Annotated in this window: 59 protein-coding genes and 1 pseudogene; 20 read left to right on the forward strand and 40 right to left on the reverse strand. The window is 46.2% G+C overall.

Features of this window, described 5'->3' with window-relative positions:
• Positions 1-420 precede the first annotated feature (420 nt).
• From H6F93_RS01720 to H6F93_RS01745, 6 genes are all read left to right on the forward strand, one after another.
• Positions 421-2,016 (forward strand): hypothetical protein, encoded by a 1,596-nt coding sequence (locus tag H6F93_RS01720; RefSeq protein ID WP_190678702.1) that lies wholly within the window; start codon positions 421-423, stop codon positions 2,014-2,016.
• 79 nt (positions 2,017-2,095) lie between these two features.
• Entirely contained in the window at positions 2,096-4,063 is a 1,968-nt protein-coding gene (locus H6F93_RS01725) for a hypothetical protein (RefSeq protein WP_190678703.1), read from the forward strand.
• Between the two features lie 21 nt (positions 4,064-4,084).
• Positions 4,085-6,610 carry a polymorphic toxin type 4 domain-containing protein gene (locus tag H6F93_RS01730; RefSeq protein WP_190678704.1) on the forward strand — a complete coding sequence of 842 codons (2,526 nt, stop codon included), beginning with the start codon at positions 4,085-4,087 and terminating at the stop codon, positions 6,608-6,610.
• 283 nt (positions 6,611-6,893) lie between these two features.
• Positions 6,894-7,349: a hypothetical protein gene (locus H6F93_RS01735; protein ID WP_190678705.1), complete on the forward strand. Its 456-nt coding sequence runs from the start codon at positions 6,894-6,896 to the stop codon at positions 7,347-7,349.
• Between the two features lie 80 nt (positions 7,350-7,429).
• Positions 7,430-8,377: a tyrosine-type recombinase/integrase gene (locus H6F93_RS01740; RefSeq protein ID WP_190678706.1), complete on the forward strand. Its 948-nt coding sequence runs from the start codon at positions 7,430-7,432 to the stop codon at positions 8,375-8,377.
• Positions 8,378-8,713: 336 nt separating this feature from the next.
• Positions 8,714-9,625 carry a histone deacetylase family protein gene (locus H6F93_RS01745; protein ID WP_190678708.1) on the forward strand — a complete coding sequence of 304 codons (912 nt, stop codon included), beginning with the start codon at positions 8,714-8,716 and terminating at the stop codon, positions 9,623-9,625.
• A gap of 293 nt (positions 9,626-9,918) precedes the next feature.
• Here the strand turns inward: H6F93_RS01745 and H6F93_RS01750 are convergent, their stop codons facing one another.
• On the reverse strand, positions 9,919-10,389 hold the full coding sequence (locus H6F93_RS01750) for a cupin domain-containing protein (RefSeq protein WP_190678710.1): 471 nt from the start codon (positions 10,387-10,389) through the stop codon (positions 9,919-9,921).
• A 413-nt stretch (positions 10,390-10,802) separates the two neighbouring features.
• On the opposite strand from H6F93_RS01750, the gene H6F93_RS01755 reads away from it, so the two are divergent.
• Positions 10,803-12,191, forward strand: a complete 1,389-nt coding sequence (locus H6F93_RS01755) for a tetratricopeptide repeat protein (protein ID WP_190678713.1) — start codon at positions 10,803-10,805, stop codon at positions 12,189-12,191.
• A 437-nt stretch (positions 12,192-12,628) separates the two neighbouring features.
• Here H6F93_RS01755 and H6F93_RS33755 read toward each other — a convergent pair whose 3' ends face one another.
• The 6 genes and pseudogenes from H6F93_RS33755 to H6F93_RS01785 form a co-directional block, all read right to left on the reverse strand.
• Complete coding sequence (locus H6F93_RS33755) at positions 12,629-12,940, reverse strand: cupin domain-containing protein (protein ID WP_524537879.1); 312 nt, start codon at positions 12,938-12,940, stop codon at positions 12,629-12,631.
• Between the two features lie 435 nt (positions 12,941-13,375).
• Positions 13,376-17,152 (reverse strand): primase C-terminal domain-containing protein, encoded by a 3,777-nt coding sequence (locus H6F93_RS01765; RefSeq protein WP_190678716.1) that lies wholly within the window; start codon positions 17,150-17,152, stop codon positions 13,376-13,378.
• On the reverse strand, positions 17,149-17,427 hold the full coding sequence (locus H6F93_RS01770) for a hypothetical protein (RefSeq protein ID WP_190678719.1): 279 nt from the start codon (positions 17,425-17,427) through the stop codon (positions 17,149-17,151). Before H6F93_RS01770 ends, H6F93_RS01765 begins: the two co-directional genes overlap by 4 nt.
• A 501-nt stretch (positions 17,428-17,928) precedes the next feature.
• Positions 17,929-18,057, reverse strand: coding sequence for a hypothetical protein (locus H6F93_RS34490; RefSeq protein ID WP_277882815.1), 129 nt, complete (start codon positions 18,055-18,057; stop codon positions 17,929-17,931).
• A 426-nt stretch (positions 18,058-18,483) separates the two neighbouring features.
• Positions 18,484-19,096, reverse strand: a pseudogene (locus tag H6F93_RS34975) (glycosyl hydrolase 108 family protein).
• A gap of 3 nt (positions 19,097-19,099) precedes the next feature.
• Positions 19,100-19,987 (reverse strand): M23 family metallopeptidase, encoded by an 888-nt coding sequence (locus H6F93_RS01785; RefSeq protein ID WP_190678726.1) that lies wholly within the window; start codon positions 19,985-19,987, stop codon positions 19,100-19,102.
• Between the two features lie 34 nt (positions 19,988-20,021).
• Between H6F93_RS01785 and H6F93_RS01790 the strand changes: the two genes are divergently transcribed.
• Positions 20,022-20,168, forward strand: a complete 147-nt coding sequence (locus tag H6F93_RS01790; protein ID WP_190678729.1) for a hypothetical protein — start codon at positions 20,022-20,024, stop codon at positions 20,166-20,168.
• Positions 20,169-20,235: 67 nt separating this feature from the next.
• Here the strand turns inward: H6F93_RS01790 and H6F93_RS01795 are convergent, their stop codons facing one another.
• The 7 genes from H6F93_RS01795 to H6F93_RS01825 form a co-directional block, all read right to left on the reverse strand.
• The gene (locus H6F93_RS01795) at positions 20,236-20,862 is read right to left on the reverse strand and encodes a hypothetical protein (RefSeq protein WP_190678731.1); all 627 of its coding nucleotides are present in this window, start codon (positions 20,860-20,862) and stop codon (positions 20,236-20,238) included.
• A gap of 149 nt (positions 20,863-21,011) precedes the next feature.
• Positions 21,012-22,502, reverse strand: a complete 1,491-nt coding sequence (locus tag H6F93_RS01800; RefSeq protein WP_190678734.1) for a hypothetical protein — start codon at positions 22,500-22,502, stop codon at positions 21,012-21,014.
• A gap of 58 nt (positions 22,503-22,560) precedes the next feature.
• On the reverse strand, positions 22,561-23,403 hold the full coding sequence (locus H6F93_RS01805; RefSeq protein ID WP_190678736.1) for a hypothetical protein: 843 nt from the start codon (positions 23,401-23,403) through the stop codon (positions 22,561-22,563).
• Positions 23,404-23,676: 273 nt separating this feature from the next.
• Positions 23,677-24,219: a hypothetical protein gene (locus H6F93_RS01810; RefSeq protein WP_190678738.1), complete on the reverse strand. Its 543-nt coding sequence runs from the start codon at positions 24,217-24,219 to the stop codon at positions 23,677-23,679.
• Positions 24,220-24,222: 3 nt separating this feature from the next.
• Entirely contained in the window at positions 24,223-24,510 is a 288-nt protein-coding gene (locus H6F93_RS01815; protein WP_190678740.1) for a hypothetical protein, read from the reverse strand.
• Positions 24,511-24,787: 277 nt separating this feature from the next.
• A complete protein-coding gene (locus H6F93_RS01820; protein ID WP_190678742.1) occupies positions 24,788-25,057 on the reverse strand; it encodes a hypothetical protein in 270 nt (89 codons plus the stop codon).
• A gap of 205 nt (positions 25,058-25,262) precedes the next feature.
• Entirely contained in the window at positions 25,263-25,484 is a 222-nt protein-coding gene (locus H6F93_RS01825; RefSeq protein ID WP_190678745.1) for a hypothetical protein, read from the reverse strand.
• 214 nt (positions 25,485-25,698) lie between these two features.
• Between H6F93_RS01825 and H6F93_RS01830 the strand changes: the two genes are divergently transcribed.
• Positions 25,699-26,094, forward strand: coding sequence for a RasGAP domain-containing protein (locus H6F93_RS01830; protein ID WP_190678747.1), 396 nt, complete (start codon positions 25,699-25,701; stop codon positions 26,092-26,094).
• A 95-nt stretch (positions 26,095-26,189) separates the two neighbouring features.
• On the opposite strand, the gene H6F93_RS01835 is transcribed toward H6F93_RS01830, so the two are convergent.
• From H6F93_RS01835 to H6F93_RS33240, 6 genes are all read right to left on the reverse strand, one after another.
• Positions 26,190-26,585: a hypothetical protein gene (locus H6F93_RS01835; protein WP_190678749.1), complete on the reverse strand. Its 396-nt coding sequence runs from the start codon at positions 26,583-26,585 to the stop codon at positions 26,190-26,192.
• Positions 26,586-26,816: 231 nt separating this feature from the next.
• Entirely contained in the window at positions 26,817-27,275 is a 459-nt protein-coding gene (gene mcdB, locus H6F93_RS01840) for a carboxysome distribution maintenance protein McdB (protein WP_190678751.1), read from the reverse strand.
• Positions 27,276-27,459: 184 nt separating this feature from the next.
• Complete coding sequence (mcdA, locus tag H6F93_RS01845; RefSeq protein ID WP_190678754.1) at positions 27,460-28,242, reverse strand: carboxysome distribution maintenance ATPase McdA; 783 nt, start codon at positions 28,240-28,242, stop codon at positions 27,460-27,462.
• Between the two features lie 746 nt (positions 28,243-28,988).
• Positions 28,989-29,708: an S-layer homology domain-containing protein gene (locus tag H6F93_RS01850; protein ID WP_190678756.1), complete on the reverse strand. Its 720-nt coding sequence runs from the start codon at positions 29,706-29,708 to the stop codon at positions 28,989-28,991.
• Positions 29,709-29,859: 151 nt separating this feature from the next.
• Positions 29,860-30,234, reverse strand: a complete 375-nt coding sequence (locus H6F93_RS33235) for a Rossmann-fold NAD(P)-binding domain-containing protein (protein ID WP_199313424.1) — start codon at positions 30,232-30,234, stop codon at positions 29,860-29,862.
• 59 nt (positions 30,235-30,293) lie between these two features.
• Entirely contained in the window at positions 30,294-30,656 is a 363-nt protein-coding gene (locus H6F93_RS33240; RefSeq protein WP_199313425.1) for an SDR family oxidoreductase, read from the reverse strand.
• 279 nt (positions 30,657-30,935) lie between these two features.
• On the opposite strand from H6F93_RS33240, the gene H6F93_RS01860 reads away from it, so the two are divergent.
• Positions 30,936-31,277, forward strand: a complete 342-nt coding sequence (locus H6F93_RS01860) for a hypothetical protein (RefSeq protein ID WP_190678758.1) — start codon at positions 30,936-30,938, stop codon at positions 31,275-31,277.
• Between the two features lie 45 nt (positions 31,278-31,322).
• Here H6F93_RS01860 and H6F93_RS01865 read toward each other — a convergent pair whose 3' ends face one another.
• The 3 genes from H6F93_RS01865 to H6F93_RS01875 form a co-directional block, all read right to left on the reverse strand.
• Positions 31,323-31,661, reverse strand: coding sequence for a Rossmann-fold NAD(P)-binding domain-containing protein (locus H6F93_RS01865; RefSeq protein ID WP_190678759.1), 339 nt, complete (start codon positions 31,659-31,661; stop codon positions 31,323-31,325).
• A 337-nt stretch (positions 31,662-31,998) separates the two neighbouring features.
• The gene (locus H6F93_RS01870; RefSeq protein ID WP_190678761.1) at positions 31,999-32,505 is read right to left on the reverse strand and encodes a DUF6653 family protein; all 507 of its coding nucleotides are present in this window, start codon (positions 32,503-32,505) and stop codon (positions 31,999-32,001) included.
• Between the two features lie 400 nt (positions 32,506-32,905).
• Entirely contained in the window at positions 32,906-33,391 is a 486-nt protein-coding gene (locus H6F93_RS01875; protein ID WP_190678763.1) for a hypothetical protein, read from the reverse strand.
• A gap of 148 nt (positions 33,392-33,539) precedes the next feature.
• On the opposite strand from H6F93_RS01875, the gene H6F93_RS01880 reads away from it, so the two are divergent.
• Positions 33,540-34,001, forward strand: a complete 462-nt coding sequence (locus H6F93_RS01880; RefSeq protein WP_190678765.1) for a MarR family winged helix-turn-helix transcriptional regulator — start codon at positions 33,540-33,542, stop codon at positions 33,999-34,001.
• Positions 34,002-34,008: 7 nt separating this feature from the next.
• On the opposite strand, the gene H6F93_RS01885 is transcribed toward H6F93_RS01880, so the two are convergent.
• From H6F93_RS01885 to H6F93_RS01895, 4 genes are read right to left on the reverse strand one after another with little or no spacing between them, the layout of a single operon-like run.
• Positions 34,009-35,043: a glycosyltransferase gene (locus tag H6F93_RS01885; protein ID WP_199313426.1), complete on the reverse strand. Its 1,035-nt coding sequence runs from the start codon at positions 35,041-35,043 to the stop codon at positions 34,009-34,011.
• Positions 35,028-35,294 (reverse strand): glycosyltransferase, encoded by a 267-nt coding sequence (locus tag H6F93_RS33245; protein ID WP_199313427.1) that lies wholly within the window; start codon positions 35,292-35,294, stop codon positions 35,028-35,030. Before H6F93_RS33245 ends, H6F93_RS01885 begins: the two co-directional genes overlap by 16 nt.
• A gap of 10 nt (positions 35,295-35,304) precedes the next feature.
• Positions 35,305-35,784, reverse strand: a complete 480-nt coding sequence (locus H6F93_RS01890) for an SRPBCC family protein (protein WP_190678767.1) — start codon at positions 35,782-35,784, stop codon at positions 35,305-35,307.
• A 31-nt stretch (positions 35,785-35,815) separates the two neighbouring features.
• Positions 35,816-36,265 (reverse strand): cupin domain-containing protein, encoded by a 450-nt coding sequence (locus tag H6F93_RS01895; protein ID WP_190678768.1) that lies wholly within the window; start codon positions 36,263-36,265, stop codon positions 35,816-35,818.
• A 173-nt stretch (positions 36,266-36,438) separates the two neighbouring features.
• On the opposite strand from H6F93_RS01895, the gene H6F93_RS01900 reads away from it, so the two are divergent.
• Positions 36,439-37,032, forward strand: a complete 594-nt coding sequence (locus H6F93_RS01900; protein WP_190678770.1) for a TetR/AcrR family transcriptional regulator — start codon at positions 36,439-36,441, stop codon at positions 37,030-37,032.
• A gap of 32 nt (positions 37,033-37,064) precedes the next feature.
• Here the strand turns inward: H6F93_RS01900 and H6F93_RS01905 are convergent, their stop codons facing one another.
• From H6F93_RS01905 to H6F93_RS01915, 3 genes are all read right to left on the reverse strand, one after another.
• Positions 37,065-37,487 carry a hypothetical protein gene (locus tag H6F93_RS01905; RefSeq protein WP_190678772.1) on the reverse strand — a complete coding sequence of 141 codons (423 nt, stop codon included), beginning with the start codon at positions 37,485-37,487 and terminating at the stop codon, positions 37,065-37,067.
• 12 nt (positions 37,488-37,499) lie between these two features.
• On the reverse strand, positions 37,500-38,150 hold the full coding sequence (locus tag H6F93_RS01910) for a hypothetical protein (RefSeq protein WP_190678774.1): 651 nt from the start codon (positions 38,148-38,150) through the stop codon (positions 37,500-37,502).
• A 276-nt stretch (positions 38,151-38,426) separates the two neighbouring features.
• Complete coding sequence (locus tag H6F93_RS01915; RefSeq protein ID WP_190678776.1) at positions 38,427-38,909, reverse strand: hypothetical protein; 483 nt, start codon at positions 38,907-38,909, stop codon at positions 38,427-38,429.
• Between the two features lie 200 nt (positions 38,910-39,109).
• Here H6F93_RS01915 and H6F93_RS01920 point away from each other — a divergent pair, with 200 nt between their 5' ends.
• Together H6F93_RS01920 and H6F93_RS33620 are read left to right on the forward strand one after the other, a co-directional pair.
• The gene (locus H6F93_RS01920; protein WP_190678778.1) at positions 39,110-39,355 is read left to right on the forward strand and encodes a hypothetical protein; all 246 of its coding nucleotides are present in this window, start codon (positions 39,110-39,112) and stop codon (positions 39,353-39,355) included.
• Between the two features lie 41 nt (positions 39,356-39,396).
• Positions 39,397-39,738 carry a hypothetical protein gene (locus tag H6F93_RS33620; RefSeq protein WP_206755698.1) on the forward strand — a complete coding sequence of 114 codons (342 nt, stop codon included), beginning with the start codon at positions 39,397-39,399 and terminating at the stop codon, positions 39,736-39,738.
• A 276-nt stretch (positions 39,739-40,014) separates the two neighbouring features.
• Here the strand turns inward: H6F93_RS33620 and H6F93_RS01930 are convergent, their stop codons facing one another.
• Together H6F93_RS01930 and H6F93_RS01935 are read right to left on the reverse strand one after the other, a co-directional pair.
• Complete coding sequence (locus tag H6F93_RS01930) at positions 40,015-40,242, reverse strand: EF-hand domain-containing protein (protein WP_190678783.1); 228 nt, start codon at positions 40,240-40,242, stop codon at positions 40,015-40,017.
• Between the two features lie 230 nt (positions 40,243-40,472).
• Positions 40,473-41,414 (reverse strand): NAD-dependent epimerase/dehydratase family protein, encoded by a 942-nt coding sequence (locus H6F93_RS01935; RefSeq protein ID WP_190678786.1) that lies wholly within the window; start codon positions 41,412-41,414, stop codon positions 40,473-40,475.
• Between the two features lie 561 nt (positions 41,415-41,975).
• Here H6F93_RS01935 and H6F93_RS01940 point away from each other — a divergent pair.
• Positions 41,976-42,464: a peptidoglycan-binding domain-containing protein gene (locus H6F93_RS01940; RefSeq protein WP_190678788.1), complete on the forward strand. Its 489-nt coding sequence runs from the start codon at positions 41,976-41,978 to the stop codon at positions 42,462-42,464.
• A 92-nt stretch (positions 42,465-42,556) separates the two neighbouring features.
• The gene (locus tag H6F93_RS34980) at positions 42,557-42,718 is read left to right on the forward strand and encodes a site-specific integrase (protein WP_199313428.1); all 162 of its coding nucleotides are present in this window, start codon (positions 42,557-42,559) and stop codon (positions 42,716-42,718) included.
• A gap of 67 nt (positions 42,719-42,785) precedes the next feature.
• On the opposite strand, the gene H6F93_RS01950 is transcribed toward H6F93_RS34980, so the two are convergent.
• From H6F93_RS01950 to H6F93_RS01965, 4 genes are all read right to left on the reverse strand, one after another.
• Positions 42,786-42,923: a hypothetical protein gene (locus tag H6F93_RS01950; protein WP_190678790.1), complete on the reverse strand. Its 138-nt coding sequence runs from the start codon at positions 42,921-42,923 to the stop codon at positions 42,786-42,788.
• Positions 42,924-43,003: 80 nt separating this feature from the next.
• On the reverse strand, positions 43,004-45,169 hold the full coding sequence (locus tag H6F93_RS33760; protein WP_242043265.1) for an ATP-binding protein: 2,166 nt from the start codon (positions 45,167-45,169) through the stop codon (positions 43,004-43,006).
• Between the two features lie 122 nt (positions 45,170-45,291).
• A complete protein-coding gene (locus H6F93_RS01960; RefSeq protein ID WP_190678795.1) occupies positions 45,292-45,504 on the reverse strand; it encodes a hypothetical protein in 213 nt (70 codons plus the stop codon).
• 377 nt (positions 45,505-45,881) lie between these two features.
• Complete coding sequence (locus H6F93_RS01965) at positions 45,882-46,358, reverse strand: GNAT family N-acetyltransferase (RefSeq protein WP_190678797.1); 477 nt, start codon at positions 46,356-46,358, stop codon at positions 45,882-45,884.
• Positions 46,359-46,449: 91 nt separating this feature from the next.
• Here H6F93_RS01965 and H6F93_RS01970 point away from each other — a divergent pair, with 91 nt between their 5' ends.
• Genes H6F93_RS01970 through H6F93_RS01980 form a run of 3 tightly spaced genes read left to right on the forward strand, consistent with a single transcriptional unit; the run spans position 46,450 to position 48,326 of the window.
• Positions 46,450-47,028, forward strand: coding sequence for a putative antibiotic biosynthesis monooxygenase (locus H6F93_RS01970; RefSeq protein ID WP_190678799.1), 579 nt, complete (start codon positions 46,450-46,452; stop codon positions 47,026-47,028).
• A 36-nt stretch (positions 47,029-47,064) separates the two neighbouring features.
• Positions 47,065-47,340, forward strand: a complete 276-nt coding sequence (locus H6F93_RS01975) for a UBP-type zinc finger domain-containing protein (RefSeq protein WP_190678802.1) — start codon at positions 47,065-47,067, stop codon at positions 47,338-47,340.
• A 32-nt stretch (positions 47,341-47,372) separates the two neighbouring features.
• Complete coding sequence (locus H6F93_RS01980) at positions 47,373-48,326, forward strand: DUF5996 family protein (RefSeq protein WP_242043266.1); 954 nt, start codon at positions 47,373-47,375, stop codon at positions 48,324-48,326.
• A gap of 203 nt (positions 48,327-48,529) precedes the next feature.
• Here the strand turns inward: H6F93_RS01980 and H6F93_RS01985 are convergent, their stop codons facing one another.
• Both H6F93_RS01985 and H6F93_RS01990 read right to left on the reverse strand, forming a co-directional pair.
• Positions 48,530-50,374 carry a tyrosine-type recombinase/integrase gene (locus tag H6F93_RS01985; RefSeq protein ID WP_190678804.1) on the reverse strand — a complete coding sequence of 615 codons (1,845 nt, stop codon included), beginning with the start codon at positions 50,372-50,374 and terminating at the stop codon, positions 48,530-48,532.
• A 508-nt stretch (positions 50,375-50,882) separates the two neighbouring features.
• Complete coding sequence (locus tag H6F93_RS01990; RefSeq protein WP_190678807.1) at positions 50,883-51,095, reverse strand: hypothetical protein; 213 nt, start codon at positions 51,093-51,095, stop codon at positions 50,883-50,885.
• 548 nt (positions 51,096-51,643) lie between these two features.
• Here H6F93_RS01990 and H6F93_RS01995 point away from each other — a divergent pair.
• Positions 51,644-52,033 (forward strand): peroxidase family protein, encoded by a 390-nt coding sequence (locus H6F93_RS01995; RefSeq protein ID WP_242043267.1) that lies wholly within the window; start codon positions 51,644-51,646, stop codon positions 52,031-52,033.
• A gap of 431 nt (positions 52,034-52,464) precedes the next feature.
• On the opposite strand, the gene H6F93_RS02000 is transcribed toward H6F93_RS01995, so the two are convergent.
• Together H6F93_RS02000 and H6F93_RS02005 are read right to left on the reverse strand one after the other, a co-directional pair.
• Positions 52,465-54,192, reverse strand: a complete 1,728-nt coding sequence (locus H6F93_RS02000) for a hypothetical protein (protein ID WP_190678809.1) — start codon at positions 54,190-54,192, stop codon at positions 52,465-52,467.
• 175 nt (positions 54,193-54,367) lie between these two features.
• Positions 54,368-54,961, reverse strand: a complete 594-nt coding sequence (locus tag H6F93_RS02005) for a hypothetical protein (protein WP_190678811.1) — start codon at positions 54,959-54,961, stop codon at positions 54,368-54,370.
• Positions 54,962-55,333 lie beyond the last annotated feature (372 nt).

Below are 55,333 nucleotides of genomic sequence, written 5' to 3' on the forward strand. Positions count from 1 at the left end.
CCTGTAGCTCAATGACTTTTCCCCACATAGTCTTCAAGTGTGAGTGCTTACTTTTACTATCCATTTGTCCCCAACTTACAGAATGCAATTGGTGCCGGTTCTACACCCATTCCCATCCAACGCAGAGATACCTATATAGCTGGAGAATTTTTTTGTAGGATTGCCGGCACTAACGGCTACCGAAGGTAAGGTCAATCAGCTACGGGTTCATCAATCACCCAAACCCAGCACATCCCTACACTTCAAGCCGGCACATGAATGTAACGTTATTTGTACTTTTGCTTCAAAAATTTCTGTACTGTCCGGATGCCTAATTGAATTCAAAAATAGTTAATGTAAATTCTGGATTGTCAAGAGTTGGAGCATCAAGGTACAACGGATAAAAAAACGCTCTCCCCTATCTAACACCGGAGAATGAATATGTACAAAATTAGCGGGAAGGTTCTAGTTAAGGAAACTGGAGCAGGTATTGCCGATTTACAAGTTGTTATCTACGATGTGGATAATCAAGAGCAGTTTAATTCTGGTAAAGAACCTGGAGAGTTCTTTAGTAACTCAAAATCTCCAGAGCCTAAGTTGTTTTGGCAAGCTTTTCCTGGAGACCGTCTTGGTTCAGTTCTAACTGACGAGAAGGGAAAGTTTGAACTAACTTTTGACGCCGAGGATTTTCAAGCTCGTGAGCAGGTTAAGCGCCCCGATTTAGTGTTGTATGTCATAGCCCCAGAAGACACTCAAATTAACGAGAAAGGCGAAGTTGTTCCTTACCCAGACTTGACTCAGAAGCGAGTTTTGCACACATCTTATGATATTGTTGTCAATTCTGGCAAAACAGAAGAGTACATTATTCGGCTATCCAAGCCATTGCTAGATCGATTTTCTCTCGTGTATCAAGATCAAAATCAAACTAACTCGCAGCCATCTCAACTAATCGATTCGTTAGAAGAAACACGACAGCTAGAAACAGCTCTTCTTCAACACGAAAGAAAGTATGTTCAAAGCAATGTAGAACAAGAGCGGAAACGTGCTGAATCTGCTAAGAAGTTTATTGCAAATTTTACAGCTATACCATCACAGTTTCGTCAAAATCCTTTATTTATTGGAGAAGCGAAGGCTCGTAATGCAGCTCCGAAACAGATGGCTGCATTAATAGAAGCGAGAAATTTAGGATTAAAGCATTTAAAAGCTTACAAAGAGCGTTTCAATCCCCAACTTCAAGTTTATCTAACGGATAGAAAGCTGGCAGATCTACAAAGACGCGGCATTCTCAGACTTGATGGAAATAACTACTTTATCGATTCAGTTTGTTCCCTCCTCAGCAGCAACATTAGTGGTGTGGCGCTTCAGCGAGTTAGGGAATTATTTGAAAGGAAAATTGAGGAACCGGATATTCCTACAGAAAATGAAAATAATTCGACTATTACAAATGGCGATAGTACCTCTACCGACACAGAGTTATCACCAGCAGAACAAATCCGGCAGCGAGTTTTGGGGCAAATTCAGCACTTAGAAACACCAAGTCTTGCAAAAAATTCAAAAGGGGTGATGAACAATCTGCTGGAAATGCTTCAGGAACTAAAAGCCCAAGCTCAAGGACCGGCTGATGTGGCAGCACTAAAAGATTTTCACTCTTTACAAATCGCTTTTCCTCACGTGTGGGCAGAAGCCTTTAATAAAAAGCTTCGCAAGGATGTAGAGACACTGTACCACGAGAGGATGAAATTACACGAAGATTATGGTGTTAGTTTGCCGCCTCTAGAAGCAATCAATGAAGTCAATGAACTTCGAGATTTTTTGAATCAAACCAGAGAAGATTTATCTTATATGGCAACGTCACCAGTTCCCTTGGATGTTGCTAGCACTTTCCCTGAAGTAGACATCAGCACATGGAATTCACTATCAACTGCACAACAACGCAGACTTAAACAATTAGCTAGTGAAGCTATCACTCCAGAAAAAATCACAGAATTGTTACAGTCTACAATCTTATTTGTTCGTTTTTTTTGGAGCGCTTGCTGAAAAAAATAGGCAGGAAGGGCTGAGGATTATTAGGAATCCTCAAGGTAAATTAGGGAGGGCACAACGCCTTATCCTAGAAATGGGAGAAATGTTGGCCGAACCCTACGCTTTCCAATATTTTGCCCCCAATTCGGTTAATTTTGGTTTATTGGTGACCTATCGGCAGGAATGGGTTCCAGAAACTTACCAGGTCGGGGATCTAGTAGCAACTATTCCTCTGGCACCGAGTGAAACACGGAAATTTACGACAAAACGGGTGGTTAAAACCAGTCGTTCTCAAAAAGAAATTGAGAAGTCTCTATCGAGCCGTCAGGAAGAGTTTCAGCAGACTCGGCGTGCAGAAGATGAAATTCTAAATCGGGCACAGGTTTCAACAAATTTCCAGATGATCGCGCAAGGTTCGCTCAATTTTGGCATTGGAGAAATTGGCGGTAGTACCCAATTTGCACTGAATCAATCTCAGGAGTCATCTCGCATCAAGAAATCTTTCCATGAGGCGGTGATGAAAGCTTCTTATGAATATAAAAGCGAGCATTCTATAGAAGTAGAAACTACTTCTGAGCAGGAAATCGAATCAACAACTTCTGGTGAGCTGAGTAATCCAAATAACGAAATTACTGTTACATACCTCTTATATGAACTGGAGCGACGCTATCGTGTAAGAGAAAAGCTGCATCGCCTAACTCCTGTTATTTTGGTAGCTCAAGATATTCCAGCTCCTCAAGAAATTGATGAGGACTGGTTGTTAGCACATGAATGGATTCTGCGACGGGTGCTGCTAGATGACTCGCTGCAACCTGCTTTGGATTATCTATCTAACGAGTTTGTTGGTAATGAATTATCTCTGGAGATTAAACAAAATAATTGGAAAGCTCAGAAAGATTTGGTAGACAGAGTAGAAACTGAAGCTCAGAACTTCTTAAACCAGCGCGATCAGTTGCGTCAAGTGCTAGCAAGCTTGACCGAAAGGGCAGAAATAGGGAAAGCTGAAGGAATGGACGATCTTCAAAGAGGTTTCTTTAATGTCTTCACAGGTGGATTGTCTGAAGTATTCGGTGGCTTATTTGGAGATGCCAGTCCTGGAGAACGACTTGAAGCTGCTCGTAAAGCCGCAGAAATGAGGCTGGAATATCTCTCTGAATCTCTTGGAGATGCACAACAAAAGCTATCCCGTGCTGCTGAGGCTTTAAACCAGGCAACAAGTCAATATACAAGGGCATTGGAAGAGCAATCAAACAAGCGGACTGCCATAGATCAGCTTCGAGTGCATATCAAGCAGAACATTCTCTACTATATGCAAGCGATTTGGGATCATGAACCTCCCGATCAGCGATTCTTTCGCCTCTACCACATCAAAGTTGAGTTACCGGGTTCAGCAACCCAAGTTTGCAGAATGCGACTTGCCACACCTGAAGAAATTGAGCGAGGTATTCCTGGGATACGGCGAGAAGGACAGCAATACATTATCGAGTGCGAAACCCCTGTTCCCCCCTCTCTAGACAACTCCATCACCAAAACACTTATAGAAATTGCCGATTTGGATAAGCCATTGGGCTACAAAGGCAACTATATGATTTTCCCGTTGAAGGAATGTACTTATCTAACAGACTTTATGATGCAGGAGTACATTGACGACTATTTCGGTCTTCGTGACCCAGATGAAGCCGGAAACTTTACGACAGAGGAATTGTTAAAGTATGCAGAACAGGTGAGGAAAGACCTGACAGAGGAAGAGCGGAGAGCTTTGGAGCAGATAATTACAGAGCGCTTAACGAATCCTCGTCGTGATTCTGATACAGTCATTGTTCCCACCGGACAACTATTTGTTGAAGCCCTACCTGGTGCCCATTCATTATTGGAACCCTTCAAGATGCTGCATCGAAGCTTGGATGTTGCCAAAGTAGAGGCAGAAGTCAGAGAAATGAATTTGGAAAACCTACGTCGGGCTGCTCGATTGATTGAGGGTGAACACGAAGAGCCTGAAATTGACAAGAAAATTGTCTTTGAGGGGAATGGTTCAGGCGTAATCGTTCCACCAGAAGCGTAGATCAATGGAGTTTTAATTACGATGAGTGTCAGACAACGCCGAGATCAACGTATGACCGGAGATTCTGCTCCGCCAATTCAGCGCACTGGGGCAGAGCGACACGCACTGTTAGAAAGACTAGAGCGATTGCGTACACCACAAGAACCACAAGTCGAGTGGCTTGATCGAGGTACTGAAGGGCAACGAGGAATTGAATCTACTCAAACTCCTCTACCCAGGAGGAGAGACTCTCAACATACTAATCCGCCCCCAACTCGAACATATCCTACCTACACACTTCCAAGGCCGGCAATTTCAGAAGCAGAAAGGCACGAGATCGTCGAACGCGAACGCGCAAGCCCTCCCCAGTTATCTGGTGGAGTTGAATGGTTACCCCCTGCGACTACAGGCAATTCTTCAGGTTCTCTAGAAACAAGACTTCAGGAACAGCAAGGAGAAATTGAGGAATTACAACGACAATATGCAAGAGGAATTCAAGACAGAGCAACTCCAGATCGCGAGCTTCCTCCTGCCGTAATTCGTCGTGTGCCTTCTCCTGAAACCTCGGCAAGCCAGACTGCCCCACAGTCTAATACACCTGAAGTCCATTCCCAGAGCGCAGGCAACTATCAAAGACAGCTTCATGAATTAGAATCTCGTTTAGAAGATTTGCATCGGAGTATTCAGCAAGGCACTACAGACGGTACAGGTGATCCAGAGCTAGAGCGTACGCGCTCCCGCACCGACCCAACTTACAGACCTCCCATGCCAGAGCGATCAAGCGGAGATGCACTCCATAGGGGTTTACCAAGAACAGATATTCCATTGCCCCTCACTTTATCTGAAGTGAGGGACTCGGAGGATCGCAGCACAGGAGAACACAGAGGAACCGAATCAGAGCAGGTAGGTTTCTCTGAGGAAAGAGTGAGAGAACCAATAATTTATGATCCTGAATTGCGTATGTATGGAACTGCTGCTGAAGTTGAAGCCCGTTATCGTGAAATTGAGGCTGATATACACTATCGACGTGAAGAACGAGAACGTCACTTTCAGGCTTTGCGTCGAAGATCACCTTCAGAATTCCGTCGCATTAGAGAACAATTAACCGTTGATGAACAGAGGGCAGCTAGTAGTTATATAAGATTGCAAGGATTACTTGCTGATACTTCCCTTGTAGAACGTGAGCGCAGAGATTTAACTTATAGAACAGATTTCCTGATTCGCAGAACGTTTACCCCACGAGTACACGAGCTAATTATATGGTGGGAAATTTTAGAATATGGTCCCGAAGAGGCAGAACGCCGTTCAAGGGCACGGGCGATAGCTATTTACATGGAACAAAGATATGGGGCGGTTGATATTGATTTCGCTGCTCATGCACGACAACGACTGGCAGGGTTGGAAGCAGCTAGGAGTGGAATTTTCGGAGCAATAGGAGCAGGAGTTGGCTCCATTGTTCAAGATTTACAAGGGGGAAGGTTTGATCCGGAAGATCACACTGCCGATCGTCTAGCTCAGCTTGGTAGTATATTAGATAGTCTGCTAGAGGGAGTTGCTCCGATAGCAGAAGGCATATCTCGTCATGCAGAGTTACGACGTATACCTGAAAGAGAATTAAATTCGTTACCTACGTTGCCACCTGAGCCTCCGACATTAGTAATTCCTCAACAATCAGCTAGATCTTCTGGTACACCTGAGCAACGTGGAATCAGAGAGCGATTGGGTGGTGAATCAAGTCGCCGTACACCAGAACGTGCTGCTCGCAGACACACTGCAAGTGATTCTGCTAGGACGAGAACGCGATCTAGACACAGAGAAGCTAGTAGGTCACGATCTCGTGAAGAACATGGCAGATTACCGGAAATTCAAAACCCACAAGAGATCCCTCTCCAGATTGGAACAGAACCAAGACCACAAGTCCAGCAGCTAAGAGGTGTGCGTTATGGGGATTTGCCACCAAGAATTCTCACAGGAGACACTGCTAGAACTGGTGGCATCAGCCGTGTTGCTGCTGGTGAACTGATAGACGAGGGACGTGCAGTATTCGTAGTAGTTGAAGGCCGTGTTTTTCCAAGACTTGAACATGGTTTTGGCAGACTGATGGAGTTCAATCGGGATAGCCGTCTCAGACGACCATCATCTTTGACGGTAGAAGGAACATCTCTAGCTGACTACGAATATAGTCACCTTTGGGGACCACGCTGGGGGGATGAGGCACGGGATGGAATTATGCTCGCTCCTAGGCAACTCAATCAGGTATTTCAAAATCATGGAGTTGAGACAACAATTGACAGAATTGCTGCTCTTGCAAATGCTCTTGGTGGCACGGTTCACGTAGTTGCTCGTGCAAGAAGTTTTCCCCGTGACAGAATGAGAAGCTTACGAGGACGGGAATTTTTACTTCGAGAGGTTGAGTACGAAGTTAGTGTAGATATCCCAGGAATCACTAATGGACGAGAGAATGTTTTCAGAGCATCTATAGAAGTAGATCATCCCTCTACTGGTGGGCAAGTTCATAATCCTGAAGTAACAAGGATGGGAGCTTACTATAGCCTATTCAGCCATTAACTATTGATATTCAAGGAGCCACTTAGTTCGCATATCTTGAGTTCCATCATTAATAGGTCTACCAGTTTTCCTAGACGGATAACAAGGAAGCTGAAACCGTGACAGAGAAAGGATGAGAGCTTGGCGAGCAAAAAAAAGATGGGTCGGCGTGATTGTACTCCTCAAGTATGCTACTAAGTGCTAAGAAAGGCCATCAGTAACACATCTTCACCCCCACCCTCGTAACAACTGATGGCACACTTCTAGGCTAAAATATGCTATCAACACAAACGTCGGCATATCAATGGCCACAGAAAACCAACGAATTGTGGGCTATTTGCCCCAGGACTATTACGCCCAACTGCGCGAGTACATGGAGCGGGAACACATCAGCGAGAGTGCGGCACTGGTGCGAATGGTGAAGCAATTCTTTGACACACCCAACGCACACCCGGATGTAGAAGCGGAAGTAACCGCATTGAAAACCCAAATGCAGCAAGTGCTTTCGAGGATCGGCGTTTTGGAGCAACTCGCACAAACTCGCCCAGCACAGCGCAAAGGGAGCGCATCCCAACCTCATCCCATGTTGCAATCCCTTAGCCGTGAGGAACTTGCACGCAGAATGGGGGTGAGTTCAGAAATGCTGTTAGAGGTGGCAAGCAAAGGAGAAACTGAATTTCAGCAATGGTGCAGACATCGAGATCCGGGCAAACGACTTTGGAGACGGGTTGGAGAACTGTTTCATCCCGTGGAAGAGTGAAGTCTAAGCTGGGATTTTGTGGGCAGTCAACTATGTAATTGTGTAAAAATGACTTTCTAGAATTGTATTTCTAATAAGCCATGAACCCGTTGGTGTTGGCTCAATCCTCTGCACTGCTCCTGGTTGCGCCAATGCCGCTGACGCTGCATCCTGCGGCGGTGTATTTGCGTTCCCTCAGTGCCGGTTCTCGTCCCACGATGCGGCAATCCCTCGATGCGATTGCGGCGATGCTCACCAATGGCGAATGTGATGTGATGACGCTCAACTGGGCAGCACTGGAGTACCAGCACACCGCAGCCGTTCAGGCAGCACTACTAGAAAAGCACAGCCCGACGACGGTTAAAAAAATGATGTCAGCACTGCGTCGGGTATTGAAGGAAGCCACTCGATTGAAGCTGATGAATTCTGACAGTTACACAACAGCGATTGATTTACCCAAAATCAAAGACACTCGTAAACTCAGAGGTCGCGCCTTAACCAGTGTTGAGATTGCATCCTTAATGAAAGTCTGCATCCATGATCCTTCACTGCAAGGGATTCGAGATGCGGCACTCATCGCTATCCTGCGCGGAGCCGGGTTGAGACGGGCAGAAGTGGTGAAGCTGGAACTGAGAGATTTCAATCCCAAAACCGGCGCTTTAGAAGTTCGCCAGGGCAAGGGAGGGAAAGACAGAACGGCGTACTTGCCCGAAGGGGCGCTGTCCCGCTTGGACAACTGGCTCTCTCATCGCGGCGGCAAGCCGGGGCCGTTGCTGTGTCCCATCCACAAAAGCGGCAGGATTGAATGGCGGCACATGACTCCCCAGGCGGTGTTACTGATCTTGCAAAAACGTGCGGCGGAAGCTGGAGTCGAGCAATTTTCTCCCCATGATTTTCGTCGGACATTTTGCTCTGACTTGCTAGATGCGGGAGTCGATATCGTCACCGTGCAAAAACTCGCGGGCCACGCTTCGCCCGTCACCACCGCGAAGTACGACCGACGGGGAGAAGAAACCAAGCGCAAGGCAGTGCAACGGTTAAGTTTTTAAAAGTTTGAGGCCGGCATCAACATCATGCTGCTTCCGAATCAGGGGGTGAACTTTTGTCATAGAACTGATAAGGACGGCTCCGTAGGTGCGTAAATTTTCGCAGGGGCGAGCGCTTGCGGGCTTAAATCTAGCGAGGCGGTCGCCAGCCGCTAGGTATTGAGCTAAATCAGCGCGAAGCTATCTTTGAGGCGTTGTAAGATGGCAGGTTTAAAGGTATTGAGTATGCAGTCATTCTCAACGCACGATGCAGCTCATCTGCGTTAAAATTTCGCTCTTCCAGAACCAACCAGGAGATCCGCACGACCAGAGAGATCGTCTCGAATCAAATTACAAGCTATGAAGTTCCCCATTTTTTATTCCGAGCAATTCTTGCAGCATGAAACTGGGTATCTGCATCCGGAGCAACCAGAACGACTCGGAGCCATCGTTGATTGTTTAAAAAGCTCCGACCTTGCAGAGCGCCTCCAATGGCTCAGTCCCTCAACAACACGAGACATTATCAAAGAAATTCAACGAGTCCATTCCCCCGAATACCTCGAAACTGTTCGCGCCTATGCCGAACGAGGCTGGGGGTGTTTTGAGTCCACGCAAATTTCTCCTCAAAGTTTTGAAGTGGCTTGCCTTGCAGCCAGTGCCTGGTTAGATGGTGTTGATCAGGTTCGAGAGTCAGGGCAGCCCTGTTTCGTATTAGCTAGACCCCCCGGACATCATGCCCTCAAAGATGAAGGAATGGGATTTTGTATTTTTTGTCATGCAGCGATTGCAGCCCTCTATGCCCTGGATGTTGAAGGCATCAACCGGGTCGGTATTCTGGATTGGGACGTACATCACGGTAATGGCACCCAAGCAGTGGTCGAACAATACCCAAATCTGGCATTTTGTTCTATCCATCAATCTCCGGGGTATCCCCGCACGGGACGGGCGGACGAGCAGGGCAAGTTTAACAACATCTTAAATTTGCCGATCGCGCCAGAAAGTACGATTGAGGTCTATCAAGAGTTGTTTGAGGAAAAGATACTATCGTTTTTTCGCTCTTTCCAACCCGATTTATTGATTGTCAGCGCTGGCTATGACGCTAACCAGGTCGATTTACTTTCTAAAATTAATTTACAACCGCACGATTATGCCATTTTGACTCAGTATTCCCTAGCAATTACACCCCGAGTTTTATTTGGCTTAGAGGGAGGTTACGAGTTAGAAAGTCTTTCCCTCTCGGTTCTGGAAACCGTCAAACAATGTTTGTCATAATTTGACCCAAATCTTCAGTTTTTTGGCAGCTAAATTTTTCCTCTGGGACTCGGTTTCTTCCTTCCTATCGGGACTTAGACATTTTCTCGCCCCTAAAGGGGCTTAAAACCCCTTGGAGCAAGGAAAAGAGGTCGATCTCTAAAATGCCTGAAACCCTTTTAAATACTAGGTTTATACCTATTCGAGCTGAAAGTCTTTCTTTAGCTAGGTTTAAAGCCATTTTTGGCTCAGTTTTTGTCTAAGTCCCGTTAACAGACCTGAGCGCGTTGCCGGCAACAATGCTGTGGGTCATCCTAATACGGACGACCATCTTTGTGCATTACTATCCATTCGCGATTGGCGGATTGAATTACTTTGAGGTCATCATTGGGATACACAACTTCATCTCCTGCTGTGCGATCACCCATTTCCAGGTAAATCACGGTTTCTTGCGTTCGATTCACTAATTGATGAGCAATCCCCGTACCCGCTTTGAATCCATAGCAATCCCCTGGGGCGAGCGGTAATTCTTGTTCTGCCAACACCAGTGTTGGGTTTCCCTCCAGAATATAGATGAATTCATCCTGCTTAGAGTGACTATGAGCGAGGGCAGACACGGCACCAGGTGAAAGATGGGTCAGATTGACTCCAAACTGAGTCAGCCCGAAGCACTCGCCCAATTTGCGTTTTAATCGCCCTTTAACCTGCGCGGCATAGGGTTCTGGATAAATGGTTTTGCCACTTGCTGCTGGAACAGATTGGGCAGAAATGGGTGGTTGATTCATACAATCGTTTCCTAATTGCTATTACGTCAATCGAAATATCTTCTTATCAAGATCCACCCTTGTGCCCAACCTTCGCTATAAGGTTTGAGATTAGGGTATCTTGGCGGAATATTGTCTCCACTTTTATCGGCAGCCCTCTACGCATTTATGCCATCGTCATAACCCATTTTCCACCAACAACCAAAACTGTAGTTCCAGCCTTCCATATAAGATTTGTTATTGGGGTGTTTGGGAGTAGTGTTCTGAGTAAGAGGCATACTCTGGCAATCCTCATAGCCCATTTTTCGCTAGTAATCGTCGCTGTATTCTTTTTGTTCAGGTTGTTCAGATTGCGAATGACTCATTACTTTTTCACCCGCCATTCACTCTCTCTATTAAATGTCACACAAGCCTAATTCAGAAATTGTTCGTAAATGGCTCACATAATGAAGATTATTGGACTTGTTTCAGTCAGCTTAGCTTGGGCGATGTTGAGTTTTGCACTCAAGGCTGAACCAACAAAGTTGGAACTGGCTCAGTCGCCCACTGTGCCGCATCTGCCCCCTCCAGTCTCACCGCCTATTGTGCCTCTTGGGCTGCCGCACCGACCAACAATTCCTCTAGCGCCTCTCAATAAGTATCTTTTTGGTTCATTGTGGGATCTGGTGAGAGAGCCGGCGACGACTGAGCCGATAGCTGCCGCAGATCAAGCCTTTGGGTCGATTTGGCAACAGGCTTTTGCTCTTGAGGAAAATTCGCCTCAGTTTTCAACTGGGGTGCTGAACCTTCTGCAATCTCTCACTCCCATCCAGCAGCAGTATCAAGCGAGTGGGGATCGTTGGGGGGAATTGAAAATGCTGGAAGTCTCACTGAAGCTGCACTATCTGACTTGTCAGGATGAACGAACGCTCTCTATTGCCCAAGATGGTGTAGCAATGGCAGCAGCAACGGGTGATGGGCATATCAAAAAACAATGGTCAAATATTCTTAGCCAAATTTATAGGGCGATGGGAGAAGCAAACAAAGCTATCGAGACTCAAAAACTGATGCTAGACTCTTTTCGCACTCCCGATGGCAACCTCACCTTTTTTAAAGCGTATGACTTGGTTGACTTGGGCAATCTCTACCGTTCGGTTGGACGCTACGAGGAAGCCATCGCGGCTTACGTCGAAGCCTTTGAGAGCGCAGATCGGCCTCCTGCAGAGCGCAGTTTAGATGTGTATTATGCGGCTGGGCATACCTTTAAGCAGGCTGCCATTGAGGAACTGATCTCACTTCATGAGCTTTTGGGTAATGCAAAGCAGGTTGAATATTGGATTCAACAGCGAGAGCAAGCCAAGCAAGTCTATGAACAACTTAGTCGAGCTTCCGACTTACTTTGGGGTCACTTAATTGAGGATGGTGCGGAGAAGATGTCGCCGACTCAAAGAAAACCTATGGTTGAAGAAGCTTTGCAGATTTATAGACAGCTTGACTATCCCTGGGGGGAAAGCGATGCCTTGGTTGCCCTCAGTGAAGTCAATCTGGCACTAAAAGACTATTCACAAGCGATTGCAAATGGGGAAGCAGCGCTAGAGATGGTAAGGAGTTTGAGAGATTCACGCAGTCAGGAATCTTTAATACAGACTTTGGTTCAGGCTTATCTTGCTGTTGGGCAGGATAGTCAGGCACAGGTTATCCAGAGAGACTATGAGCAGTTCTCAGCAAGACAACGTTCTTCTCACCTTGCTAGACCCCGCTTTTCTTATGGATTTGCAATGGGTGCTAGCTACGAAATGCTGCCGGTTTTGCATCAGGAAAGACACTGTTTTGGGGAGCGATGAAACACTCCCTGTTTGGGTAAAGTTAGGTTATTCCTTAGCGATAAAGATTTGTTGGGCTGTCAAGTTCAACTCTGGGAATGTTAAGCGAGGGAAAGACCGAATGGTTTACGTGCCAGAGGGTGCGATCTCTTTGCTCGAACAATGGTTGGCGACTAGAGATAAGGAACCAGAACACTCATCTATCCGATTCACAAAGGGGGACAGGTGCATCTGCAGCAGATGACCTCTGGTGCAGTTTTGAAGATTGTTCGTCGGCTTGCTGAACAAGCCCAGATTGATTCATTAATGCCCGGAGCCAATTTGAGTGCGTAATCGCTGTAACCCACATCATGAATCTAGGCTAGGTCTTGCTTATACCACTCTCCTTTGCACAAAGGACTGACTAACATAACATTTGAAATCACCGGCTCCCGAAAGCACTTCGGTGAATTGAACACTTAGAGATAAAGAGACACAGAATCTGCTCTTGAAACAAGTTGATACCCCGCATCTGCCGGTGAAACGACTGAAATAAACATCAATGGCTCATCGGTGTTATTGAAGACTCCATGCACACATTCGCTATAAGCGACCACTACATCCCCTGCTGTGATTGACTTCGTAGTCCCAACTTGATCCAGATAATATTCCCCACTGCCGGACAGAATTGTCCAAGTATCTTGCCCATTAGGATGGATGTGGGCGCTGATTTCCTGACCTGGCTTGATGTACCAGGCGACAACAACAGCATCCTGAGATTCTGTAATCACCGCACGAATTGGCTCCCCGTCTACCGGCTGAAAAAAGTTAGAACTCTTGAAAATCCTTGGCGCACCTATCTTGATTCTTCATCCCGATTAGTAATCAACAACACCAACTAAAACATTGAGGTGTTATTGTCTCACTGATCCGTTTGAGGAATTGTCTGTCCAATTACCCTAGCGCACTTGTTGAAAAATTCATTTTTTGACAAATCAGCTCAGCGCGTTTGAAACTAAGGGGATGGAATTATAGCCGTGCGGCGCGTGAGCGAATTCATCCTCTCGTTTAGCAGGTGGTCAGATATCACTTATTTGGACAAAGCGCTGCGTCTTATGAACAGCATTATATTTGCTGGTGAGAACCGTCTCAGGCGAACTCACTAAATGTTTGTAGCTGAACCTGTGAAAATTTTACAACTCCACTAACTCACCCAAGCGTAGCGATTAAGCCGGCACCCAACATCGCCCTATATCTATATCTATATAAGGAGTCAGACCTAGCGCATCTACAGTGACAGCTAATAGCTTGGGCAGAATGTAAGCCGGCACTTCTGCCAAAATTGCTCGAAATACTTTGCCTCCGTACCCTTCGAGTAGACTTACTAAATCCTGCGCCACTTCGTCAGGACTGGAATCACCGGCATCTAAATCCGCAATCATTGCCGACATCAAAATTTGGGCAATAGCCAGTGTCTCTTCATCCAGTTCTTGCTTGTCAACTTTTCCTTCTATAACTTCTATAAGAAAAAGTTGACAGCGCTTTAACGCACTGAACCCCCCAGGCACTATGGATTTTGCAGCTTTACTCACAGCTTGGCGGGTAATACCTAATTGAGAGGCTACAGTCTCGCAAGTCGGTGTGATACCGTCTTTAAAAGAAGCCCACATCACCTCAGCAATCGCACGCGCCGTCTGCACGCCCTTTTTAGCCGCTGCCGGTGTGATGTCATAGGCATCAACGATATTGACTGTCGCGCCAGGGAAAAACTCTTGCAGCAGAGTCGGCATTTGTCCACCGCGTCGCCCTAAGAGATAAACAGTTTTGGGGCAATCTGGGGTGAGATGTGCCCTAGCACGCCCAACCAGTTGCAAATCCTCGCTTGCCACTTGCCGGTTCACCCAAGCGCCAAACTTGCCCCCAAAATGGGTCGGATGGGTTGAAATGCCGGTGAGGGCTTGATACTGCTGAGCCAAGGCGTTGAGGTTTGCTAAAGGTTTTCCAATCGCAACAATGACATCACAATCTGCAAAAGCGTTACTACCCCGGTTGTCAACAAACCAATGGCCGATAACATCAGCCGAATAGTTGTGAACTTTATTTTTAAAGTCAAGAATGCCTACTTTTTGGCCGGGATGTTTGGCTTTGATGCTATCAACAGCGGCGGCAATTCGGTTTTGCTCAGCGTAGATGCTACTAACTTTCTCGTTTTGAGTATTATGAGTGTCCCGCTGTTGCGAGCAAGCACCAATGTCATTAATTAAATTGATAGTGAGGTTTGAGAAAGCTTTTTCAGCAATCTCCTGTTCTACTTCTAAAATTGTATCAGGGTCAAGATTAACTCGTAAGCATAAATCAGACTTAGACATTGTGGCGTCAAGAAAGACTTTAAACCCAAACCCCTGAATAACATGGCGGTGTCGATTGTAGCGCCGACTAATTGCCACTCGCCCATCTGCATAAAAAGTGATATGAGCGTAGCGGTCTTTGCCAGTTAAGATGTTAACAATTTGACTAAACCATTTGACAAAAAATTTCTCGCTGATTTGGGTCTGCTTTTGTGCCGGTGAAAGATGGCCTGATAGAATTTCATGTAAATTGCCTTGCAGTACCTCATCGCATTGAGTCGCCAATTCCCACAAACTAGGCGTTGCCCAAACATCAGGAGCATTAAGCCAGTCCGTATCAACCTGATATAAATCTTTAGCTAGTAGTTTTATGGCATCTACATGAGGTAAGCCAAAACGAGGATTGATTTCGGCGCGGTTGATTTTATCAGCCCAGTCAATGACAATGGGATAGATTAATTCGTAAAGGGAAGGGTTTTGCTGATAAATCGCTCGACAACTGGCTAGCATTTCCTCCCAGCTAAAGGTGACAGTTTTGTTGATAGAAAGGGTCTTACTTGCCTCATCAATAATGCCGATATCCGTATTTTTTGGAGTGGGCATTTGATCTGGATGCGCCCTTAAAAAATTCTCATTTTCTAATTGTTGAGAGCGGGTGTTTAAGAATTCGCAATTAGCAAATAAAGGACAAGATTCGCAGATGGCAGAATTCTTCCCTCCATGTGCTACAAATCCTTTCCCCTGGCTCAAAAGATGAAAAGTTTCAGTTTCGGGACAGTTGCTGGGGATGTCAGGAGTTTCGCCCTTCGCCCTGCGAATATATGGATTGCCAAGCGCGGTGTGGTGTGAATGGTCGTAGACTTGTCCGTTGTGTCGGGGTACGAGCCTTGTAAATTCTCTCTCGACACTAGCAGTGGTCGGATTTTCCGCATCCGCAGAAAGGTAAAAAACCCGATTAAATTGGCTGTCAAATTTTCCCAAGCTAATATTGCCGGCATCATGGGATTTGCCAAAGCCGGTGAGGCTGCGATCATAAACACTCCCCCATCCTTTCTTTTGGGCTTCAGCCCAGACATTGAGGCGTTCACCGTTACTGTAGGTAATCTTAGGCCGGCCTAAGATTACCCATTCTTTAGGGGTTGGGAGATGTCCTGGTTCATAAGTTAGACGTAATTTGCCAGCCACTAAACGTAAATACTTTGCCCAAGGTGCCAGCACAATCGCGTTTGATGTTTTTTCTGTGGCTGGCAATATTGGCTGCTCATTGCAGCGCTTGCTGTTATAGGCATTCCAAAACTTCTGTGTTTTGCGTGTAATTTTCCGCAAAAAGCTTGATAGCTGTTTGCCTAAATATCCTCGCTGCTGATCCAATCCAAATTGTTCAAGCCATTGTTGCCGGCTGACGGTTGCCGACTTGGGTTTATGTGTCGGCTGATTTTGGCGGCACTGGTAGGCTCCGATGCACGCTTTTAGGGATTCATCGGGAAGGCTGGCTGAGGGGGTGCCACGGCTCGCTGAACGCCAAATCCGCTCGATGTCGCGTGAGGGGAGGGGAGGAGTACACTGGCTGCAATATTCCTCGAAAAGTTGGCGGGGATCGCAGGTGAAGTGAATCCCCAAGGTGAGAAGCTGGTTGGCTGTGCCGATTAAGTTTCGAGCCAGCTTATAGCCGGCATTGTCGCGGTTGCCCTCGCCAGCACCCGCTGCTATGAGTGCGCGGTCGTCTTTGGAAAGGCAAACTTTCAGCGGGATGGTTGAGCCGTCGTAAGCAAACTCATGCTCAATCGGCTTGTTGTATTGAGATTTAGGGATCAGGTCGGATTCTGACTTTTGCAGAATTGCCGAAGTCTCTTCCTTTTCTCGTTTGGCCTTTTGCCACTGTCGCCACCGCTCATTACTGAGGTTGTGTGGGAATAAGCCGGTGGAGTCGAGCGCGACTTCAAAATCTTCTGGTGAGTAAGTGGCATTGCGCCACTGCTCTAGGGTGATTTGTGCCGGCTCGCTTAGTTTGCCATCAATAAGTTTGCGCCGTACCAGTCCAGGTAAACGCATCGCACGGGCGGCATTGCAGATGGCGGGGTCTGAGTTCTGGATGACTGCAAGTTTGCGGTTAAGTCTGAGCCAGTGCTTCGGGTCAATTTTTTTCTCAAGACGGAAATAAACGTGCAGGGATTTGCCGCCGGTGAATACGACGGCTGCCGGCTCTAATCCGGTGCGCTCTTGCAGCTGATTGAGGGCTTCCCACTGTTGGTTCAGGGGCAAGTCGTCAATTTCATAAAAAACAAGATGGGTGCCGGTGACATGAGCGTTACTAATGCCGCCCTGTGGCTGATTAGGGTAGAAGTAAATCGTTGCGCCGGCGTGACTTAAATCTAGAGCGTGAGCGAAGCCGTCAGTGTAATGTTTGTCGGTGGGCTTCCAGATTGAGTTGCCGTTCTCATCGCTGCCAGCGTATTCGCAGAGCGCAAGAGATAGGCCGGTACTGGTGACAGTGCCGGTGTAGAGGTAATTTACTGGATCGCCATTTTTCTTTGTTGCCCACCAGGTTGGGGGTGAGGTTTGAAAATCCCATGAAGCTTTGAGCCAGATTTCGCCGGTGAAATCAATAGCTTGTAGAAATTGGGTGAGGGCTTCCTTGCTGTGTAGTGTTTTCATTTGGCACCCCCAGCAATGGAGCGCTTTGTTGCTGCAAGGATTTTTGCGCCGTCTGCCGGCTCTCCATCCACCAGTTGCCAGTTATCTCTGGCTAGCTGATCGCGTAGGCTCTGTATATCTTCAAGGGGAAGGGATATCGGCAGTTGGTAAGTCCCCATCTCTGGATAGCGGGTGATGGCGACGCTGCGGGCTGATGGGCACGGTGTATAGAAAAGTTCTTGGGAACTACGGTTCTCCCGTGAGGATTCCGTCTTATCTTGAGCTTCAGAATTCATGGATGAGGCACCTTAGTGATGGGGGGTGCCTTCTGCTTTTTCAAGGGCGGAGGGTATTCAAGAGGGGAAGAGATCAGCCCTTACCGTTGACATCTTTTCCACATCTAACTAAGCTTCTTCTTATAGATTTAATAAATTTGCGTACCTTTTGGAAGGCGCTAGCCCACTCCCTTGACAGGGGAGTGGGGATTTCGGGCGAAAAAGCTTTTGCAAGTGCAGAAAAGCCCCTAGCTGTTTTGCAGAAGGACGTTTCTTTTTCGGCTTCTTTTCCGGGGACTTAGTATCCCCGAATCTGGAGGTATTCTATAGGATCAGCGTGCAAGTTTGAGAAATTACTGGTTTTCCTGAAAACTTTTCGTCGATTGCCTCGCTAAACTGCGATTGTGAGGTTTGGCTTGCAGCAGCTCTCTACTATAAAGGCTACCCCTCTACATCCAAGCCACTAAGTCAGGTCTTTTAAAGACGGTAACTCGGTCGAGATTAGGGCGAATTGGCTGTTGCTTATCCTTTTTCTTGGCGTTGCTGTTCAGTTGGCTTGTCGGCTGATTGCGGCACAATGGTGGCAGTCATGTTGCTCACTAAGCGGTTCTCAATTTTGCTCATGTCAGCAACCAACAACCGCTCATACACATCAGGCTCAGCGTAGAGCGAGGAGTTGGAGAGCTACGAGCAAGAAGTGTTCTATCCTTGAGGCCATCGTTGCGATCAACCGCAACGATGGTCTCAAGGTAAACTACGGCAAGTTTGGTGCGGTTCTGAAATAATACTTAGTCTAAATGTGGTAAAAGATAAAAAATGGCTGGCGAATACGAAAAGGCAATCACAATTGAGAAAGCGATTCACCATATTGTGAACCGCAAGTATTTACTGCCTGCCATCCAGCACAAGGACACCTAGAGCAGTTTGCAAATTTGCACATTCTCCGACTATTATTCGTGGGTATCCCATCAACACCTTTATGTTTTGGGAAGTCAAAGATAGGGTATTTTTCTTACGATGAATCCCTAGTAAAAAAATTGAAAGTATGGTAGCAAGAAGGAACTCACCCACTGCAAGCTAACGTGTTGCGTCATAGGTCTTTACCCAATTCAGCAATGCCCTATCTCGATTGAGCCAACCTTCAAGAAACACGCGTTGATCCGGTTGTTGTTTCACACGTTGGTGTCTATAGGCCATACGCCGCTCTAGCGCCTTCTTTGCCGCTTCCCTAGGGTCATTAGGTAACTTTTCATTGAAATAGAAACGCCCAAAGTTTACAGATGTATCGAAGCATACATGGTTAAGCGGTGGGAGATATTGCCAGCACTTTTGAGCATCCCAATAAGAACGTCGATAAATTTGATGGATCTGGGCATCATTCAGATGACGCGGATCTGACACCCCGTATGTCCTTGGCCTTGGCTTGTGTAATGCCTTTAAACGTTCTGCCTCCCCTATCATTAGCATGATTAGAATAACCACCTTCCCACTGCAAGGTAAAGGCTAGAGCTTTCTCAAACTCTGCTGTTTGAAGCGGTGCATTGGATGGGTTAGAGTTGGTTGTGATGGTGTTAGATGAGGATGGAAAGACAAAGGGGATAAGGAAGAGATTGCTAATGGTGCCGGCACTAAGGAGAAAGGCAATCCATTGGGGTATAGACTTTGAGTAGGAGTCTGAATAAGTCTGCATCAATTACTGCCAAGGCAAACGACCATTTACGATTTGAAAGGCATAGGCAAGGGTAGGATTGACGTTTTCCCATTTACCAGTATTTGAGTTGTAATGTTGTTCTTCAAAGTGGAGATGAGGGGCGGTACTGGTTCCCGTGGAGCCGGTATAACCAATCACTGCATTGAGTGGGTAAGTGCCATCCTTGCAAGGTTCATCTAGATGGAAACTACGAAATCGTGTCCCCTTTGGTTCTTGAGGGGTGAGGATTGCACCAAAACCGGCACCACCTTTCTCCTCAAAGCAAATCACCAGAACTGGCCCTTTGAGTCCTGGGGCATATTGAGGTTTACGTCGTACAGAGATAGGTTTGCCGCTGTGGTCAATTCTTCCAGCTGCATCAATCCCCCGATGAGCACTATGCCGTTCTCCCGTCACTGGATGGAGGGTGCAATCTTGCTTATCTTTGCGAAGACATGGGAAATATATTCGTTCTCTCACCATAAACACATTGCCCAGACTGTCATGAGCTTTGACTGGTCTGAACCATTTGGCGAGTGCCGATTCTTTCTCTAGTGAAAATGATTGAGATTGGTTGGACTGCTTAACATTCATCACCTTCGCCACTTGCTTCTGCCATTGTTTAACACCCGGCAGACTATCCCACCAATTACCAACAGTCGGCACATTAAGAATCAATGCACTCACTGCGATTACACCCACGCACCCCCAAGTGATGGGATGGTGTTTTGCTCTTTTATTAGCAATCAGATGACGGGAATCAAGGGGTAAGGAATGAGTGGGATGCGGGAAATATGAGGCAGGAAGAGAAGGAGACGGTGGGGTAAATGCAGCTCGAATTGAGTGGGCATCTCCTTCAATCGTGATTTTGATGGGGTGTTGAGAAGTCACAAGCAGTCTCCCATCTTGGCGAGTACGGTTTCGAGTGGATTCGTTGGTTTGTGACATCTCCCCTCTGGTGCCGATGTTGGTGTTGATGCCGACGTGGATGCAGGTATTGGTTCAGATTGAGTTTGTCCCTGAGCCAGCGGGAAGGAAGGCATTGCAATATTGCGGCTTCCAGGTTGTTTGAGTGCAACCAACACCAACATCAGCACAGCACAAGAAATGGTCACTTTAGAGGGAGGATAAGTTATGGCTTAACGTCCTGCCGTTGCTTGATAAACGGGTAGGATTGCACCCTTGCCAGTAACCCCAGGACGGGATTGGATACGAGAGGGATGGCTGGGAGTCAAACTATTCCCTGGCACATATTGGACTTGGATAGCTTCAGCAGAAGCCGTCCCTGCACCTGTGAGAATGGCTTTCCCAAATGTGCCAGTCCCATGTCCTAACGCATTGAAAAGTCTCATCTCTCCTGGGGCGCTAGCAGGAACGCGATAACCAACCGCTGCCGCCAACCCGCCTTGTGCGGCATTGGCTACTTTCTGACCACTCCAAGGAAAGACGTGCATTGCGCCCACAATCATGCAGACTGCACCCAAGGCAAAACCTACGCTGGCGAACAACCCTCGTTCATTACGAAAGGTACGTCTGGTAATGTGTTCAGCTTGCCTAGGAACATAAGTTGCCCCTTCAGTCATTCCTATGGTGAAGTTGCCCAATCCATTATCAAAATGCTGTCCTGCTTGATGGGCATAGTGTTGGAACCCTTGATTCGGGCGTTGATTATAGTTGTAATGCGTTTGAGTTTGGTAGGGCACAATTGCACCCCCGCTCGTGCCTTGTTGTGGACAATCAGGGCATTGTTCGGTTGCTTGTTGCATGGAATACTCCTTTGTCATCTGTCATCTACGCCTCCCTCATTGGGTGGCAATCGCACTCCCCGGACTCGAACCGGCATCCCTGTTATGTGGTTGTGATGGATGAATTGCCGATAAATTAACAGGATCTAGACCTGCTCTAGATAGAGTGCTTATTCGTTATCCAGATCAAAGTATTGAGTGAAGGATGATGAAAAGTCAGGATAGGTGAGATAGTCCTCGCTGAGATGGCTGACAACGAGTTCTGAGAAATCGTAATTAGGATTAGGTGTTCGCATCCATGAAGGAATACTGATGCGCTTACTTATCTCCTCTTCACCTTCAACCCATACCATTTGTGCCCAACCGGCACACCTTCTGCTACCTTGCACACTTTTATCCACAACCCATTGACAATAAAGGCGCACAATATCTCGCTTGATTGCTTTACTTTTCCCCCTCAATGCCTTTTCGCCGCCAATCATGGCTTGAGTGTCCCCGTGTCCTGCCATGCTCACACTCATGTTGACTTGGCGCAAAAACTGAGTGCAAATCTCCCAAAAGTCAACCATTAGTTCAGGGTCAATTTCGCTGATATGTCTGCCATAGTTGGAGATTTCATCAATGGTTAGATGGATGTGTGGTTTAGAGAAGGGATCAACATAATGGGGTTCTGGTTTACCTCTTTCAACAATGCGCCGTTTTGCTTCATTGACAAACATCCGAATGCCCAATGCTGCATTGCGGAAGTTCAATTCCCGACCAAATACTCTTAATCCTTTGAAATGAATTCCAGGTGCAAAGGGATTAACAAACCACACATGATGACCTTGTTTGATGTGTTCACCGATGAGGTAACACAATTTCTCAGTCTTGCCGCTTCCCTTGCCTCCAATGAGCTGCACTGCCCCCTGATCTGGAAGTTCTCTTACCTCATTGTATTCATCACTTTGTACAGGCAGTTCCCAAGGACATGGGGGTTGCGCTTGCAGGGATGAAGCTGCAACAAATGAAGGAGATGGAGTCGGAGGATTGGTATTAGAAGGAGGATTTTTGGGAGTAGAAGCAGTTGTCAAAGAGGAAGAATTTGCCGGAATAGAAGGAGTTGTTGGCGGAGTAACCGACTTGTCATCTTGGGTTGATGGTGTAGGTTTTTGAGTTGATTGAGAAGCTGAATAATCGGGATGATGGCTTTGTGGGAGCTGGAAACTTGGTGCAAGTTGAGAAGAATTTGTGCCAGTTGGTTGAGGTCGTTGTGTGGGATGAAATGGTTGTGGAGGTTGGAAGAACCGTTGAGATTGAGGTTGGATAAGTTGGAAAGGTTGAGAAGGGTGCGGTTGTTGCAGGTTGGGCACAGGTGACAGCACACTAGGAGGAATGGCTTTGAATTCTGGGTGATTTTCTAACAACTGAGATTTCGTTTGACGAATTCCTAGCCCAGCAAATGCAGTCCCTCCAATCAAAGCCAAGGTGCCGCCTCCTATCCTTAATAAAGATTGCCAAGGTTGTGGAATAGAATGGGTGAAATGTGCCGCTTGGGTTGAGTAAGGAGTTACTAATTGTGTAGTAACAGTCTGATGAAATGAACCCCCAAACATCGCACCTCCCACCACCACACAACTGCCGGCTGCTGCAAAATAATGCCATCCTTTCCAACCCTTCATCACCCACCTCTATGCAAATTAAACACACCTTCTAAAACCATCAGTCGCAGGCTCTCCCTCAAAATTGAGGCGCTCCGGGCACTACATAATTCATGGATTCACTGCGAACAGATAATCCATAGACATCCTTGGAAGGTAATGTTTGCGAGACTTTGGTTTGCCCAGAAGCATCTAGCACCTGCGCTCTCGTTGATTTGATTTCCTCTTCCTGAGCAGCAACGTCTTTGCGTAGCTCATTCAATTCAACGGTTTGCTGTACTTTGGAATCTTGGGCATAATTGATGGCTTCAAGTTTGGCTACAGCAAATTGTGCTAAATCTTCTGGGCTAACAGATAAGTCAAACTTTTGGCCGGTGGATGGATCAACGTAGGTCAGGACTGCTCCATTGCGGTTAGCAGCCAACACCAAAAGCTTCATGGTTTCAGCACGAACACTCTGGTAGACCCAATCTGGGTGTTGGCCATAGTTAGGATTTCCTTCAGTAGCAATTTGAGTGTCTACTCTTTGCTTAAGAGCAGCGCCCCTTGCTTGAATCAAGGCTTGGATGTCTCCAAAATTCGTAGGATAGTCAGGATTGAAGTCATCTCTCCGACGTTCTTCCCGAATCTTAAAAAGCCTTTGGTTGAAAGTAGTCCGTGCTTGCTCTAATTGCACGAGTGCCGGTTCTGGAGGCGGTGTACTGACTTGCCATGATGTGGATAAACTTGCCATTACCCACAGCAGGCTAGTGATTATTAGTCCCACCAATAGTGTTAGGAATTTGGTGGAGAGTATGACTGACTTAAAGTTGGGGATAGACAGCAGGGAGGGTGGGGGAGGTGGTTGAAGTTGGGGTGGTTGGGGTGGCTGTTGTGGATACTCTTGGATGGGAGGGGTTAGTGCAGTACGGATGTAGGTCATAATTCACCTTTTGGTTGTAGTAATCTGCAATCAATGAGCGGTAGTGGAGGAGGGTGAGGGTGAGTGCAGCGACACCAAGAATCAAGCCGGCACCGAATCCTAAATAAATGGGTTTGGCATTCTGCCAAGCCATTGGAGTAGCGCTGACCCCAACACAAACACCTATGGTTGTCACTGCTCCCATCCCCAATCCCCCGATTGTGGCGGCCACCATCATTCCTTGCATTGATTGATGGCAGGTGTTTAGGGTGGCCTTGGCTGCTTCCTCCTTGACTAGAGTGCGGATGGCAATTGCTGAGTCGTGGGAGAGTTGGGTGATGAGGGCGCTATCTGACGGGTCAAGCTGGAGAATTTCCCACCCACTTGGTAGTTTTTTTTAGCAGCACCTCGTAAAGCACTCCGAAATCCAGACCGCGCACTATCATCAACTTCCTTCAGTTCAGAAAGTTTAGGGCCATTGAGGAAGACATCGGCGGTTTCAATGTGGAATTGAACCCTCATTGCGGTTCCTCTATGCTCCGCTGCATAGCGCACATCCTCGGCATCGTCAATTTGCACCAAACTCATCCCTTCACCGATGGCATCCATCCCGATGGCTAAGGTAGATTGAGTTTGCTTCCCTTCCGCCCATTGTGCAACAACTTCCGTTGGTGTAATTCCTGAAACAACCTTGGGCATGACATCATCCAAGGCGTTTTGAAGTAGGTCTGAAGTGCAGCCAATTTCTATGAGGGCATTGATAACCGATTGCATTCTTGATGACTTGACATTGTAATAGTCGGCAAATTCTTCAACTTGTTGCTGTGTTAGGTTCATACGTTAGATTCCTTGAGTTTTTAAGATTTTGATGATGCGCTTTTCCTTGTAGCCTCGTCCCCCGCGTGTAATTCGCAAGAACAATCTTCTCAACTCGACAATTTGTTGGAATTGTTCCTTCGTTAGCCCCTCTTGAAACTCATCCATTTTGAATTCTTCTGGGCAGTTTTGCTTGAGAAGTTTGACGTAATACTCCCCTCGACTTCTGCTTACAGGGATTGCTTGCCATGCTAAGGTGCGGGGAATTTGGACAACTGATTCATTTTCAAAAGGATTGAAGTGAAGTTGCATGGACGCCAAAGCAAGCATTCTAGCTATCGAAATAGGTTTCTGAGGACATTTACAAGACACTGACAAAATACTTGTTGGGTATGTTGTCTAGATATCTTCTTTCAGTCCTATGTTGTCACCTTAAAAAAAAGACCCGGTTGGGTCTATGCAGATTTGGGAAGTTCCCAAATGATATTTGAAGAAGTCTATTAATCAGGAAGGTTTAGCGTTGGGGTACAAGGGTGAGAAGGAAAGTATCGGCTTCTGCTAGCATAATCAAGTGATGGTCTTTGGGAGTTTACCGCTTCTTTCCTTCATTACCAAAACACGGCCAATGGTAAACTGAATCAACGGATGCACCCGTAGCGAGGGCAATGAATTTAGCAGAGGGATAGTCCCAAAGTTCAAGGAATGCTTCGGGAGCCATCCGTGCCATTGAACGCCGGTGTTTGAGCAAAGCCCTTTCCATTTCTGGAGTAAGAGTGCGAGGGAGGCGGATGAGTTGGCGTTGATGGATTGATGTTTGAGGACGTTGGGAGTAGGAAGAGTTTTGAGTGTATGCGAACATAAGGTTAGTCCATTCAAGGTTTGGATGGTTGCTCCTATGGTCTAGATAGGAGCAACCGTTGCTTTGGGCTAAATCACTAAGGATGGAGGTAGGGACAGACATTGCTGTTTGCTCCCATGCCTTCATCCTCACAAGTTTCCATTAATCGGCATTTGAACCAAGGATTGCGGTAGAACACAAAGACGCGCAGCACAATGGCATCCCTTCAAGCCACACGTATGTTGTCCTCAAATGCTTGAATCCATGTTGCTATCCATTGCCGCTGCGTTGGCGTGAGTGTGCCACCGGCATCTAGGATGTCTGGAAAATCAGCAACTTCATCTTGGATATGAGAACCAATACGCCACAACGCATCCTGAACATCAGCAGGGGCGACATTCGGATTATTGGCAATTTGGATTTGGCGGGTGATGTAGTTCGGTGTCATGGGTAGCCTCTGGGTTTGGTGGCTTTGGTCATCGCAATAGCATCGATTTGTCCCAATTCTATCGTTTTTGTGGATACTGTGGTATCCATAATTATGGATATTGTGGTTACTCTGATTGCGGAATCCACAACTGTGATAGAAGTAATGAACACAATAGAAAGTGTGGAGTAGGTAATTGGGTAGGATGGGATAACACTCAGAACTGTCCCGAACCATGCCTCCCAAAAAGCCAGGATTAATCCAGGTTTGTGTTTATGTAACCCCTTCGCTACACAAAGCCATTAGGATGGCAGCCGGTAGTCAAGGAGTTAGTCAGCAGAAATGGCTAACTCAACTTCTTGAAACCACAACGCGCCCTTTCCTAGAATTGATTGAGCGTGAACCTCAAACCCTTGCACAACTGGTTGAGCAAAACTTTCAGCAGTTGATTGAACATAACTCCATTCCTCGTGATACCCTCAAAGCTATCAAGGAGGGAGCTATCCCCTCTGACGTTGATCTCCTCAGAATTGCAATGGCTCTTGATAAGTCAGAGCGGGAAATGAAGGAATTACTACATCTGTCTTTCCCGAATCAGGAGAAACAACCGAATGGGGAAGCAGCGGAATAAATGGGATGAGCGATTTCATCGACATCCATCACCTAGAAGTGTGTGGGAATGGTTCCGAAGTGAAGGGCTGGCACGAAAACCAACCCTTCTGCTCATCACTTCAACTTCACAGCCAGGATGGGTTTGTACTCTGTGAGTTGGACGACTAGCGCATCATATTCATCTTGTAGTTTGCGTCCTTTGTCAGTTTGAGTAAGAACTGCCAACATCTGCTGTAATAACTCAATCGCCTTTTCTACCTCCGCAATCGGTTGAGCATTGGTGCGTTTGGCTTTCTCTTGCTCAATTTCAATTAATTCACGAAAAGATTGCAATTCATGATGTTCATCATCCTTGGGCTTAGTCTTGCGGAATTGCACCACAACGTCACTATTATCTGAACGATAAACAACTTGGTTGCGAGCATCCTCAGCAGATACGATATCCAAGGCTTCTAGGACAGCAAACGGTTCAATTTCTTTAGCTTTGCCTGAACACAAGCAAGTTGCCATCGCACTTGGACGTATTGACTTAAGAAGGATTGAGATTGCGATTGGGATTCTTGAGCGCTAGGTGATTGGGTTGAAATAGGTTCAATGGATTGGATATCAGTCATGGCTTTTCCCTTCTTTAATTTCACCCATCGCGTAGCGCTTTTGTTACCTTTCTCTTTTACCTCTTCATGAACCTTTATTAACCTGAATTTTTTACCTGCTCTACTTAATTCCAATTACTCGCGCAGCTTAGAGTGTTCCTTCAAGCATTGTGATGAGGCGACGCAACTTGCCGGCTCGTTTGCGATTAGCATAGCGGCGCTTGGCTTCTACCAAAATTTGTTCCATTACCTCTGGATTGGAGGAAACTTGAATCCAGGCAGCTTCGAGGAATACCTCAACGGTAATCCGATTGTCTTTGCAATAACGAGTCAGCATTTGGTCAAGTTCTTTCTCCAGAACGATTGCTGAGTGGCGGTTTGTCTCTGGTATCTTTGCCAGTTCTGCTCTTAATTCCTCCAATGCGTTTCCCGTGCTAGCCGCACTGGCTGAGACAGGAGTTAATTCGCCTTCTGGTAAAGCATCGATAGTCTTCGAGGCTTGAGGGACATCAGGTGGCTGTACTTTAGCAAGTAGCGTATCATCCCTTGGGGGAACCTCAGCCCGTTGCCGGTTTTTGCGAATTCGGTCTAGAACGTTATCAGACATGGTGATCCGTAGGAGAGGACAAATCAGGAACGAAAATTATCTATTTATGAAAAGCCAAATTACTTAAAAGCTAAATTTAGATATTGGGCTTCTACTAATCTACTCGATAAGCTGATTTAGTAGGGACTCGTAGCAGAATCAGTCAAACAACACTCCAAAAGGCTAAAACAATAAAATTAGCTTTTTAGGTTCGCGGTTTGACTAATTTGCTGATTTTGTCGATTAAAACTTCAAAGGGATATTCCAATTCGCCATAGCCCATATCACTTAAGGTAGAGCGACGGTTAATGGCCTGTTTGTAGCGCTCAGATTCTCGGATAGAAGGTAAAATTAGCGCCGCATCCACCTCTTCTCGCATCCCATTGACAGATGCTCGGCTTTCTTGAGTTTGAGTATTGCCAATCCAGCGGTCACGGAAGGGTAGCACTCCCATCACTTGAGCATTGGTTGCGCCAACATCTTGCAAAGTTCGCAGCAAATCCAGGGTTCTCACCAAAGAACCATAGCCTTTAACAGAGGCTTCCGCTGGGATGATGAGCGCATCCGCAGCACCAATCACGGTGAGGCAGATTTGTGAGCGCTGAGGCGGGGCATCAATAATACAAACTTTAAAAGCATCGGTGACGGGTTCAAGGCGACGCTTCAGTAAGGTTGCACCCACGCCACTATTGGAAAGGTAGTCCTGTACCGTGTCGAGTTGGTCATCAGCAGGAATCAGGAATAAATTCTCATTACCGGCAGTGGGGTAGATACTATCTTCCGCAGACACAGACTTTTTAAGGAATTCCAGTAGCGTCGGTTGATTAGCTTGGAGTTCTATATCCATATAGGTGGTCAGGTTATGTTGCGGATCTGCATCAATCATCAGCGTTGGGTAGCCTTGACGCGAAAGTAGACGACCCAGCATGAGCGAGGCGGTTGTTTTTCCCTGACCTCCACTGAGTGAGGCAATGGCGATGGTCAACATAGCTAATTTCTTTTTAAACCAACTTGACTCTATCAAAAAACTAATTCATTCCTTCAAAATACATTTTAGTAAAAAGCTAAATTTAGCTTTTTACTAATTTAGCTGGCTATGAGCTTTTACCTCCGTGTATATGAATAGCTGAAAGCTGCTTAAGTTTTTGCAACGCATGAAATGACAAAATATTAACAAAGCAGATTGACAGACCGACGAATTATGATGGCAATCACACACGCAGCGCTTCCTTTCTTCCCCGCCCCACAGGGTGAGAGATGTGCCTGATTCAATGTTCTCCACTATCAGGCTGTCGGTCGGCTCAGGAGCTTCGGGAGCGGGGCAGCCGGCAACAAGTAGAACGATTAAAACGGCTAATAGTTTTTGATTCATGGGATGGTGTTTAGCCGGCAGGTGCCACCGGCTAAGAATTACAAACTTATTTTTTCATTGTCCTGGTTGCTGTAATGAATCGTGTTGTTGCCACTTTCTCACCAATTCTTCATCCTGCACCAGACCGGCTTGCGGATACTTGCCGGCCTCTTATAAGCAGTGACCGAGAGCGGCTGAGTAATCTGCGACCAAATTTATAAACTGGCTTGATGTCTTCCTTCGTCCAAAACTGACTATCTGCCGGCACCACCGATTGTCCATTGATAGGGGCTAGAGCGGCGGGTTCTTCCTCAGCAGGTTACATAAGCTTCCAGCCTTTACCCGCATCTGCTTTAGCAGGATTGCCAGCTTGGACAAGTTAGTCACGGCTTTGGCCTTCCAGGCTCATACAGGAAGTCTTCAAAAATGTAGGGAGAAGGGATCGCGGGAGCCTGGCCAGTGGCAACCAGCGCTTGATAAATTGAAGCGGCCACCTCAGCGCGAGTGGATGCTCGGTTGGGATTCAAAACGTGGACATCAGGATAGTTTATACAAAATCGATATGAAAGAGCCTCCAGCAAACCACTTGCCGCATAGTCTGGAATCGATTGGTAATCCTTTAAAGTAAAAACGTATGCCCCATAGCTTCCTACTATTCTGTTGCTGAGTCGTAGTCCACTTGCCAGGGCCACGAAAACTTGAACGCGGGGCATCGGTTGATCTGCCATGAAGACACTCTCCGGATAGCCGCTCAGAAAGCCTGCTGTGTAAGCTTTTTGAATTGCACTTGCTGCCCAATAGTTATTGGGAACATCTTTAAAGGGAATTGCACTCCGCACGAAGCCTCGATTAAATGCCTTTCCGATCATGACTGCAAATTGGGCACGAGTAACGGGATCATTCGGGCGAAAGCTGCCATCAGGAAAGCCCTGAATGATTCCGCGTTCTGCAAGGGCTTGAATATAAACGGATGCCCAATCGTCCGGTCGTACATCTGGAAAGGTAGTTTTCGCTTGAACTGGACTTTGCACGAAAAGCGCTGCTAGGGTTCCAAGGAGCATGAAGCGGCCAGCAGTCTTAGACAACTGAGATGAAATAGACATTCGTGCTTAATCTAGTGAGTGGAGTTTGATTGTATCGACACTATTCTCGAGAGAATGAATTTGTTATGTCAGTTTAAGCCATCTGCTGTTTTATCTCTTTAATTTGATATCAACAACAGACTTAAACACAATCTCGTTCATGATACTTCCTCTAATTCGATGAAATGTTTTGTCTCTCCTGGCTATTCTTTTGGGATAGTTGGCGCAAAAACAATTCCCAGCCAACTTTGCCGTACTTTTGGTTAGGGCAGAGCTGTGTTCCTGAACGAAATGCTTGCGCGATTTTGCTAGGAATGGGAACTTCTACAACGCTCCGTTTCCGTCCAGTTGCTTTGAAATACGCTCTAGCAAGCTCACCTGCTGTCCAGATTTCGGGTCCACCGATGTCGGTCACTCGTCCCGCAGGCGCTGAAAGAGCTAGTTCCACCAAGCGATTGGCAACTTCACTTGCTTGAATGGGTTGAAGTAAAAATCCTTTGGGCATGAGCATGATCGGGAGGCGATCAAGGAATTGAATCAGCGTCAATGCAAATTCGTGAAACTGCGTTGCCCTGAGAATTGTCCAGGAAATCGCAGCCTGTTCGATTATTTGTTCAGTTTCAAGTTCATTCCATAGTAGGGGTAGAAGGGGTTGCGATCGACTCCGACGATCGAGATATAAACAATGTGAGACACACCTGCCCGTTCTGCGGCTTGAAGCAACCGCCTTGTCCCTTCGACATCGACTTGACGGGGATTAGTAGGGCTTGAAGCGCAATGAATAATGACATCAATCCCTTCGACGGCTTGCTCTAATCCCTCACCCGTCAGTAAGTCTCCTTGAACAGTGCCGGGACGTTTACTACGGCTGAGAGCCTGGACGTTGTAGCTGCCGTTTTGCAGGCGATCGACTACCAGAGAACCGAGGGAACCTGTCCCCCCTGTGACTAAAATGTTTGATGCGTTCATTCTGAAACCTCCTGTGGTGGAAGTAAGGGTTTAAAGACATCTTCGTTAGCCGATTTGTTTTTGGGAAAGGGTTGAGAACCACGTTGGTTGATTTCTAAGCATTTTCTAGTAATTTCCTCTGTACTTTTCTTGGTGAGCTTTCCGTTACTTTCTTTAAACGAGAGATATAAATTTTAATGCTAGGTAATGTGTGAAGAGAATACATTAAGGTATCTCTTCAAGAAGAAAGATTCTTTCTATGAAATTTGCATTTTGCGAAAAGCTTAAGGAGAAAGAAAAATGGCAAACCTTAAGGTAAACGCTGAAGTATGGAATAAAGTTTTTAAGGAAGACCAAGCCCGGATAGCTACTTTTGTAAAGAGTATTGGTCTTTTAGAAGAAAAAGACAATATTTTACCAGAGCCAAGCTCACTAGATCCTCAAGTGTTAAGTGCTACGCATACTGCACTTGGTATTCACGATGCGATTGAAAAATTTATGTGTGAGATTGGCTGCGATGCAATGGGAACTACTTTAAAGGCTGCATGCCTTGCCCTTACGGACCCGGACCCAAACGGGATAGAAGTATGCCTTACAGTAGCAGAGCTTTCAATTCAAGGATGTAAAGAAGGCTGCCCTTGAAGTAGTAAATTTTTCAATTCAAGGATGAAGGCTGCTGAAGGAGAGCTAAAGCATTGCCTGAATATCCGCTATTGCCAATTTGGCATTGGCAATAGCGGTACCTGCGATCATTGCTTCCATGACGGCTGGAAATAGCTCTCTCCATCGAGTAAAAGGCGGATTAACACGGTTATAACCCACGGTTACTCCCTGGCAAACCTCGCGCATTCGAGTTGAATCCGTTGCGTGGGCTTGGATCATTTCAATATCGAAGGGGAAATTAGTATAGCCACTGCGGTTCACTCCACGAACACGCTTTCCTCGGGCAACAAGTTCTCGCACGATCACACTCCTCGTTCCACCACTGGCTCCAATGATGACGTGTAGTTCACTTGCTTCTAGCATGGGATGCCTCCCTTAAATGTTGCTGTGTTTGTATATGGTAAATGCTAGTTCTTGTTGTTTTAATTTTTGAGAACGTTGATCACGATTTAGTAGAAATAGATGGTTGAGGTACTTCAGTAATGGCTCTATTTCAATAGGCTGACTCCGAAAACCAATGCAGCCATCGGGTCGAATCAGGTAGAGCGAGGTTACATTGGCACCATACTGCTTGTGCCGTGTATGCGACTTGTCCTGCAACTTCGTTTAACGCTGCAATCTTGTATTCATAGTCCCTCCTGTCAACTTGACAGTGAAGGTTTTAAGTTCTCTATCCAAGATCCATCTGGCAAGCCTCTAATTAGTAAAGCCAGTGTTGATACTGGGGATGAGCCTGCCTCATATCCTCATAAAGCCACACCATACGGTCAATAAACCACAGTTTACTCAGGTAAACGAGAGCACATCCCAGAAGCGTGAGACAACCATTAATAGTGACTAATCCCCAAATCACAACCGCCATACCAATCACTGAAACCAGGCTCAGCACATTGGGAACCTGTTGATGGTAAAAAGGAACAGGAACTGTATCTCGATTTAACCAGACCCGTTCACCCAACACACCTTTAGAAGCCCAATTATTAGTAGATTGAGGTTTCCCAAACAGGCGGGGATTCATCCACATCCAGAAAAGGGCGATCACGATGAGAGCCAACGACCACCAGCCTAGCCAAACACGGCTCCAAATTGCCAAGATTAGAAAGGGAAGTACAGTGAAGCGCGTCCAAACACTCCAGGGATTAGCATGACGTTCCCAGGTTTCCTTATCCATGTGAAACGTGTTGGCAATCTTGCGTTCTACAGTCATTGCTATTATCCTCCTCAAAGTCAAAGGTTTTTTTCTAACCAAATCCGAATTTCGTCCTCAGAGTTGAACCGAGTAGTTTGCCCGGTTTGGGGAAGATAAACATTCCACCAGGAATGCCCAAACCAATCTGTGGATTGCCAAATTTTGGGTTCATTCTGAGCAGTTAAGTATTGCTCAATAAAGTGCCCAGCCTGAGCAAGCCAGCTTTTGAATCGATTGCTGTGAAAGCCTGAAATGGGTCCGGCAATTTGTTCTAATTTGTAGTGAAGATCCCTTTGTCATGTGTTTGTATCCTGTAGTGTTGATGTCATATCTCTGTGATCGCTTGTCTATTAAGTAGTTCTTGTAACTTGTTGTCATTTATCGTTGTCATATCTTGATTTCTCCAGTTGTGTTTCATTTAGATTCTGGCTTCTACCTGAGTCATATCCAGCATGAGTTGTTCTAGATTTTTAGGATGCATCGCATTGAGATATTTGTGAGTGATCGCAGGTGTTAGCAACTCCAACATCAGTTGGTCCTCCACCCAAAACTCGATCACATCAAATAAACCATCTCGGCTACAGGGCAACACCCGCCATCCTTCGCGTGCAGCAATGTGTTCAATCTGCTCCAAATTAGTGGGCACAGAAATTGCCGCATGAACAGCGCTATAGGTTACAGGATAAGCATTTTGCTGGAACCAAGCTTGGTGATCGCCCTCTCCTGGAACAACCACGCTATCAGCTGGATAGATTTCGATGAGTGTGCCGTATTCATCACCTGCCACCACTATGTAGCTATTGGGATTCGGTGGAAAAATTCCAACTTTTCCATCAAAAACTTCTGCTAATACCTGGGCGACGTGTAGGGGGTTATTTGCCGGAATTGAAATGTGGTGGATCATTATAACGGTTTTTCCTTGCAGTAGAATTGATAAATATCGTCAGACTCTCTTACTATAGTAGTCAGTTTACCTGACTACTGATTCACCCGATAGATTCACCTGGTTGGGTGAGCTACGCTAATTCAACTCACTATTGTTGGTAACGGAAATGGAACAACCTAAAAACGTGACAGAGCAGGTTAGAACAATGGGGGCACTGCTGAGACTCCCCTTTGAGGTTTTGCTCGATCAGGTCTACTCTCAACTCAGGACGAGCGGATTTGAGGATATTCGCCCAGCTCATGGGAATGTATTTCGCTATATCTCAGCCGCTGGCTCACGCCTCACAGAACTGGCGGATGCCGCCCAAATTACAAAGCAAAGCATCAACTATCTAGTTGAATACCTGCGCGATCGTGGATATGTCGAAATGATTCCAGATCCAACGGATGGGCGGGCAAAGTTAATTAATCTGACCGAGCAAGGACAAAAAGTGCAGCAAATGGCGATTCAAATTAGCCGACAAGTTGAAGCGGAGTGGGCAGCCCATTTAGGACAGCGTAAGATATCTCAACTGCGTCGCTTATTAGAAGAGCTATCGGATATCCTAATTGTGCGAGAAGATAATTAGTCATTCCTCAAGCATATTGAGCAAATTGAGGTTTAGAACTTGCTAAATAACGCTCTACAACTTTGATCGCTTGCTGAACTCCATCCTCTGCTCGAATTTTCACCCCGATCGCCTTTGCCTGTTTTTGCATTACTGAATCAGTCACAGCAGTGGTTATAGCTGCTGCCAAACGGTCTACTGTTAACTGAGCTTTAGGAATAGGAGATGGACTCGTGCCCAATTTCATCACGCGATTACCCCAGAATGGCTGATCGCCAAAGAAGGGGACAACAACAGAAGGTACTCCCGCTCTGAGTGCAGCAGCAGTTGTTCCAGCTCCGCCATGATGGATGATTGCTGCCATTCGAGGAAACAACCAATCGTGGGGAACGGAAGACAGAAGAAACACATCATCCGGCAGTTCGGTTTGAGCAATCCCTCCCCAACCTGTGAGCAGAATCCCCCGTTGTCCTATTTGTTTAAGAGCTTCCAGAATTATTTGAGTGAAGTGTGCTGCATCCTCCCCACTCATGCTGCCGAAACCGACATAGACAGGGGATGATCCTGCTGCCAGGAAATCTAGAAGTGCCTGGGAAGGTTGCCAGTCTGTTGCCTGGTCGAGAAACCAGTATCCAGTAACCTGTATGTGATCCCTCCAATTCTTTGGTTTAGGCACAACTGAAGAACTATACCCGTAGAGAGCAGGTGTTGGTAAACGATCAAGTCTGCGGTAAATCCTTCCAAAAGGAATGGGCGGAAGATGTAACTGCGAACGACGAAACTCATTCAACGATTGCCTGAAGACTAACCCGAACGCTTCCATCAAAAGTGGGTAACTTAGTCCGTTGAGGATTGAACCTAAACGCAAGCTGGGAGGGAGCGAAGGGTACGGAAAATCTGGGTTAGAACTTTGAGGCATTAAGGAGGCAAAGAAACCAGGAATTCCTAATGCTTTAGCGATGTCATACCCCCAAACTGCCGTAGCTGTGAAGATGATGGCATCATTACCCTGACACGCTGTCCAAGAATCAGCGATTGCTTGAGCAACTAGCGGTTGCACCATTTGGGGTATTGCTTGATCAATAAAATTGGACTCTGGTTCTTTAGCATGTTCTGCCCAGCCTCGCTTGCCATCATGGCTTGGACATCTCCTGCGATCGCGGCAAACTCTAGTCCATACTGTCGCGCCATCTCCTGAAACGTGTCGTGGGTGGCAAGCTTAACTTGATATCCAGCCTGTTTTAGTCCTTGTCCAAGGGCAATGAACGGTTGAATATCTCCCCTCGAGCCTGTTGTCAAAATCGTAATTCTCATAACCTAGTCCTCAATCAGAATGTTCAACAGCCTGCTTTAAATTCTCCAGACAAATGCTTTGGGCAACTTGAAAAGGATGCTTGACCATTGCCAGAAAAACAACATAAGCAAGTAAATGTTGCATTTCAAATTCAAACTGCCAGGTAACATGCGTCCTTGAATCGATTGGCTGATAAGACCACTGACCAGAGGCAGAACGTACCAGCCATGCGAACGGCGGTTTGAATCCGTGTAGCAATTTGTAAGCTTGAAGTGTGGGACGTTGAAGAGAAACAATTCGCTCTCTAATTCTGGAACCATCACTGTTTTGCACAATACGCGTACTGCCTTCGTGGAGCGGCAACCCATCTGTTGTAGCTGCACTGAGGATGGCAGGAATAGCTTGATAACCCGTAAAGAACCTAGGTAGGTTTTGACAATTGATCGAACAATCAAACACTTGCTCAATGGGTGCGTTAATGAATATTTGCACACGGGTTTGGATGAGCATTCTACATCCCCTCAATTTTTCACCAAATCTTTCACCGAAGCTGCAAGCCATATTTGGCAGAGATTTCCTGTAGAACCGTGAGATCAGGTTGCAGGCTAGTCATTCTTTTGCCAACTTCTCGATAAAACTCTGCGGCAGCAGGTGAAACGATGATCAAAACACGAGCGATCGCAGAAAGCACTTTAAAGGTATGCACTGCATTTGCAGGAATGTGGCTCACTGCACCAGCCGTAATGACGTGCTGACGATTGCCCAACGTGATTTCGAGTTCACCCTCCAGGATGTAAAACGTCTCCTCCCAGGGATGGCTATGGAGCGGTGGCTCTCCATGCGCCGCATCGATCATCTCAAATACAGCGTACTGACCGTTTGTATCGTTTCCATCTAGCTTCCATACGAGTGTATGGGTCAACATGGAATGCATTTCACCCTCACCCGATGCAAGAATTTTAGCTTTGGCTTGCTGTACTGCTGTCGTCATAATATTTCTCCAAAAAACCAAATGGTTTACTAGTTGTTGCTCAATTATCGAACCGAACGGTATGGTTCGATAGTTGAATAATAGATTGAGTGGTTCGGTTATCAATTTACCCGATCGGGTGGTTTTTAGACCGTACTGTACAGTACGATAAGGGGGTTGATTCAGGTCGCACCATGCCTAAGGAAGCTAAGCAAACCGCTAAGGCAGAACAAATTTTGCAAGGAGCCATGCAAGAGTTTTTGCGAGATGGCTATGCCGCGACCAGCATGGCTCGGATTGCAGCAACTGCAGGAGTATCGAAGGAAACGCTCTACAGCTACTTTGAGAGTAAGGAAAAGCTATTTGCGGCGCTCGTTCAATACACTGCTGAGCAGCATCTCCAACAGGTGTTTGCCTCAGAGCCGCTGCCGTCTGATCCAATAGAACAACTCCGATCGCTAGCAGCTAAGAGCATTACTCCTGAAAATCTTGAGCCGATGCGAATGAACTTTTATCGGTTGATTGTGGGGGAATCGGGGCGTTTTCCGGACCTGGCTCGGTTCTATGTTGAACATTTTGAAAAACCGGGTTTGAAGGTTTCAGCGAATCTTCTGCAAGCGGTTCCTCAACTCCGCAGTTCTGACCCACAAGCCGTGGCCTGGATTATTTCTGGAACGTTGAGCTACTACTATCAAATGATGGAGATGCTGCAAGGCAAGGATATCCTGGATATGACCTTTGAGCGCCTGGTGGAAGCTCTGATTGAATTACTGTTTGGTGATCGCTGATCGTATTTTTGAAAAGTGAGTATCGATTGTGTTTAGCTAGCAGCTCGGCGATTGAGTGCAGCCTGCCGGCGTTTTTCCGTCTGCTTTTCTTTGAGCGCAGCGGCGAAGGCGTCAGCAACTTTCTGCAACTGTTCTGCCGTCATTTCAGCGCGGCACAGCTGGCTATCCACCGGCAATCCCAAGCTTGATTTCTGAAAAGCAGTGGCCTGTGCCGGCAACCATACGAGTTTACTAGCAGTTTCTACAATCGAATCCTCAAGGGCTTGCCGGCGTTTCCAGTCTTCAGGCTGAGCAGTGGAAAATCCTAGCGCTTGTCGGGCGTCTTCTACTTGTTGGGCTGCTTGGAACCGATGCCAGAACTTTAGATTCTCCTCTTGCCGGCGGTCGTAAATCGTTGCCGTGTTCACCGTGGGCTGCTGAGCGGCGACTGTGAGTTTAAACTCGGCATCCTCCAAGTTAGCTCCCTCTCAGAACGTTTCAGGACTGCTGCCGATTTCCCGCCACACCAGAACCTGGTAGCGAAATGCCTCCAATCGTTGCGCCCGTTCCTGTTCTTTCCAGCCGGCAACGGTTTCGGCAATGCGCTGTGTTTCCAAGTAGTGAGCGACTGCTTTCTGGTGACAGCAGATTCGCCCTAGTTCAGCCTGCCGACAATCGCATTTGTCGCCGTCAGGGATAATGTGCTGCGATACCTTCAAGCCTTTTTTGAGGGTCACCCAGCGATAGACGATGTAGCCGGCCTTTGACTCTTTAACCTCAAACCGACCGTCAGCTCCAAATAGAGTGAATGCATCTGCGGGTATCGGTGGCGCGGCTGCCGGCAACTCGCGCTGCTGTCGGGCTTTAGCCATGTCTATGATGTTGGGCATGGGTTCGGTATCGGGTGCCGGTTCATCCAAATTCAACCAATCAGTTGTTGCAACTTTAGGGAATTCGCATCTGCCGACAGCAGCGGCGATGATGCGTAGCGGCACCATCGCTAGTTCAAGCTGAAGGGCTGCAACGCTGCCCAGTTGTCCAGGTGCAAACTGGACAATCACAGGCCGCAAGAAATTTGCGATCGCGCTCAGCAGGTCATCTGTGAAATTCGTCAGAGGTTGGAAGGTAACTGATAACATGGTTTCTATTCCATTGATGAGTGGGATAACTGCCGGAGGTCATCTGTGAAATTCGTCAGAGGTTGGAAGGTAACTGATAACATGGTTTCTATTCCATTGATGAGTGGGATAACTGCCGGCCTGCGTCTGCCAAGATTTGGGGCCGGCATTGTTGTTTTTCAACTGTATCTACTATAGCTAATTGTCTAGGCAGCATCAATACAAACGCATTGATTAAGCTATACGACTTTCAGCGAACCCCAGGCTCGCAGATCGGGTTAGCTTATAGGCATTTTTCTAGGCGTACGCTTCCAAATCTTTAAGCCGTAAGCATTCCTTGCCGCGCAGTTTGTATAGCTTGATGTTCGACGGTGGGGGTGTTAGTAAATCAGCCGTCAATACAACGGTGTGGTTGTGCAGCTTGTATAGCTTGAGTGAGCTGAGGTCTGGAAGTGCCGGCTCTTGCAGCTCTGATAGGTATGTTGGCTGCTGTGGTTGCTCGGTAGGCGCGGCGCTAGGCTCAAGTTTTATGGGTTCGGGTTCGCAGGGTTGTTGTGGTTCTGACTGAGGTTTCGCCGACACGCGCTGGGCAGATTTAGCAGCTCGTCGTTGCGCCTTAACGTATAGAACGAAGTCGTAAGCAATCATCAGTGCGAAGACTGCCGGCAGGATGTAGAGAGCGATATCAACGGCGTGCATTGTGGCGTGTAGCATGGGTGGTTCCTCCATTGCGCCGGCGTGTAGAGTAGCGTGTCGGCTGATGTTTTGGGGGGCTTGCACCGTCCTGTTGCTGAGGGGATGGGAGGTAAACCGCTTGCTATGTCTCTACTGTAGACACAATCAATACGAGTGTCAATGCGTAAGTTATATGAATTCTAAGCTAGCACTGCCTAAACAAATTAGCCCTGCTTATAGGCTTTGTCAATGCCGCTACGTGGTGCTAGGTTGTATTTATAGATGTATAGCAACAGAGCAAGGCAATGGCTAAGAACCCCTACCAGCTTAATATTCGCGTAGACCTAGAGCTTAAGGAAGAATTCTTCACCTATGCGCGGGAAAACGGCAGCACAGTGACCGAACTGCTAGTGGAATACATGAAAGCCTGCGTAGGCCGGCCAACCGCCAAGGCTGCTGAAATCAATACCGATGAACTCGCCGATATCAAGGCACGCTTAGCCCATCTGGAGCTTGAGGTAAAAAAGTTGCCGGCATTGGCGATGCAGTAGCTAGCCTCAAGCAACGCCTAGACAGCCTAGGCAACGAACGGGTGGAGCTTCATGAACGCCTTGAAGTTATACAGGCAGAGCGGGATGCACTTCAACGGCATCTAGAGCAATCCGAGGCATCCCGCGCCCGGTACAGAGAGGAAGTCACGCAGCTATGCGCCCGTATCGAGGGACTGGAAGCCAACGTGCCGACGGAACCATCCCCTATGCTTGACCTCTGCCATCTGCGCGATCAGGTTCTCAAGGAATGGAGGGTGGCCAAGAAAGGAGAAACGCGAGAGCGGATTGAACTGGCCATTAACAAGTTCATCGAAAAGTTACAGGCCACGTCTGCCGACACTCAATCCCCAACCACCAAAATGCAGAATAACGACATCACATAATCCCGATTATGTAAGTTAGGCCCGTCAAAAAATTACCCGCTCTAGCAGGGTGAAAGCTTCTAGAGCGGGTGCAGTTTATTCGAGATAAACTCATGCTAGCAATTGATCATGCTCTCCAGCCGAACTCAAAAGACCTGGTTGCTTATTAGTTCTTACTATGGAGCAAGGGAAAGCAGGGAGAATTAACTTTTCTCACCTCCAACGAAACCCCTCTTAAGCTATCCTGGAAGGGCTAATCAGGGGAATAGGGGGTATCCTACCTTTGTTTTTTGACTATTAGTTTAAATTCCCTGCTTTCTCAACAACTTGTTTGAGGTCTTCAAAGGTAATACTACCGTCTTTATCTCCATACATTGCTAGCAATTCCTGGGGGCTAGTACCTGTTTCTGCTGAAATGATTGCACTTAGTCCAGGGCTTAAAAAAAGCTCATTACTTGAGACTTTGCCATCTTGATCAGTATCCAAGGTATTAAAAAGAGATTGAAGCTCTTGCTCAGTCGCCATAAGTTTTTACTCAAATTAGTTTTTTCAATTCAAAATATCAAAATTTTGAAAAAGATGCAAGAAAAGTTAAGATTTACTAAGTGGATAGCATCAGAAAAACTTTTCTTCATCTTGGGGGTGACCCATTATGTGAGTTAAGCCATTCAAAAAATTACCCGCTCTAGCAGGGTGGAAGCTTCTAGCACGGGTGCGTTTATTCGAGATACGGTAGCCATATCGATGCTAGAACGTTAACTGGCATCAGCCACGGCGGTGTCAACGATCCACTCCAACGGTCGAGGCTGAAAATTTAGTTCGCGTTTTGCCTTGGCATTCGATACGCCTCGCATCTGAGTACCGTAGTAAACAATATCCGCACCACCATCCCTTTTCAGAGCATCCTCAACTGATACCTGTGGCGGTGGTGGAGCATTCAGCCATCGAGCAAACGCAGGGAGCCATTCGCGCACCGCTAAAGGGTGATCGTTCGCAATCAGATAAACACCCCTGTTGCCCTGCTCTGCGGCTGCAACTGTGGCGATTGCTGCATCCTCAATGTGTAACCACGACCAAATACCTTCGCCATTGCCCACAATTGGAAACTGTTGTTGCCGCACCTGTTGCGCTACATCACCATCCGGATTAAACCAGGTACCGGATCCGTAGAAGAAACCATAGCGTAGAGCAATTCCTTCGAGATTGGATGTTTCCAATAAACGACGTTCAATCTCGCTCACAAGGCGAGCATCGGCTGCGACGGCGGGGGACGCATCAAGCGATAACGGTGTTTCCTCATCTGCCAATCCAGCACCAGGAATTCCCCAGAAGGCGACCGACTGTCTCAGGTAACGGCGCACCCCTGCTGCCTGTGCTGCCGCCAGCACATTGGCTCCCCCTTCCAACCGAATGCGCGTATTCAAAGGCGCTGCTGCACTCATTGATTCGCGGCTGTAAGTCCTGGGTAGAGCAGTGAGTTGTTCAATCACCACTTCCGGTTGAGCGTGGGCGATAGCCGCTTTAACTGAATCTGCGTCGAATACATCTGCGATTGCAGGTTCTATTCCCTGTGCCGCTAATGACTGTGCTCTTTCCGGAAAGCGGGTCATCGCTACAACGTTGTGTCCTCTAGCTAGTAATTGGTTGAGTAGCGGACGACCGACCGCTCCTGTTGCTCCAGCGACAAAAATCTTCATCTGTAAACCCTCTAAAACTTTGTTGACGTTGAGTATATTTCTGGTTCCATCATTTTCATTGCTTACTTCATAGCCTAAGACAATCAACAGAAATCTAAGTGGTGTTTCTTTGTTCTTATTAGGCAGAAATGGTAGGCACCCCGTAAGGCCCAAACTCTTCTATTTTTTGTATAGGTTTGGGCAGTCGGCAGACTTATTGAAGCAGCCAGGGCGCGGACACAGATTGCAACTATAAAAAATAGATTTTTCAGGATAGTGACCGACAACATAGCGCTTTTCAAAACTATCATTTCAGCGATTTTGGGGTGTTCACCGACACCCCATTTTTAAGACTTTTACGTCGAGGACTGGCCACTCGGTCTCAGTTGTTCTGTAAACGAGTTCAGCCTATTCTGCACTCAGTCTAATACTATTGCATTTTGTCAAGCGCCCTCATCCTTATGGGTGAACCCACTGAACGATGGTGAAACCCTCCAAAGCGATAAACTACTTGGGCGATGGTGGTGAGGGGTCTTGCCCCCTAATCTAGAAAGTGTAGAGATTCAACCCACTCAAACAACTATGCAACTTTCTGACAAGCAATTTTCTTCTGCCCAAGCTACCGCTCAAGTGAACAAGCCTCTACTTGTACTTGGATCAAAAGGCGATGCCGTTAAAGAACTGCAAAAGCTTCTCAACCACTGGGGTTACTACCTTACGATTGATGGGACCTTTGAGCAGGGAACCTTAAACATTGTGAAAGTTTTTCAGCGCCGCGTCTTCCTCAAAGCCGATGGGATTGTTGGGAATCTAACCTGGCAAGCGCTTTACACTGGCGCTCCTGTTAATATGCCAGTTTTGCAACGGGGAAGCAAAGGTCAAGCAGTTATTACACTTCAAGAAACCCTTAAAATTACAGGCCGCTATACAGGCCAGATTGACGGTGATTTTAGCTTAATAACTGACAGCGCCGTTCGGAGTTTCCAGAAAAATGCTGGCTTAGTTGCTGATGGCATTGTTGGTTCAAGGACATGGTACGCCTTGAGCAAAATTTTTGCCCCAGTAAAATAAGTAATTGAGGCTCATTAAAAATCAGCAGTCAGTACCCCCCCTTGGAAAGATTGCTTGGCTGCTGATAAAGGCGCTGAATTGAAGGGAAAGTCTTGCCCTATTGGCTTAGACATTCCCATGCTTCCCACGCACTTAACCGGGGGGTGCCCATACATTTAGTACAGGCTACTTTGGGGCATTCAAGCATCGAGACTACTGGCCGATATCTTCACACGAATCTGTTTGACAGTAGCGGTTTACATCTGCCGGTGTAAAGGTCGTTGTCTTATCGTACTCTTGCTGAGAAATGCGGCGGTGGCGTGCCCGTTTATCTGGTCCAGGCTACAATCGGATATTTTTCGCTTGAGACAAGTAGCCGATACTTGCATACCAACCCGGCCGATAGTAACCGACTCTATCTGCCGATTCATACCCAATCCGGTTAAGCTTGGCAACCCAAAAGTTAGGTGTGTGAGTCATGCATTCCTATTCAGTCGCGCCTGAAATATTGGGTGCATTGCGCCCTTCAATAAAATCTACTGCCTTAAACTGATTGAGCATTATTGCCGGAGCGGAATCCGAATCATGAACTCAGTTCCTTCTCTAGGGGTTGAGAAGCACTCTAGTTTGCCGCCATGTTTTTCAGTAATGATTTGGTAGCTAATGGACATTCCCATCCCGGTGCCTTTACCAAGGGGTTTGGTAGTGAAGAAAGGATCAAAGATTCGTTGTTGAACTGCTTTGGGGATACCGCTCCCGTTATCGGAGATCGCCACTTCTACCCATGTTGCATTAATGACTGCTGTCCGGATTGTAATTCGGCCTGAATTATCCTTAACCTCTTGATAGGTACGTTTAGCGTTGTTTTCTTCGATCGCATCAATAGAATTTACCAAGATATTCATAATTACTTGGTTAAATTGTCCGGCGTAGCATTCGACTAGCGGTAATGTACCGTAGTCTTTAATAATCTCAATTTCTGGTCGCTCAGATTTGGCCTTGAGGCGGTGCTGTAGAATCAACAGGGTGCTATCGATGCCTTCGTGAATATCCACCGCTTTGTATTCCGCTTCATCCATACGGGAAAAGTTACGGAGCGACAGCACAATTTGGCGAATGCGCTCAGTGCCGAGTTTCATTGAAGCCAACATTTTGGGAAGATCGTCTTGCAAAAACTCCAGCTCGATGTCTTCAGCAGTCGTTTGAATTTCAGCCGGAGGCTGGGAAATATGTTGTTGATACACTTGCAAAAGTCTTAATAAGTCCTCAGTGTATTCCTGCACATAATGTAGGTTGCCGTGGATGAAGTTGACTGGATTATTAATTTCATGAGCCACCCCTGCCACCAACTGCCCTAAACTTGACATTTTTTCCGCTTGAACGACTTGGGCCTGAGTGCGCTGTAGTTCTGCCAAGGCGTTTTTGAGTTCAGCTGTACGTTCTTCAACTCGGTCTTCTAGTTCTTCCTTGCTATGTTCTAACGCCATGAACAACTCGTTCAGCCGTCTTGCCATGTGATTAAAGGAGTGAGACAGGGTATTAAATTCTCGAATACTCCCTGTTTCTACCGTTTGATCTAAATTGCCAGATGCGATTGCTTCACTGGCTCGATTGAGACGAAGAATTGGACGAACAATCCAGCGGGCGGTGAAGATGCCCATGACTGAAGCAACGGCTAATGCACCCAAACAAAGCGCGATCGTGGTGCGCGTATTGGCATTAATTTGAGCCATAAATGCATTTTCAGGTAGACTCACAACCAATAACCAATCCAATCCATACTCATCGCGCCAAGGCATCACATTAACAAAATTTTGTTCTCCTTGCACTTCAAGCTTAAAGTCTTTGGCTTGAGAGATAGTTTGAAACCCATTAGAAGTTTGAATGTGTTTCGCAATAGATTGAATTATAGGATTGGAGCTATCAATCGCCTGCAATCGCTGAACTTGCGCCTTAACCACAGTAAAGGGCTTTTCGGTTCCAGAGTTGGCAATCAATGCACCGTTGCGCTCGACAAGAAACACTTGTCCTGATTTGCTAATATCCAAATTCCGTAGAAAGTCGCTCAGCTTCAGCAGATGAATTTCAGTTCCAATCATGCCGAGCAAGCGATTTTGTGGATCGTAGATTGGGCGCGTAGCTGCGACTGTAATATATGGACTGTCAGAAAGATTTACTGTATAGATTTTTCCCCAAATAGGCTTACCAGCGGCGATTGGCTCAGTGTACCAGGGTTGGTTAAGGCTATCATAATCCCAACGAGCGTTGAGTTTCGTTCGATTCCCCTGATTATCTGTGGTGTAATTCAGCAGATTTTTGGGTGGCTTAGACGTCCATTCCTCACGAGTGATGGTTTTGCCATCATAATGAGCAACTCCAAACCCCTGTCCGTTTGTCAGTCCAATTCCGGTATACGTCAGGTCATACAACTGCATCTGATCCCAAAAATGCTTCGCAACAGTTTCGTGATCGCGTACATCTAGTATACCTCTGCGAATCGCATTTGCATTCATCTGGTTCAGTGTTTGAGGGACAGCAAGATACGACTTCAGGTGCCCGTTAACCACATCGCTGCTGCGATCAATAAGCTGTTCTGCTAAATCATTGACTGCTCTCTGTCCATTTTTAAAGGACAAATAACCAACTAAGCCAACTGCCCCAAAAATCTGGAGTACAAAGGGAATAATGAGAACAATCTGTAGTGGAAGTGCATTGCATCTAAGCATGTGCTGAGGTTCCATTAGGGGAGGGAAGTTTGAGCGATTTCAAGCATAGAATTCCCAAACTATCCACACACCTAACTTTCTAGAAACCTTGTACAGAAGATACATCGTGATACCAAATCCGGTTATAAAACAGAGGTTACTACTGCAATGTTGTCTAGATGGATTCGCCCTAAATCTGCTTCAGCAGTTAAATAGGCAGTCAATTCATGTTCAATTTGCACCATAGGCATGGTGTGACGTTGCAAAAAAATGGGCATCATCTCCCGAACATAAGCAACAATCCGCAAACGGATCAATTGAAGATTTGTTTTGACAGCTTCAGAAATTCCAGCCATTTTAGCGAGAGTGCAGGTTGAAGCTTTCGCGCCTTCTGTGAGAAAAAGCGATCACTCAAGCACTCGAACGCCATCGCAAGTTAGGAGAATCAATTGCGGTTTGCGAGGGCGGTAGGGTAGTTGTAGCGACCTGCAATACTAAAGGATTATTGCCCCGTGAGTGAAGCTAGGGGAAGCGTCGGCATCTTCGTTTACCCCGACGATAACTCTCTATGCTTTGAAGTTGTGGGCTGGATTGTAGAGTAATCCCGACCCACTCACAAACAAAAAAGCTCCATCTGCCTGAGTGCCGATGGGGCTTTTTTGTAAGGATGATATATACAAAGCGCTCTACGCAATGCACAAAAATATTGCGTCAATCCGCTCTAAGCGAGATGTTAGGCGGTAGTCTCGATTTGAGCCAATTGGACAAAACAGCAATCGCCCAAATCATATGAATAAAGTTTTGGGCACTGGTTCGAATCCACTTCCTTGTAGCCAAGACGTTTCAACAGCCGAATGCTCCTCTGATTCATTGGATGCACAGTAGCCCACCATTCTGTTTTTGGTGCAACAGTCATGAGGTAATCCTGCCACCAGAGCATCGCCTCGAAAGCCAATCCTTTCCCCCACCAGGCTTCACCTAATAAATACGCCACCTCTCCCCATGCTCCACAACACGTTGCCTCAAGCCGGCCAATCGCTGGAAAAGGAGAATTTTTTAGCCGCATCACCATATTGAACCATCGCTCAGTAGGCGTTACCAAAGCTACAGGGCCGTGAGAACAAGCAGCGTACTCAGTCCTCAACTCCTCTATAGTCGGTGCATTTCCATCCGGATCGATAAAGGCAAGAACAGATGGTGTAGGCACCATTCGGACGACGTTTCAGTTTTAGAGTCCATACAGGCACGGTAAGAGCTGTTTTTCTGTTTTAACCATCTAATTTCCCCGACTGTTAAATTCTATGTTGGAAGAACCATTGGCGAGCAATACCAGTCAAGAAAGCTATCTAGTCACCGCCGTGATTTCTCATATCGTGAGACCAGGACGTGAACAAGGTTATGAAGCATGGTTTCATGGCATCGCCGCAGATGCACGAAAATTCAAGGGACATTTGGGTGTCAGCACGATTCGACCTCATGATCATACTCATCCTGAATACGTAGTCATTCTCAAGTTCGATTGCTACAACAATCTCAAAACCTGGATTGAATCAGATATTCGGCAAGAATGGATTGAGCGACTGCAACCCTTAATTGAAAAGCCTGAAACCATTCAAACCTTGACAGGTCTAGAAACCTGGTTTACACTTCCCAACAAACCTATGAAGGCTCCACCTCCGCGCTACAAAATGGCGAGCGTGACCTGGCTGGGAGTGTTTTTTACGATATCTATTCTCAATCGTTTGCTAGTACCGCTCCTAGCTGGGCTGCCGGTATTGCTCAGAACCTTGTTGGTTACAGGTCTAACGGTTGCCCTACTGACCTACGTGATTATGCCGCGCCTCACTCAACTCTTTCGCAAATGGCTGTATCCCGCTTGATCAAGTACATATCTTGCACATTCACAGGAATCTTCCATGTCTTGTCAACACCTGAACGAATTGACGCTAGAGACTATGATTTCAAAAGCCAATTACCCAGTATTTCGCTGTGAGGAATGCCTTCGGGTTGGCGGTCGCTGGGTTCACTTGAGAATTTGTCAAACCTGCGGCAAAATGCTGTGCTGCGACTCGTCTAAAAATCAACACGCTCGCCGTCATTACGAAGAAAGTGGACATGCGGTGATCAGTTCAGCTGAATTGGGAGAACAATGGCTGTGGTGTTTTGCCGATGAACAACAGAAGAACTATTGATCACGCGCCCCTTTTCTACTCGCGAGGAAACCATGATGTTAAATCAGCCTACCCTGACCTCAACGGATATTTGGCCGAGTTTACCCTTGGACGCATGGCAAGAGACCTATACCACCTTGCACATGTGGACTCAAATCATCGGCAAAATCCGATTTGCCCAAACTCCGTGGATTAATCATTCCTGGCATATTCCCCTCTATTTAACCGTTCGGGGACTGACTACTTCCACGATTCCCTATGGCAGCCGCATCTTTCAAATCGACTTTGATTTCATTGATCATGAGCTGCTGATTCAAACCAGCGAAGGGGCAAGGCGGGCGATCGCCCTCTACCCTCGCTCTGTTGCTGATTTTTATCAGACTGTGATGGAAACTCTGAGAGAATTAGATCTTCACATCACAATTAACACCAAACCGAATGAAGTCCCTGATCCAATTCGATTTGAGCAGGATGAAACCCATGCTGCTTATGATGCCGATTATGCCAATCGATGCTGGCGAGTGCTGCTACAGTCCGATCGCGTCTTTCGAGAATTTCGTTCACATTTTTCCGGCAAGGTTAGTCCGGTTCATTTTTTCTGGGGGAGTTTTGATTTAGCAGTGACTCGCTTTTCGGGGCGATCGGCTCCTGAACATCCGGGAGGGGTGCCAAATTTACCGGATGCAGTGGCGCAGGAAGCCTATTCCCAGGAAGTCAGTAGTGTCGGATTTTGGCCCGGAGCCGGATTATCATACCCAGCGTTTTATTCCTATGCGTACCCAGAACCCGATGGGTTTAAGCAGGCTGAGGTTCGTCCCGAGGCTGCATTTTACAATAAAGAGTTAGGCGAATTTATTTTGCCCTATGACGCTGTCCGCGAGGCAGAATCACCGGATCAGATGTTGTTAGAGTTCTTGCAAAGCACCTACGAAGCTGCCGCTAGGTTAGGCAACTGGAATCAAAAGGAACTTCAGCAGTTGACGTTTAAGTCGCAACTGCATTCCTAAATTGGCGTTTAACTGGCAGATCTTAAGTGGTCAAATGTAGGACAATTTCGCAGACTGGTTTAAACGACCCAAATTTATTTCATCAGCGATTTGCTGCTGGAGTCCCGCTTTCAACCTTTCATTACAGTCAGAAAAATAGAAAAAAAACCCTGCATGAATGTGCAGGGGAGAGAAAACTACGGTTTACCAGTAAAAGTTGAATCTTAATGGAAAGACTGCCGAACTAAATCCAGAACCGCCGACTGAATCGGGCGGTGCTTCTGAGCCGGACAACGGCGGTCATAAATCCTCCGCAAAACCTGCGGACTGTGACCCATCGCATAAGCCAGAGAAGCAATGTCCGAGTCAGAGGCTCCGTTATCCAAAAAATGAGTCGCAAAAATGTCCCGCAGCAAGTGAGGAGTCAAACGCTGCCCCGTTAAAGCATGAGCAGCCGAGCTAATGAAGCCCGCCATACTATCCTCAGCAAAAGGCGTGCCATTGTGCCTCACGAAAACGAATTCACCAACCGGGTCGAACTGCAAGCGACCCGGCCACAAACGGCCAACCTTCTGCGCGCCTGGATTGAAAGCAGCGCCGCAGGAGCGCCAACTCCCGTCCGACATTTTGTAATAGCCATAAAGCCATGTTTCCAAATAATCGTAGAAACAGCGACCGTCATCGAACTGCACATTAGGAATTTCCAACTCTTGGTGTCCGTAAGTCTTACCCGTTTTATAGGACTCTGGCGTTAAATCCTTGACCCAGAGGCCATCCGGTGTTCTGTACAGATAACCACAATTGCGGTCGCGGTTGCGACCCGTCGGCAGAGGCTGGTACAAACCGTCAGCAGGTACATCCACAGGTCGCTTTACGGGACACTCCAGAGCCATTTTTAGCTCTCTCAACTCCTGTTGCCGCCGAGGGGGACTATAGGTCAAACATCCCCAGAGTACATAGCGTTGGAAACTATAAGCACTCGCTTTCAGAGACCGGGGAGAGCCGCACGCCAACTTTGGTTGGCACTCCAAGCGCAGCGGTTCAACAACTAACTTCCAAACGTCCGTCAACTCCAGCCACTTCTTCTCCTGAGCCGCCACCGGCGCGTGGTTTTTCAACTCCTTCGTTCCTAGTGACAGCCGCCGGCGCAGCACCTCCACAGCCGGCACTTCTCTATAATCGCTAGAGCTGATTTCCGTGTGGTATTGAAACTTTGCCACCGCCAGTAGCGCACACAGGTAATTCTTGCGGGTGTGAGGGCTTGTAGCGCCTCGCTCCTCGATCAAAAAATTAGAGAATTCGCAAATCCAGCGATCCACATAATCCCCAACCTTAGCAGCCTTAGCTACCGCCGCGTCCTTATCCCCCACATACTTGAGTTCAACTGGCGGAATTAAGGTACTCAAAGACAATTCTTCCAGTGGTATGCCCCAGGATTTGTGGAACCAACCCAGCAGGTGACGGAGCAGACCAATTTGGTTGCGGCAGGCTCTGGTTTTTACCGGGTCTTCTAACCGGCCTGGCCAGTGGGCTGAGGTACGAAACTTGTAAAAATCTTCAGTTTCAGCTTTCAGCTTATCTGACACTTGTTCTTTTCGTAAGCCGTAAGGCGGCAAAGCAGAGCGGTTCGTCAATAGCGTCTTCGCCATCATTCCATAGCCACGACGCCGGCGGTCCCCGCAGCAATCAACAGCTTTCTCAGGTAAGGTATTTCCCGGCCACCACCCCTGCTGGCTGCACCAAGAAACAAGTTCCTTGAGCCGACAACGATAAACCACCTGACTACTCGCAGAAGGTTGCAGCCGCTCAAAAACTTTTTCTTGAACTTCCAATGCAGTTGTGAATTGCTCAACGGTTATACCTTTTTTAAACGCCGTTGCCCGGTCTATTTCAACGCGCGTGGGCTTGCGACCTTTGACAAGCTCCAAGCCCCATCCGGGTAAAGTATAACGGTTGATAGCCGTTTCAGTTTGAGCGATAATCTCTTGCTCTTTCTTTTGCGGATGCTGGCTCTGAATGTGAGTCGCATAAAGGCACAGAATATCGGCCAAAAACAGATTGCTTTTCATAGTTATAAATCCTTGTTGGTGAAAACTTTAACAATTTAGGTATTGTGCAAGTGCTACGCAGTCTTAAAAACACAGACACCTCAGAAATTCCCTCTTGTTTAAATTATAATAAAAACATAAGTAAACTACAACTTTACTGTGTTTATTGCTATTAGCTTTGATTGGCTACAAACCTTACAAAATAATGCTTTCATCCTCATAACTCTGCTTATTTATAAAATAAGCTTCCAACTATTTATAATCTCAAAAAAACTTGGATTATGCGTATGAGCTAATACCTTACTACGCTGAGTAAGGTAGAAAATTAATCCCAGATTCCAACCCCAAGGCCGGTTAAAACTACTGAAAACTAGCTCTTGCCCAGTAGCTATTGCTTGTAGGGCAGCGGCTTCTGGATTTTGTATTTGACAGTCAAAATGCAGTCGTGTGGCTTTGGACAGAAAAAAATTCATAGTGCAATCAGTAAGACTAATAAAGGGCTAGCTTGTCAAAAATATTGGGATTCCGACTAATGGTTACTTTGTGTTGGTAATGGAGCGGGTAAATACTCTAGTCTTCTAGCAAATTGCTCAACAACTTCTGAGCGAGAAATCCCGTGTATTTTGGCATAAGAATCCAGTATGTTGATGGCCGTTGGCGTCAGGCTAACGGTGCAGGCTTTTTTGAGTTCGTCATACATTTCTGGCTGATTTCTCATACTTTTATGTTTGGGTTTAGCCATGTCAAAATCTCCTTTTTGATTCGGTGAACAAACTTTCAATTGGATTCGACGTAAAAATAGACAAAAAAAAAGGAGTTCGGGTGAACTCCTTGTAAAGGTTGTGATTTTATTTAATTATTGGCTGTCAAGCATTGAAGAAATCAACCGCTCGCCAGACAAGGTGAGTGTCGAAACTTTAGAGAAAGTTATGAATGCTAAGGTTGAATAGTAGTGTTGGCTTCTTTTGGTGCAGCATTAGCCGGCACTTATAAGCTTTTACCTATTCCGAAATATTCTAGCATGGGCAATCAAACTTAGCCACAATTTAAAAATTTTAAAAAATGATTTAGTTTTTAAGTACCTGCTAGATTGCCTTTAGGTCTTAATAAGAGCAGGGTAGTGCTTGAACATTTAACTTTTAACTTTCAGTCTGCTTTCCACCCGATCCATTTTACGTCAAGTCTCTTTTCACCGGCGAAAGCGCCTGATTCAAGCCAGCCGTATGGCTCCAGCCGATATAGCCGGCATAAATCATTCTGCCATCGGCTCTGCTTGAGTTGTTGAGTGAGATGATAGCTCTCCTAGGCGGCTTGCGCGTCCTGGGTGCAAACTTTGGAGGATCTAAGCACGGTGTCTTCACCCATCAACCAGAGACGCTGACCAATGACTTCTTCGTGAACCTGCTCGACTTGGGCACGACGTGGAAGGCAACCTCTGAAGATGAATATGAGTTTGAAGGGAGTGATCGCAAAACCGGCGAACTTAAGTGGACTGCTACCCGTGTTGACCTGATCTTCGGTTCAAACTCTCAGCTCCGAGCCTTGGCAGAAGTTTACGGATGTGTGGACTCGCAGCAGAAGTTTGTGAATGACTTTGTGGCGGTGTGGGACAAGGTGATGAACCTTGATCGCTATGACCTTCGCTCAGTCTTAGCACAAAGCTCTGCAAGGGGTTTCTAAGTCTAGCGTCAGCTACGCTAACTAGCAGTAATTTTGAACGCGAGTAGAAGCCAGAGACAAAAATGAGAGCGGCGTTTTAACTTGTCTTGAAACGCCGCTCTCGGCTTTATACCTTGATGTAAAGCTGCTTAAAAACTGCAATTAGGTTCTTGTTGGTGCCTAATTGTGCAATTGTTAACATGACCCAAAGCACACAGAAAATCCACTATATAAAATAGCTGCCCACAACGTTATGTGCAGCTGCATGCAGAGTAAATCTAACCTCTTGATGTACGTCGCTACTTGTTCCGAAGCATAACGGTGAAGTGCAGCGGCGGTATCTAAAATTGAATTCAGCACTAGCAGCTTTCGTCCGTCCGCTGCCACGCAGTGTTAGGTAGTATATAGCACCTCTCATGCTTAAGTTAACTGAATGCTTCGTAGGATGAGAATTACTGAGAAAAAACAACTTTAATCAAATGTCTGATAGTCCAATTCTCTAATCTAGAAGCAACTTGAGAAACATTATCTTGACCGTGCTTCCAATGCAAACCATCGTTGTAAATTATACCCAACAAATAGTATATTTCTGGTATGCTTACTCCAATTTCTTCAGCAAAATCTAATTTTTTTCGTGTTGTATGAATGTTAAGAAATTTTTCTTTTTCGCTAACATCCTGAATTTTTTCATACACAAACTTTTCAATTCTTTTCCTAATGGCGCAGCAAATTGCGAAAGGATCATATTCAGTTTCTCGGTTTAAGTATTTTTTTACCTCTTTATTTATGAAATCATCAAAATTTTGTCCTTCGCCCCAAGTTTCTTTCAAAGAGAGTTTCCTAAATTCAAGCCTTTTATTAATACAAGAAGGATGAAAATGGAAAAGATGTCTTGAAATATCATCTCTTATTGAGGATTCATCTCGTTTACACAATAAATCAATCAGGCTCTGATTTACTTTTAACTTCCAGTCGTATAAGTAATAAATTTTTTGCTTACTGAAGGCAAAATTTCTAAAGTAATTCGGATCTAAATGCGTCAGAATAAGTGGATAGATTCTTCTACCCATTAATCTATATTCTTCAATCATTTCCGTTATGTAATACTGTACAGCAATTAAATTAGCATCATCTAGATAATCAAAAACTTCGTCAATCACCAAGATATTACTATTCTTTCTAAGGCTTCTTCTAGCTTTTTCTAAAAGTGCAACAAAGCTGAGAGTATCTCTTTCTCCATTGGAAATAGAGTAAAATTCCGGAAATTCAACTATTAGTTTTCCTCTTGACTCTTTCAAGATAACTTCTTTCCAAGAGGCATTAAATGACTTTAATATTTCCTTGTAATTTTGTTTCTCAAGTTCATAAACTTTATATCTACAAGCATTCTTAAAGTCAGCTTTGTTATTATTGTAAAGATCTATTAACTGAATTGAAGCTAAAAAATTTTTCGCGATTGAACCGAAACAATTAAATTGTCGAATAATTTGGGCTAAATCACTTAAATAATTTACTTTGCTCAAATGCTCAATTTTATCAGTTTCAATCCATTTAATTAAATCTTGAGAAGTTCCTACCTGCCTATTTAGTTCATCGATAAATTTATTTATTTTCTGTTGAATTTGATTTTCTAGAGCGTTTTCCAGAATTGAAATTTCTTCATTAACTCTCTTTATGAAGGTTAAATTAGCTAATAGTGGCGTGATATTCGGCAGTACTTTACTATTTGATCCAAATCGTTGTTTTTGAGTTGTAAGTGAATAGTTGAATTTCACCTTTTCTGGGACTTCATCAACTAAAGTCACTGGATTTATTATCATCTTCGAGCCATAGTTTACTCCAGTACCTTTGGCACCCACTTGGCTGTTAATTACAAAGTAGTCAAAGTGATCTTTGATAGTGTTGACTAAATCACTGGCTTCTAGATCGATGGTTATGTTGTCGGGCTTCTCATATTTTATGAAAAACTTTGGTCGGTTTTTGTTGTCGTATTCATGAAGCGAGTATTCATCAATGATCAGTCTATCTGTTTGTAGTAAATTAAATGCGGCAGCTAATGAGCTTTTCCCAAATCCATTTGGAGCAACTAAAATACTTGGCTTATTAGGCAAGATATCTAAGTTAAAACATTTTTTCTTAATACCCTTAATGTTTTCTATCGCAATTGTTTTAAGTGTCATTACCTTATATCAGCTGAATAAAAAATTTTATGAACGTTATTCTACCTAGCAACCAAGCTCACCCGCCGCCGGAAGCGAAGGCTTGGAGCGAGACACGAGCGGAAAGCCGAAGCTGTAGGCGGTCGGGTGCAGCGCCTTGTTAGGCTAGTGTTGGATGGTATTACCTGTTGTCTATCTATGGTGTTTGTGCGTCTAATAAATCCTCTTCGGCAGCACGAAATGCCTTCGCCCAAATATCGGCGAATGGCGCTATGCTTGCATGAAGGCTGCTTCCAGCGTGCTTTGCAAAATCTTCTAATACGATAATTGGGTCTGTGCTTGGAACACTCGGAGTGCTCGATGTCCGCGCCAGCTCTGTTCGCAATGATTGGAACAATTCAATTTGAAGAAACGCATTTGCATCGTCTTCCGTGACTTCGGCACGGAGCGTATGTGCAATCCTATTCCGAATCTTGTTTAGCCGACGGATTCCTGGAAGCAGGTAGTCTGTTCCCGGTTCGCCCGTACCTACCAAAGCTACTTTTTGAGAAAAAGAAATGTGAGCTTCTGCCAGTGAGCCAAGTTGGGGATTTTTTGCCTGAACATACTCTGTCAGAAAATGTTCAACAAACAGATGAGATGCCAGAATTCGGCCTATTGTTGTAGTGTCCTGCTCCCAACACGTTGTGATGTAGCGGAAGTCGGCATCAAACTTTTGCCGTGCCTCCTCATGGCCGCCCATTAAACGTATCACATGCTTTACAACAGTTTCAGGATTTGGAAAAGTCATTTTCTGTAATTTTACATTAAGCTTGCAACCGTGCGGTAGCCCTATCGCATTCAGCAACGCTGCGCACACCGGCCTAACTATTTATTATAAGGAAAGTTTCCGTATAATCTTTTTCTCAATCCTAATACATCAAGCATTATAACGGATTCTTGCCTGAATCTACGGAAAACTTCTTTTTTACCCGCTTATTTAGGTATATAGCGTTTCTCAAATAGATGAAGTACAGTAACAGCAGTGAGTAAACCAATTAAGAAGTTCCTGAGAGGACACTTGTTGGTAGGCTAGTGTAATCGCTTCATCCAAGGCTCGATAAGTTCTTGCTCCTATCGTCCGCAATATCCCTTTGATTTTTGACCAGCAATTCTCGATGGG

The organism is Leptolyngbya sp. FACHB-671 (genome assembly GCF_014695745.1).
In the GTDB taxonomy this organism is placed as follows: domain Bacteria; phylum Cyanobacteriota; class Cyanobacteriia; order Elainellales; family Elainellaceae; genus JAAUTN01.

What these genes read in the sequence shown, in the direction of transcription:
- H6F93_RS01930 (WP_190678783.1), bottom strand. Translation starts at nt 40,242, where the DNA reads ATGGCGACTGAGCAAGAGCTTCAATCTCTTTTTAATACCTTGGATACT.
- H6F93_RS01970 (WP_190678799.1), top strand. Translation starts at nt 46,450, where the DNA reads ATGTTGGAAGAACCATTGGCGAGCAATACCAGTCAAGAAAGCTATCTA.
- H6F93_RS01770 (WP_190678719.1), bottom strand. Translation starts at nt 17,427, where the DNA reads ATGAATTCTGAAGCTCAAGATAAGACGGAATCCTCACGGGAGAACCGT.
- H6F93_RS01850 (WP_190678756.1), bottom strand. Translation starts at nt 29,708, where the DNA reads ATGTCTATTTCATCTCAGTTGTCTAAGACTGCTGGCCGCTTCATGCTC.
- H6F93_RS01820 (WP_190678742.1), bottom strand. Translation starts at nt 25,057, where the DNA reads ATGTTCGCATACACTCAAAACTCTTCCTACTCCCAACGTCCTCAAACA.
- H6F93_RS01805 (WP_190678736.1), bottom strand. Translation starts at nt 23,403, where the DNA reads ATGACCTACATCCGTACTGCACTAACCCCTCCCATCCAAGAGTATCCA.
- H6F93_RS01995 (WP_242043267.1), top strand. Translation starts at nt 51,644, where the DNA reads ATGATAGCTCTCCTAGGCGGCTTGCGCGTCCTGGGTGCAAACTTTGGA.
- H6F93_RS02005 (WP_190678811.1), bottom strand. Translation starts at nt 54,961, where the DNA reads ATGACTTTTCCAAATCCTGAAACTGTTGTAAAGCATGTGATACGTTTA.
- H6F93_RS01830 (WP_190678747.1), top strand. Translation starts at nt 25,699, where the DNA reads ATGCCTCCCAAAAAGCCAGGATTAATCCAGGTTTGTGTTTATGTAACC.
- H6F93_RS01885 (WP_199313426.1), bottom strand. Translation starts at nt 35,043, where the DNA reads ATGGTGCAACCGCTAGTTGCTCAAGCAATCGCTGATTCTTGGACAGCG.
- H6F93_RS01875 (WP_190678763.1), bottom strand. Translation starts at nt 33,391, where the DNA reads ATGATCCACCACATTTCAATTCCGGCAAATAACCCCCTACACGTCGCC.
- H6F93_RS01720 (WP_190678702.1), top strand. Translation starts at nt 421, where the DNA reads ATGTACAAAATTAGCGGGAAGGTTCTAGTTAAGGAAACTGGAGCAGGT.
- H6F93_RS01950 (WP_190678790.1), bottom strand. Translation starts at nt 42,923, where the DNA reads ATGACTCACACACCTAACTTTTGGGTTGCCAAGCTTAACCGGATTGGG.
- H6F93_RS01795 (WP_190678731.1), bottom strand. Translation starts at nt 20,862, where the DNA reads ATGCAACAAGCAACCGAACAATGCCCTGATTGTCCACAACAAGGCACG.
- H6F93_RS01965 (WP_190678797.1), bottom strand. Translation starts at nt 46,358, where the DNA reads ATGGTGCCTACACCATCTGTTCTTGCCTTTATCGATCCGGATGGAAAT.
- H6F93_RS01910 (WP_190678774.1), bottom strand. Translation starts at nt 38,150, where the DNA reads ATGTTATCAGTTACCTTCCAACCTCTGACGAATTTCACAGATGACCTG.
- mcdA (WP_190678754.1), bottom strand. Translation starts at nt 28,242, where the DNA reads ATGTTGACCATCGCCATTGCCTCACTCAGTGGAGGTCAGGGAAAAACA.
- H6F93_RS33760 (WP_242043265.1), bottom strand. Translation starts at nt 45,169, where the DNA reads ATGCTTAGATGCAATGCACTTCCACTACAGATTGTTCTCATTATTCCC.
- H6F93_RS01880 (WP_190678765.1), top strand. Translation starts at nt 33,540, where the DNA reads ATGGAACAACCTAAAAACGTGACAGAGCAGGTTAGAACAATGGGGGCA.
- H6F93_RS01895 (WP_190678768.1), bottom strand. Translation starts at nt 36,265, where the DNA reads ATGACGACAGCAGTACAGCAAGCCAAAGCTAAAATTCTTGCATCGGGT.
- H6F93_RS01860 (WP_190678758.1), top strand. Translation starts at nt 30,936, where the DNA reads ATGGCAAACCTTAAGGTAAACGCTGAAGTATGGAATAAAGTTTTTAAG.
- H6F93_RS01740 (WP_190678706.1), top strand. Translation starts at nt 7,430, where the DNA reads ATGAACCCGTTGGTGTTGGCTCAATCCTCTGCACTGCTCCTGGTTGCG.
- H6F93_RS33240 (WP_199313425.1), bottom strand. Translation starts at nt 30,656, where the DNA reads ATGAACGCATCAAACATTTTAGTCACAGGGGGGACAGGTTCCCTCGGT.
- mcdB (WP_190678751.1), bottom strand. Translation starts at nt 27,275, where the DNA reads ATGTCTGATAACGTTCTAGACCGAATTCGCAAAAACCGGCAACGGGCT.
- H6F93_RS01960 (WP_190678795.1), bottom strand. Translation starts at nt 45,504, where the DNA reads ATGGCTGGAATTTCTGAAGCTGTCAAAACAAATCTTCAATTGATCCGT.
- H6F93_RS01735 (WP_190678705.1), top strand. Translation starts at nt 6,894, where the DNA reads ATGGCCACAGAAAACCAACGAATTGTGGGCTATTTGCCCCAGGACTAT.
- H6F93_RS01730 (WP_190678704.1), top strand. Translation starts at nt 4,085, where the DNA reads ATGAGTGTCAGACAACGCCGAGATCAACGTATGACCGGAGATTCTGCT.
- H6F93_RS01935 (WP_190678786.1), bottom strand. Translation starts at nt 41,414, where the DNA reads ATGAAGATTTTTGTCGCTGGAGCAACAGGAGCGGTCGGTCGTCCGCTA.
- H6F93_RS01975 (WP_190678802.1), top strand. Translation starts at nt 47,065, where the DNA reads ATGTCTTGTCAACACCTGAACGAATTGACGCTAGAGACTATGATTTCA.
- H6F93_RS01870 (WP_190678761.1), bottom strand. Translation starts at nt 32,505, where the DNA reads ATGACTGTAGAACGCAAGATTGCCAACACGTTTCACATGGATAAGGAA.
- H6F93_RS01900 (WP_190678770.1), top strand. Translation starts at nt 36,439, where the DNA reads ATGCCTAAGGAAGCTAAGCAAACCGCTAAGGCAGAACAAATTTTGCAA.
- H6F93_RS01835 (WP_190678749.1), bottom strand. Translation starts at nt 26,585, where the DNA reads ATGGCAACTTGCTTGTGTTCAGGCAAAGCTAAAGAAATTGAACCGTTT.
- H6F93_RS01980 (WP_242043266.1), top strand. Translation starts at nt 47,373, where the DNA reads ATGATGTTAAATCAGCCTACCCTGACCTCAACGGATATTTGGCCGAGT.
- H6F93_RS01745 (WP_190678708.1), top strand. Translation starts at nt 8,714, where the DNA reads ATGAAGTTCCCCATTTTTTATTCCGAGCAATTCTTGCAGCATGAAACT.
- H6F93_RS01865 (WP_190678759.1), bottom strand. Translation starts at nt 31,661, where the DNA reads ATGCTAGAAGCAAGTGAACTACACGTCATCATTGGAGCCAGTGGTGGA.
- H6F93_RS01815 (WP_190678740.1), bottom strand. Translation starts at nt 24,510, where the DNA reads ATGCAACTTCACTTCAATCCTTTTGAAAATGAATCAGTTGTCCAAATT.
- H6F93_RS01755 (WP_190678713.1), top strand. Translation starts at nt 10,803, where the DNA reads ATGGCTCACATAATGAAGATTATTGGACTTGTTTCAGTCAGCTTAGCT.
- H6F93_RS01940 (WP_190678788.1), top strand. Translation starts at nt 41,976, where the DNA reads ATGCAACTTTCTGACAAGCAATTTTCTTCTGCCCAAGCTACCGCTCAA.
- H6F93_RS01750 (WP_190678710.1), bottom strand. Translation starts at nt 10,389, where the DNA reads ATGAATCAACCACCCATTTCTGCCCAATCTGTTCCAGCAGCAAGTGGC.
- H6F93_RS01800 (WP_190678734.1), bottom strand. Translation starts at nt 22,502, where the DNA reads ATGAAGGGTTGGAAAGGATGGCATTATTTTGCAGCAGCCGGCAGTTGT.
- H6F93_RS01810 (WP_190678738.1), bottom strand. Translation starts at nt 24,219, where the DNA reads ATGAACCTAACACAGCAACAAGTTGAAGAATTTGCCGACTATTACAAT.
- H6F93_RS02000 (WP_190678809.1), bottom strand. Translation starts at nt 54,192, where the DNA reads ATGACACTTAAAACAATTGCGATAGAAAACATTAAGGGTATTAAGAAA.
- H6F93_RS01920 (WP_190678778.1), top strand. Translation starts at nt 39,110, where the DNA reads ATGGCTAAGAACCCCTACCAGCTTAATATTCGCGTAGACCTAGAGCTT.
- H6F93_RS01990 (WP_190678807.1), bottom strand. Translation starts at nt 51,095, where the DNA reads ATGGCTAAACCCAAACATAAAAGTATGAGAAATCAGCCAGAAATGTAT.
- H6F93_RS01765 (WP_190678716.1), bottom strand. Translation starts at nt 17,152, where the DNA reads ATGAAAACACTACACAGCAAGGAAGCCCTCACCCAATTTCTACAAGCT.
- H6F93_RS01725 (WP_190678703.1), top strand. Translation starts at nt 2,096, where the DNA reads ATGGGAGAAATGTTGGCCGAACCCTACGCTTTCCAATATTTTGCCCCC.
- H6F93_RS01890 (WP_190678767.1), bottom strand. Translation starts at nt 35,784, where the DNA reads ATGCTCATCCAAACCCGTGTGCAAATATTCATTAACGCACCCATTGAG.
- H6F93_RS33245 (WP_199313427.1), bottom strand. Translation starts at nt 35,294, where the DNA reads ATGAGAATTACGATTTTGACAACAGGCTCGAGGGGAGATATTCAACCG.
- H6F93_RS01825 (WP_190678745.1), bottom strand. Translation starts at nt 25,484, where the DNA reads ATGACACCGAACTACATCACCCGCCAAATCCAAATTGCCAATAATCCG.
- H6F93_RS01985 (WP_190678804.1), bottom strand. Translation starts at nt 50,374, where the DNA reads ATGAAAAGCAATCTGTTTTTGGCCGATATTCTGTGCCTTTATGCGACT.